Here is a 57,671-nt window from a genome sequence, read left to right as displayed (position 1 = left end):
GCAGGTGATCGCCGCGGCGCGGTTGGCGTGGGCGGCGAGTGCATGCAGCTGATCCAGGGTCAGGGTCCGCAGCCGTTCTCTGCCTCCGTCCCCGAGCGCTTCCAGTTGGGCGAGCCCTGAGATGAGACCGGCCATGAAGGAGTCGCCGGCGCCCACGGTATCTGCGACGGTGATGGGTTCGGCTGCCACCTCCACCCGCCCCTTGCCGGAGAGGATGACCGGCCCGGCGGCTCCGCGGGTCAGGGCTATGATCGCCGGCCCGAGTTCCTGCCAGGCTTCCAGGGTTTCCTCCGGGGGCCGGTCCCGGGTAAAGCCAGCTCAGATCTTCGTCGCTGGCTTTGACGATGTCGCTGGCGGCCACCAACACTTCGGCCTGCTGGCGCGCCGCGGCCGCATCGGGGCTGATTGCTGGCCGGCAGTTGGGGTCATAGCTGATGGTCGCGTGCTCACGGGCCGCCTCCACGAGGACGAGGGTGGTCTGGTCGCCCGGCGCGAGCAGGGTAGCGATTGATCCCGTGTGCACGTGGGTGGACGCTTCGACGGCCGCCAGGGCAGGCAGGGACGCCCCGTTGATCTCCCAGGTGATGGAGAAGGCGTACTCAGCGGCACCGCCGGGACCCAGCATGGCGAGGGCCGTCGACGTCGGACTGCTTCCGCCGTTGATCACCTGAACGCCGTTCGAGCGCAGGTGTTCTTCGATCATGAGCCCGTGCCGGTCTTCGGCGTAGTGGGTCACCAGGCTCGTCTGCAGGCCCAGGCGAGCAGCCCCCACGGCCACGTTGAGGGGGCTTCCGCCGGGATGGGCCTGGGTTGCCGCCGGCCCGCGGGGATCACTGATGATGTCTACGAGGGATTCGCCGATGACAGTCAGGATGGTGTTCCCGATGGCGGGTCGGGGCGGGGACTGCCCGGCAGCCGTGGCGTGCATCAGCGGCCCGGGTAAACGACGGCTTTGAGCTGTCCGGCCTGCTTGCCTGCCTTGAGCGCTGCTTCAGATTCGGCCAGGGCGAACTTGCCGGTGACCAGGATGTCCAGGTCCACCTTGCCGTCGGCGATCAGCTGGATGGCCAGCGGCCAGGTGTTGGTGTAGCGGAACACGCCGGAGAGCCAGATCTCCCGGTTCTGGATGTAGGAGACGGGGAGCTCGACGTCGTCGGCCCCGAGCCCCACCAGGATGACCCGGCCGGCCGGTCCCACGGCCTTGATGCCGGAGCGGACGGCCTGCGGGGCGCCGGAGGCGTCGATGAAGGCATCGACGTCCAGTCCTTCGACGCTGTCGGTCCTGGCGTTGAGCGCGTGGGTTGCGCCGTGGTCCAGGGCGAAGGCCAGCCGGTCCTCGGCGATGTCGGTGATGTAGATTTCAGTTGCGCCGAAGGCGCGGGCGGCCTGGGCGGCGATGATGCCGATCGGGCCGGCTCCGGCGATCAGCACGCGGCTGCCCGGCCGGATGTCGGCGCGCTCGCATGCCCAGAGCCCGACGGACAGCGGCTCGATGAGGGCGGCCGCCTCGTCGCTGACGCTGTCCGGGATGTCGTAGGCGAAGTCGCCCTGGATGGTCACGTATTCGGCGAAGGCCCCGTCGATCGGTGGGGTGGCGTAGAACTCGATGTCGGGGCAGAGGTTGTACCGGCCGACCTTGCACTGCTTGCATTTGCGGCAGGGCCGCTGGGGTTCGACGGCGACCCGCTTGCCGATGCGCGCGGGGTCAACGGCGCTTCCGACGGCGGCGACCCGTCCGGAGAGTTCGTGGCCGAGGATCAGCGGGTGGTCCACGACGTAGTCGCCGATCCGGCCGTGCTCGTAATAATGGACGTCGCTGCCGCAGACGCCGACGGCGGCGACCTGCACCAGGACCTGATCCGCCTCCAGCTGCGGGACTGGCAGGGTTTCCATCGTCATGTCGCCCTGGCGCTTCAGGACAGCGGCGCGCATCGTGTCTGGTACCTCGGGCTGTCCGAGCGTTTGGGGCCGTGCGGTTGATGTTGTCATCGAAGTAATCCTTTGAGAATCGAAGGGGCGGTGACCGGTTATTTGACAGCGCCGAGGGAGAGGCCCTGGACGAGTTTGTCCTGGGCGGCGAAGCCGGCGAACAGCACCGGCAGGGAGACCACGACCGCGGCCGCGCAGACCTTGGCAAGGAACAGTCCTTGGCTGGAGACGAAGCCGGTGAGGAAAACGGGGGCGGTGCCGGCCACGACTCCGGTGAGGACCCGGGCCAGGAGGAGTTCGTTCCAGCTGAAGATGAAGCAGATCAGGGCGGTGGCTGCGATGCCGGGCATCGCCACTGGGGCGACGACCTTCCGGAGCGTCAGCAACAGGCCCGCGCCGTCGATCTGGGCTGCCTCCAGCATCTCGACCGGCACTTCGTCGAGGAAGGAGCGCATCATCCACACAGCGATGGGCAGGTTCATCGAGGTATACATCAGGCCCAGGAACCAGATGTTATCCAGCGCCCCGGCATTTTTGGCGAAAAGGTAGAGGGGCAGGACCGCGGCGACCACGGGCATCATCTTCGTGGAGAGGAAGAAGAACATGACGTCCGTCCACTTCTTCACCGGACGGATGGACAGCGCGTACGCTGCCGGGATGGCCAGCAGCAGAACCAGCACGGTGGAGAAGATCGAGGCGGTGGCGGAGTTGATCAGCGACGGCCACGGGCTGACGCCGGAGCTTGCCCCGAAGAACTCCTTATACGCGTCCAGGGTGAGGTTGGCGGCGACGGAGGGCGGGTTCGCCGCGGCGTCCGTTTCCGAGTGGAACGAGGTCAGGATCATCCATAGGACCGGTACCGCGAATAGCAGGGCCAGCAGCCAGGCTGCGATCCCGGCGGCCGTATTGTTCCGGGTGGGGTCCATGCGCGACTTGCCTCGGCGCCGTGAACCGGTCGTGAGGGCGGCGGGGCCGGGGACCGATGCCCGGGGCGCGGTTGGGGTGAGGGTGCTCATCGTGCTGCCTCCTTCTTGAAGAGCGAGAATACGGTGCGGAGTGCGAAGGTCGCCACGATGATGGTGCCGATGACCACCACGACGCCGGCGGCGGACGCCAGGCCATATTCGTTGGCGAAGTAGAACGTCTCGTAGATGGCGTAGGGCAGGTTGGCCGTGCCCAGGCCGCCGGAGGTGAGGGTGAAAACGGCGTCGAAGTTCTGCACGATGTAGATGGCTCCGAGCAGTCCGCCGAGTTCCAGGTACTGCCGCAGGTGCGGCAGCGTGAGGTGGCGGAAAATATCCCAAGGACTTGCGCCGTCCATTTGGGCGGCTTCGACCGTGTCCATGGGACGGGACTGGAGGCCGGCGAGCAGGATGAGCATCATGAACGGTGTCCACTGCCAGACCAGGGAGATGATGATGGCCATCAAAGGTGCCTGGGACAGCAGGTCCGTCTGGGGGTCTTGTCCGGGCTCAGGCTGTTCCAGTTCAGGAACGAAATGATCAGGGTCATCACGAACGGAAGCTGGGTGACGATGATGAGAAAGATCAGGGCCGGCAGCAGCGGTGCACGCCGCGCCCAGGCCAGAGCCCGTTCCCGCGATCTGGCGTGCCTGGAAGGTTGTGGTGCGCTGCGTCCCGGGCGGGAGATGCGCGCCGTTGCGGTAGTCATGATGTTCTCCTGCGGTTAGGTTGTTACTTCTTGTACTTGTCGCCGATTTTTTGTGCGGCTTCCTGGCCCTTGGCCAGCGCGTCGGCGACAGAGCCCTGGCCGGCGATGGCGGAGCTGACACCCTGGGACACTCTGGTGCCCAGGGCAGCGAACTCGGGAATGCCGACGAACTGGATGCCGTCAGCCGGGCGTTCCTGCACACCGGGGTTCTTCGGATCGGCGTTCTCAATGGCAGAGCGTTCTGCCTTGAAGAACGGTGCGGCCTTCTGGAACTCGGCATTCTCGTAGGTGGAAATGCGCTTGCCGGACGGAACCTTGGCCCAGCCGAGCCTGGACGCGACCAGTTCCTCATACTTCCTCGAACTGGCCCAGGCGATGAACTTCCCGGCAGCATCATGTTTCTTGGAAGCCGCCTGCACAGCCCATGACCAGGTCCACAGCCAGCCCGAGGACTTGGTTTCCTTCACCGGGGCCTGGGCGTAGCCGATCTTGCCCTTCACGGGGGACGCATCGGCTTCCAAAGCGCCGGCAGCGGAGGTGGCGTCATACCACATGGCGACCTTGCCCTGGCTCATGTTGTTCAGGCATTCGGTGAACCCGGCCTGGGCGGCACCCGCTTCACCATGGTCGCGCACCAGCTTGGTGTAGAACTCGGTCGCTGCGGTGAATTCCGGAGCGTTGACCTTTGCGTTCCAGGCCTTGTCGAACCATGTTCCGCCGAAGGTGTTGACCACCGTGGTCAGCGGCGCGAAGACCTGGCCCCAGCCGGGCTGGCCGCGCAGGCAGATGCCCTTCATGCCGGGCGCTGCGCCGTCCGCCTGGGCGGCCAGTGCGGCGACTTCGTCCCAGGTCGGCTTCTCCGGCATCGTGAGTCCCTTGGCGTCGAGAATGTCTTTCCGATACATCAGGAAGGAGGACTCGCCGTAGAACGGTTCGCCGTAGAGCTTGCCGTCCCTGCCCGTCAGCGACGCCGTATAGGCCGGCAGGATGTCCGGCTGGTTGAACTCGGCATCCTTGGCCACAGCGTCCAGGGGTGCCAGCCAGCCGTTGGCGGAGTAGAACGGAATTTCATAATTGGAGAGCGACGCAATGTCGTACTGGCCGGCCTGGCTTGAGAACTCCTGGCTGATCTTGGCGCGGACGTCGTTCTCCGGCAGGATCGTGTAGTTGACCTTGATGCCGGTTTCCTTGGTGAAGTTATCCGCGGTGAGTCGCTGCAGGTCCTCCATCTGGGGGTTGTTGACCATCAGGACATTGATGCTGTTCGGGTCTCCTGCCGAATTGCCTCCGCCGGCCCCTGCACAGGCCGAGGCGCTGAGGGCCACGCACAGGGCACCTGCGGCCAACGAGGCGACGCGTACTTTTGCGCGCATTAAAGGACTCCTTTGTTCTTCAGGGGGTGCAATGCTGCCACTCCGACTGCCGTGTCGAGGTACCGGACTGGAGCGGGGCGTAAGATCGGGAATCCGATGTGCCGCGCTGATGTTCCTCAACATTAGGCCTGTGGCATAGGGCACAACTAGCGCCCTGGTTGCCAATTTCTGATACGAATTTTCCTCAACGGTCCCCCGCGGTAGGCGCTAATCTAAGGGAAGGCACCTAAGGTGCTGTCCCTATTTCACAAGCTGGACGCAGGGAGAACCACTATGAGCGCTGCGGACCCGGGCGACGGCGCAGCGGCCCGGCTTGCCGAAAGGCTGCTGGGCATGCGCGCGAACCGGGAGGTCATTCCGGCCGACCCGAACCATTCGGTCCGGTGGCACGAGCATGACTACCCCAGCCCGCTGGCGCGCTGGAACTACCATCCTGAATACGAGATCCACCTGATCCGGAAGGGCACCGGCAAATTCATCGTAGGAGACCACATCGGCACTTTCGAGGCCGGGCATGTGGCTCTGGTGGGATCGGGTCTGCCACACGACTGGGTCAGCGACCTGGAGCCCGGAGAAAAGCTGGAGCGACGGGATGCTGTGATCCAGTTCGACGCGAAATGGGTCCAGCAAGCGGCCTCCATCCTTCCTGAACTGGCCGAGGTCAAGCCCCTGTTGGAACAATCCGCACGCGGGATCGAGTTCCTGGGGCACTCGGCCGAGGCTGCAGCCGCAGCCGTCGAGGCGATGGGCGCCTCCACAGGGCTGGAGCGGCTTCACCACCTCTTGGAGCTGTTTGCGATTCTTGCGCGGGCACCGCAGGAAGAACGGCGTTACCTTGCCGACGAATGGTTCAGGCCGCAACTGGACGGCCAGGCTGCGGCTGTGGTGGACCTGGTCCTCGAGTACGTGTTCAGCAATCATGCCGGCAGCGTCAAGATGTCCGAGGCCGCCGTCCTGGTGGGAATGTCCGAGCCGACGTTCTCGAAATACTTCAAACGCGCCACCGGCCAGAACTTCAGCGACTTGGTCCGCAAACTTCGTCTGGCCCATGCACGACGCCTGCTGGAGCGCAGCAACAAAGCCATCGCCGAGATTTGCTATGAAGTCGGTTTCTCGAACCTGTCCAATTTCAACCGGCACTTCCTCAACGACGCAGGCGAAACCCCACGGCACTATCGCCAACGGGTCCAGGGCTGACGAGCCCGCCCCGGAAAGGCGAAGGTTGCGCCTGGCGCCGGCGGACGACGGCGGTCTGCCTGGCTTCAGTGCAGGGCGTCCTCGATGGCCGCGGCGGCTTTCCTGACCCTGGCGCCGACCTCGTCGCCGGACAACCCGCTGCGAAGATACACCACGGCGAGTGCAGCCGGCAGCTGCCCGGGCACCCGGATCGGCGCACCGACGGAGCTTACGCCCGGGATTACTTCGTCCCGGCTGAGCGCATAACCCCGCAGGGCGGCCGCGCGGGACTCCTCACGGTAGGGCTGCCCGGGCGCCAGCGTCTCCCATTCCGCTTCGGTGAGGGCGGACTGAATGGCGATGCCGGGAGCCCCGGCACTGAAGGAGTGCCTGGTGCCGGGCCGCTGCACCAGTGTGCCTTCGCCGTGCGGCGGCTCAACGGCCACGAGTGTCACACACTGGCGCTGGTCCCAAACGGCAATGAAGGCCGTCATCTGCAGGTGGCCCGCCAGCGCGGTGAGTACGGGAAGCGCAGCGGACTGCAGGTCCCGGGCCACTCCCCGCGCCAGAGCGGCCAGGCCTGGGCCGCACTGGAACTTTCCGGAGTCATCGCGTGCCACCAGAGAATGGTCCTCAAGGGTCCGAAGGATGCGGTAGGCAATCGATCGATGAAGCCCCGACCTCTCGGAAATCTCCGCAATCGTCATGGGCGACTGGGTGTCAGAAAGCAACTCCAGCACGCGGATCCCACGGGACAGCGTCTGTGATTGCGCCTGGGCCGGAAGCTTCTGCGCCGCTCCGTCGGGAGGCACCACCGCGCTTTTCAGGTTCATTCCACTCATCTTAGGCGCATTGGCACTCATCCGGGGCCGCACGGGGACAGGCTTCGTCTTCGGTGATGCGGGCTTGTGGGAACCCGATGGTGCCGGTCCTGGTGCACCTCCGCTCACCGCCGCTGGGGCTGCTTGCCGCACGCCGGCAGCTGCGAGGCGTGGTGAGCTCCCCGCACAGATATGGCAGCCGCCGTCGGCAGCTGCCACGTCATTTACTTGGCCCCGGCACGGGGCTACATTTGGTCCGGACGGTCTCTTTGCCGCGGGTGTGGGCAGGCGTCCGGATATCCAGCGTTCCGACGTTCCAGCGACGAGGCTGTGCCGTGTGTGCAGCCGGCAAGGAAGCGAAAATGAGCCCTACCCCAAAACAGCCAATCACCGATGCCAGCATCAAAGTCCGCCAGCTCAGCCACTACCAGTTCAGCTGGATAGCCGGAGAAGCCGGCAGCCCGGGCACGTGGACGCTGCAGCTCGTGCTGGATGAAGGCGCCTCGGAAGAAATCCTGACCATCGACGCCGAGGACGCAGACAACCTGCAGGATCTCCTGTCGACCGCGGAGACCGTCTTCTACGACGTCCGCCGGAAAACCCTCATGTTCGGAACCACTCCCGTCGGCCATCACTGACCGGCCCGCATAGGCGCCCGCACCCGGTCCACCGGAAACCCGGTGCACCAGCGGCGCGCGCATCACAACTCCCGCGCGGTGGTTTCAGACTGCGAAAGCGGCCGGGGGCCATATCACCCAATGCTGCAACGGGTCTCAGCAGCAGGCATCCGGAGCCACTCATCCGGCTGTTGACGGGATTCCAGTGGATCAGGCGACTATCGTCGGTTACGCCCTCGGCTACATCGTGACAATCAGCGTTATTTTTCTTATGTTCCTGCCCTCCCTCATCACCTTTGTCCTGCTCCTGCTCTCGGCAGGCGCGGTTCAGCTGGTGATTCTCCTCCTGAAAGCCGTGACCCTCGTGGCGGTCAGGACCCTGGCCAGGCTCCCCCGGCGTCGGGCCGGCGACGAGTTGGCTCCGCACTGAACGCTCCCATGGCCGCGCTGCCTTCCGTCCGCTTCCCTGAGCAGTGTTCCGCCATCGGCAACCCGGCCGTCAGGTCCTCGTGGCAGGAGGGGTGGCGGTGGCGGGCACCGGTTCGTGCCGCAGGTAGCTCCGGCGGAAGCGGCCGCTGCCCGCGGTCAGCGCCCGCAACTCGATCCCGTACCGCAAGAGTTCCTGGTCCGGAACTTCGGCGCTGATTTCGGTGCCCTCTCCCCCGACGGATGATGTTCCCGTCAGACGTCCGCGGCGGGAGGACAAATCACTCATGACCGCCCCCACATAGTCGTCCGAGACGCTGATCGTCACGGCGGAGACCGGTTCCAGCAGCTGGATGCGGGTGGCGGCGGCGGCCTCCCGCAGCGCCAGCGCCCCTGCGGCCTGAAAGGCCGCATCCGAGGAGTCGACACTGTGGGTCTTGCCGCCGACCAGGGTCACCTTGATGTCCACCACCGGGAATCCTGCGGACACCCCTTTCTGCATCTGCGACCGCACCCCTTTCTCCACCGAGGTGATGAAAGGCCCGGGGATGACCCCGCCGACGGTCTTGTCGACGAATTCGAACCCGGCGCCGCGTTCGAGCGGCGCGACCTCGATGTCGCAGACGGCATATTGGCCGTGGCCCCCGGACTGTTTGATATGCCGTCCGTGGCCGGCCGCCGCGGTAGTGAAGGTCTCCCGCAGCGGCGTCACCACCTCAACGGTCTGCAGGTTCACGCCCTGGTCGCGCAGCCTGCCCAGGACCACCTCGGCGTGGGCCTCGCCCATGCACCACAAGACCAGCTGGTGGGTTTCTGAATTGCGTTCCACCCGGAGTGTCGGGTCACCGGCAGTGACCTTGCCGAGGCTCTTGGCCAGGGCATCCTCATCCCCGTGCGAGGCCGCTTCGACCGCAACAGGCAGCAGCGGTTCGGGCATGTCCCATGGCTCGATCAGCAGCGGCGTCTCCCTGGCCGAAATGGTGTCGCCGGTCTCCGCGGTTCCCAATCTGGGGAGCGCGCAGATGTCGCCTGCCACGCAGTACGGCACCGGACGCAGGCCGGATCCCAGCGGGGAATACAGGTGCGCGATCCGCTCGTCGCTGTCATGGTCCTCATGGCCCCTGTCCGCCAGGCCGTGGCCGACCACATGCACGGCGGAGTCTTCCCGCAGCGTGCCCGAAAAGACCCGGACCAGGCACACGCGGCCCAGGAATGGGTCGATGGTGGTGCGCACCACCTCGCCGAGCAGCGCGCCGGCGGGATCACAGCTCAGCCGTCCGGCCGGCGTGCCGTCGAGGCCGGTCACGGCCGGCAGCTCCCGCTCGACCGGGGACGGGAAGGCCCCGCTCAGGACTTCCAGCAGCTCCGCCAGCCCGACGCCGGTCTCTGCCGAGGTGGCCAGGACCGGATAAAAGGACCCGCGGGAGACCGCCGTTTCCAGATCGCTGACCAGGACCTCCGGAGCGATTTCCTCGCCGCCGAGATAACGGTCCATGAGCGTCTCGTCCTCGCTCTCCGCGATGATCCCTTCGATCAGCGCGCCCCGTGCGGCCTCCGACGCCGCACGTTCGACGTCGTCCGCGTTCCGGTTGGCGGTCGCCGGGGCTCCCGGATCGTGGTGCGAAACGGTGCCCGACAGCAGCCCCAACAGTCCCGTCACGGCGCCGCCGGCACGGACCGGCAGGTGGAGCGGCAACACCGAATCGCCGAAGGCGGCGCGGCATCTGGCGAGAGCGGCCTCGAAGTCCGCCCGGGGGTGGTCGAGCCGGCTGATCACCACCGCCCGCGGCATCCGGAGCCGCTCGCACTCGGCCCAGAGCGCCGTCGTCGCCGCGTCGATGTCGTCAATCGCCGACACGACAAACAACGCCGCGTCCGCCGCACGCAGCCCGGCACGCAGTTCGCCGGTGAAATCCGTATAGCCGGGGGTGTCGAGCAGGTTCACCTTGACGCCGTCGACGGCCACAGGCACCACCGAGAGCGAGACGGAGCGTTGTTGGTGGATCGCGGACGGATCGGAGTCGCTCACGGTGGTGCCGTCGGCGATGGAGCCCTTGCGGGAAATCGCGCCGGTGGCGGCGAGCAGCGCCTCGGTCAGCATCGTCTTGCCTGATCCTGAACGGCCAACGAGCGCAACGTTGCGGATCTTTTCCGGCCGCTCCGGCGGCGCTGCGTCGGAAGCATCGGATCGTCGGAGGTCAGAGGTGCCCCGGCCGGGATTCCGGACCGGGACTTTTGCGCCTTTCGCCGGCATGAGTACCTCCTGGCGTCGTCGCCATCATCGGCGTTCGTGGGTTGCTGGAGCCTTCTGTAAGGATTTGACACCCTGGGACCACCGGACAGCAAGAGGCCGGCTGCTGCACGCCACGACCGTGGCTATTTCTGGCCCGTCAGCAGGGTGCCCTGGATCGATGTCAACGGCACAGCTCCGAAGTCTCTGGAATCAATCGATACGCCGCGGTTGTCCCCCAGGACAAAGACGCTTCCGGCCGGCACCGTCACGGGTCCGAAGTAAGTGGCGTCAATGCGGCTGTGGTCGACGAACGGCTCAACGACGGCGACATCATCGACGAACAATTCCGAGTCCCGGATGGCTATGCGCTGCCCCGCCCCCGCAATGACGCGCTTGATAACGGTCCGGCCGTCGATCGGGCTGCCGAAGGCCACCACCACGCCATTGCGGATCCAGCCTGCAGCAGCTGCCGGCTTGTAGAGAAGCACAACGCTGCCCGACGGAATGGTCGGGGCCATGCTGTCCGACGAGACGGTCACAGGCTCCACCAGCCAACTGCGGACAGCAAGAACGGCCAGGACAGGAATCAGCGTGGCCGCGAGGAGCCGGGCGCGGCGGCCTGTGTCTGACGGCACCGTTGTCCAACGCCGGGCGCGGCGCGGGAGCGCCCGCCTGCCATGCCCGGTCCCCTCGCGTTCACTCCGGCTCATCGTCCCAGGCCGCTTTGGCCGCCGTCATGGGATCATCCACGTCGAAGTCGTTTTCCTTCAGGCCCACCCGGAACTGGACCATCATGTCGTGGTCCTCGTGCGGCAGGTTGTGGCAGTGCATCATGTAGAGGCCTTTATGGGGCGTGAACTTCATCAGCAGGCGCACCGTCTCGCCTTCACCCACGTACACCACATCCTTGGGCCCGTGCTCGTAGGCGAAGGATGCCTTTCCGTTGCGGCTCAGGATCTGGAAGTCCACCAGGTGGATGTGGATGGGGTGGAACCAGCCGCCCGATTTATTTTCGATTTCCCAGATTTCCACCGAGTTGAGTGCTGGTTCGGCACAGACTTTCTTGTAAGCGCTGGCGATCACGTCCTGCCAGCTGTCATCGTTGATGGTCCATATCCCGGTGCTGTCATTCCTCATGACCCGGAATTTCCGCGTTGCCACGGATTGCCCCGTCCGCAGCGACATGGCTTCGCTGGTGGTGAGCGTGGTCGGGATCCGGTTCCAGGTGGGGTCCGAAATGTCCACAGGCTCGTCCGTGACGTCAAACGCCATGATCTTGTTGGTGAAGTCGTAGTCCACATTGTTCCTGTTGGACAGGTTGCGAAGTTCGATCCGCTGCCCCGTCTTGTACTTCCGGAAATCGATCAGGATCTCATAGCGCTCCGCTCCACCATGCCGCCAGTCCGCCACGGTCTGCGCCACCGGGATCAAACCCCCATCCGTACCCACCACCACCACGGGATCGGCGGTGCTGAGCGCCGGCCGCAGCGAGCGTGAGATGGAGCAGTTCAGTACCCGGAAGCGGTAGACGCGTTTCTGCACCTTCATGACCGGCCAGGGCTTACCGTTGACCAGGATCACATCCCCCCAGAGCCCCGAGTGGGTGTTGTCGTCGTAGCCCAGGGACCCATCTGCCGCGAACATGGCGTCGCTGACCGTCAGCGCGACGTCGAAGCGGCCTTGAGGGAGAAGCTCCCGTTCCATCGGATCATGCATGTGGTACTGCGCCGCGAGCCCGGAATAGGCGTTCAATGCGGTGAAGTGGACACCGTGGTCGTGGTACCAAAGCGTGCGCGCCGGCTGGAAGTTGGGGTAGTGGTAGTCCTTGTAGAACCCCGGGTTGGTGATATCACTGGCGTAGCCGTCGTATTGCGGCCGCGATGCCGAACCATGCAGGTGGGTGGACGTGGACAGGGCGTGCCCGTCCAGTGCGTGCACGGCCGGCAACTTGTTCCGTATCCTGAGCACGGCTTTTGTTCCCTGGTCCAGGCTGATCGTGGGTCCGGGGAATATGCCGTTGTAGCCAAGGATGGGTGTTCGCAGTCGGGGCAGGATGTTTGTCATGGCGGCCTTTTCCGTCAAGGTGTAGTAGTTGACGGGCGATCCGTCCCGGGGGTCAGTGCCGGTGGTCTGGGGCTGAAGAATCGGAGCCTGGACAAAATCTGCCTGAAATGGGCGGGGCATCTCCTGGGAACTGATCCGGCTGGCTGACTTGGCCTCGACGGACCCGGTGGGCAACATGGCGCCACCTGCGCCGAGGACTCCCAACCCCCCGATCAACAGAACCTGACGGCGTGAAATGGACATAGCCGATCTCCTCTCTTTGTCCGGTAATCCGAGACTGCAGCACCCAGCTTGGGGATATCCTGCTCCCGGTGCACCGACCTTGGAAGAAACCTGTGAACACGCGCCAACAGTCAGCGGGCCGCCGGAAGGCGGGAGAACAGCCGCGCTGTAACCGTGGTGCCGACGCCGGGGGAGCTGAGGATCTCCAGGGCTCCGCCGGCTTCCCGGATGGTGTCCTTGAGAATCCGGAGGCCCAGGTGGCCGTCGGCCGAGCTCCGCGTATTGTCGAATCCCTGACCATTGTCCGAAATGCTGATTTCCGAGCCGTGCTGCTCCGTCCGCAGTGAAAGCACCACCGCGGTTGCGCCGGAGTGTTTGGCACTGTTTGACAGTGCTTCCCGGGCCACACGGTAGAGCAACGCCGAAGAGCCGCCGTCCAGCCGGGCATCGTCGGGAATGAACAGGCGCACGGCGAGACCGCGTTCCTGATGTGGCTCCACGAGCCGTTCCAAGGACGTCTTGAGCCCCAGTTGTTCAAGATCGGGCGGATAAAGCTCGCTCGTCATGGCCCGCAGTGCCCGGACGCTGTGCTGCAGTATTTTTCGGGCTCCGCTGAGCATGGACTGCTGCTCGGGCGGACCGTGGAGCTGTTCGGATTCAAGTGCGTAGCCCAGCCCGGACAGGTCCTGGATCACTTCATCGTGCAGGTCACGTGCGATCCTCCGGCGTTCCAGATCCGAGGCCTCGACAGCACGCTTGAGCAACCGGTTACGGGTCGCCTGGTGGTACTGGATCCCCCGGGCCAACCGGACCGCAGGGGGGAGCTGGGCGAGCTGCAGCGCCGCCAGCGAGAGCAGAAAGGGCGGAATCATGCTGTAAAGGACCGCCTGTTGTTCGTCGCGCACCGGGCCGTCGTCATAATAGGCCTCGAAGATCAGCCGGGTACCGTCCGCAGCCGCCGAACTGACGTAGACCTCCACCAGCTCTCCCGAGGTTGACTCGTACTCATTCTCCAGCTCCTGCTGGCTTTCCAGCGACGCTGTTCCCGGGCCCCCCGCCAACAGGTCCCGGCCCCACTCCGGCAAGTCGAACCTCTGGCCCACCAGCGAGCGCACGTCCGAATACACCACACGGCCATCCGCGTCCCAGACCTTCATGCGCAGCACCGAGGCGTTGCTGCGCCATGGCTGCAAGGCGCTGTCCAATGCGTCCAGCGCAGAGGCGTCGCCGGCCAGCACCGCTGCGTTCACCAGCGGTTTGATGGTCAAGTCCGCCACTCGCTCGGTGAGGAGGACGGCATTATCGAGCGCGTGCCGTTCCGCGGCCGCACGGATCCAAAATGCGACCGGAGTCGCCACAACCAGCAGGGCAAGAAAGCCCATGAGGAGGAATTTCGCCACGGCGGCCCGGACCTGGAACCGTTCAGCCGCGCCCGGATGCCCCGGCGTCGCACCGTTCGCCGCGTCAGAAGGCCTGGACATGGGATTTCACGCTCAGGATGCCCCGCAGTTCCGCCTCTGCCATCGCCTCGCTTTGCGAGTGGGAGCCGAGCTTGGAAAAAATGGTCTTGACGTAGCCGCGGCAGGTGTGGATCGAGATGCCGAGGCTGTTTGCAACCCCCCGTATCTCCTGCCCTTCCGCCATCAGACGCAGGACGTCCAGCTCGCGGGGACTTAGGGGGGGCCCAAGGGGGGCCCCGGCCGGATCTGGGGCCCGGACCCCCATCTGTGCCACTAATGATGGATGCACCACCATGTTCCCTGTCCGGGCATGCCGGAGAGTGTCGAGCATAGTGGCCAGCGAGCCGTCTTTGGGCAGGAACCCGCATATTCCTATACCCGCCGCCCGGCGGAGGAGATTCTGGGACGGATCTCCCGTCAGCATGATGATCCGGGTATCCGGGGCGTCCTGCAGAATGCGGATTGCCGCGGCGAGCCCGTCACCGTCCGGCAAGTGATAGTCCATGACGACAACGTCGGGTGCCAGTTCACGGCACAACCGCACGCCGCTCTCCACGGAAACCGCCGAACCGACAGTACGGAAGTCCGGCTCCCGGTCCAGTGCACCGGCCAGCAGCTCAGTGAACGTCCGGTGGTCATCTACGATCAGGATCCCCACGGCGGTCCCGTCGGCGGGCGGTACGCTCCGGGTGACGGTTGCCAAGGGCCTGGTTGCCAAGGGCCTGATTGCAGATGGTCCGGTTGCAGGTAGGGGTGCCGGTACCGGCGTGCCGGTTTCCCCGGTCAGCCGCAACAGGCGGGCATGCGCGGCGCGCAGCGGATCTCCCGGGCTGCACCCCAACTCCCGGTCCAAGGTCCGCCAGCACTGTTCAAACGCCCGGAGCGCTTCCAGCGGCTGCCCGGACTCCTCCAGCCCCAGGACGAGCGAAGTCCAGGCCTTCTCATTGAGGTGGTCGCCCGACAGGGCCTCCCTGGCCAGGGCAACTGCGCGGTCGGGCTCGTGCAGGGACAGCGCCAATTCGGCGGCGAGCGCCCTGGCCCGGCAGACCCGGGGCTCATGGCGGCCCCGTTCTTTCTCCGCCCAGGACGCGCGCAGCTCATCCCCGAGCAGGGGCGCAGATGCCAGATCCAGCGCTTCCTGCAGGAGCTCCAGGGCCTCCGTGGGCCCGCAGTGCGAGGCCCGGTGCAGCAGGTCGTTGAAGCGGCTGACGTCAAGGTCCACAAGGGCACGGTCCATCATGTACCCGCCGGTGACTGTCCGCAGGGGGCCGGCTTTGCCCTGGCCCGGCTGAAGATGACGCCGCAGGACGCTGACGTAGCTTTCCAGCGTCGGAAGCGCCTCCGCCGGAGGCCGCCCGTCCCACAAGACGTCAATGAGACGGTCCTTGGACACTGGCGTGCCGAGATTGAGTAAGAGAATTTCCAGGATCTGCCGGGGCTTGGGACCGCCGAGCTCACCGGCTTCCAGGACGGCGCCGTCGCGCCTGATCCGCAGCGGACCGAGGAGCCTGACCTCAAGGACGCCTCGCGGCGGCAGGTCCCCTTCCATGGTGGAGGGGCCGGGAGCTTCCTTCGTCGGGATAGGGGGCATCGGAGACCTGCCATTCAAAGAGAAACTTTTGCTCCCAAGCTTTTTCCATCCAGCAACCCCGGGCACGAGTATTCGGTACTCGTTTTCCACCAGGTCGGCTACCGGTAGATGCGAGGACTGGCCTGTCAGGTGCGTCCCCTATGGTGTCCGGCCCCCAGGGACAGCCCCGGCCCCCCTGACAGGTCGAGGGTCAGATCGATGGCCCGGTCGGGGAGCTCGAACACGAGCGTGGCGTTGATGCTTTTCCCCTGGACCGCGATCGCCGCAGCGGGCGAAAACCAGAGCGCTTTCCACGTCCCTGCGCCCAGGCCCGACACGGAGTAGCTGGACGGATCATACGGGAGGCCGCCTTGTTCGAGCGCGGTCAACTCCACCAATACCCGTACCCGGTGGAGTCCCTCGCCGGGCGGCTTGGCAAGCGCCGCAGAAGCGGTGTCGGGGCTCCACCCGTCGACGTCGGCCGGTATGACCCCGTTGATGCGTGCCAGTCCGCCGTCGACGCGGGCTGAAGCTCCCAGCGGGGCCGGCGGTGTGCGCGGCGCCCTCATCATGACGCCGGCGACCAGGCTCCCTACAAGGAGGAGCAGGATTGCCGGAACGAGGATTTTCGAGCGCCGGAGCGATTGTGACTGTGACATGTTGGCAAGTTTCCCGCCGGCGCACTAGGGAAACCCTTGGAGAAAAACGCCGGGTGGACCTCTGAGGGGGGCCGCACGGTGGTCTGGACGACAGGATATTTACAAGACGCTGTCCATACCGTGACGGTCATGAGTGCGCCGGCCGGTGCACCCCGTTCCTCCCGCCAGGGCGGAGGGGCGCGAAAAGCACAGGATGGATATCGTGATGAAACGGATACTTGGTTTCTTGCTCGCAATTTTCGCTGTCGTCTCGTTGGCCGGCCTGGCTTCGGCTGCCGTCGGCCCTCCGGGAGTCAACGGGCCAGGACTCGCCGAAGTGGGTCCCGTCGATGCGACGGACGGCTTCCCGGTCTGGTACCGCGACAAGAACGGGCTGAGGCTGGAGAAGTGCATCGAGCAGGCCGACCCGCTGTGCCCGGCCCGCGGGCCGTTGCCCGATGAGACCGCGCCGGTTTCCTTCCCCGGGAACTACCCGGATGAGGGCTTCTTTTCCCTCACCAGCGCCACGATGGACACGGCCGGTGGTGGAAAGGCGCTCGCCGTGGTCGCCCTGGAGCAGGCGTTCGGCAGCGGGCCGGTTGCCGACGGCGACCAGGTCACCTTTGCCCGGCTCCGGCTGAAAATCACGAACGCCAGGGACGGCGTCGATTACAAATTCACCACGCCGGCGGGCACCAAGACCGTCCGGACCTCCAAGCCGGGCATCGTCTTCGACACCGAGGACATCGGCATCGGCGGAAAGGGTGACTTCTCGGGCGCCCTGGGTGGAAGGGTCGGACCGTTCCTGACCTGGGATACCTACCCCACCGATCCCGCCCTCAAGCCCGACGCCAACGGCAAGAACACCTACGTGGGCGATGGCACCACCCCCCACAAGATCACCGGCAGCCCGTACGGGTCCAACATCTTCCGCATCGAGGGTCCGGGCATCAATCCGAGCGCCACGGCGGATGCCTGCCCCACCGTTCCGGGCCCGGTGGCGGACTGCGTGGAGACCGACCTCTTCACGGTGCAGGGAAAACTCGCGACCAACAGCGGGGTGCTGGCAGAGCGGGCGACGTACTCCAGGTCATCGCTCGGCTCGGGGACGGTGGACGTCTTCGCATCGAGCGAATCCGGACCGCAGTCAATGCAGCTCTCTGATGCGTCAGCCGGCAACGCGGTCTTCAGCCCCACGGCGCTGGAGGGAGCCGGCGGCAAGTACTTCACCAGGATCGCATTTGATGGGCCCCAGCCGCCAGCCTCGGTCACCGTCACGAACTCGAGCGACGTTCCGGCGTCGGCGAAGAAGATCGACGTCGTTGACAGGGTCAGCGGGAAGGCCACCTTCAACACCGATAGCGGTGTCCTGTCGGTCGAAGCGGTGTCCAGCGACACAGCAGGTGCGCGGACCCTGACCGCCGTGGGCTTCGGCGAGCTCGCAGCCGGCTCCCTGGCAGCGGGCCCTCTCCCGGCTCCTCCGGTTTCCGTCACCGTGAGATCAGATGCCAAGGGCGAGGTTGTCATACCGGTTGAGGTGACCGGAAATGCCCGCTCTCCCATTCCGGTGGCGGCCCAGGCCGGCCCCGATCAAACGGTCCAGGCAGGCCAGAACGTATTCCTGGACGGATCCGCCTCCAGCGGTCCGGTGTCCACCTACTCGTGGAGCAGTCCGTCCGCAATTGTCCTCAGCGACCCAAACGCGGTCCGGCCCAGCTTCACCGCACCCGCACCGGGGGAATATGTCTTCTCCCTGACAGTCAACGGGCCGGGCGGTCCGAGAACGGCGACAGTCACCGTGACGGTTACAGCCGCCACCGCCGCCGTAGCCAATGCCGGACCCAACCAGCAAGGCGCGCAGCGCGGAGCCAAGGTCACCTTGGATGGCAGCGGCTCCAGCGGCGCAGCTACCTATACCTGGACGCAGATTGTGGGCCCGGGCGATCCCAGGGTCACCCTCACCGGCGCCAGTTCCGCCCGTCCCGCGTTCACGTTCCCGCTGTACAAGTACCCTGCGAGTTCGGGCGCGCTGACGTTCAAGCTGACGGTGGGAGGCCCTGACGGGTCCTCAAGCGACGCCCAGGTGACGGTCACCCCGCGGGCGGACACCGTGGCGGTTGCCTCCGCCCGCTACACGGCCAGCAAGCGCGAATGGCGGGTGGACGGGACCAGCTCCATGCTGGCCGGTCAGACGGTCACCGTACACCTCGGCGGTCTGGACGGAACCATCCTGGGTACGGCCGTCGTGGACGCCACGGGGTCGTTTTCCATCCGAGGCTCTTCGACTGCTATCGGCCGGGCAGGCCAGACCGTGAGCGTTGAGTCTGCGCTGGGCGGCACCGCCGCCGGCTTCGCCGTCCGTGTCCAGTAACCATCCTGGCGGTGGACCCCGGGGGGCGGCAGTCCTGACTGCCGCCCCCGGGGGCCACGGAGCCAGGCACGTTGCCGCCGCGTGGCGGGGAGTCCCCAGGAGATTGAGATCCGTCAGGGTGTGGGTGCTGACGGCCCAGTTGGCACTCATGGCCTCCGCGATGCTGGTCTCCGGGGCTGCGGCCCACGCCGTGCAGCCCAGGCTCCCGGACGGCCGCGTGGCCGGCGGCTTGTTGCAGTCGCTGGGCACGTACGGCATTGTCGCCCTCCTCGCCCTCCCCGCGGCCGTTGTCGTTGGCCACGTGGTGGCGGGGAGGCTGCGCCGCCCCATCCGGCGTCTCCGGGACGCCACCGAACACCTGTCCCTGGACGATCCGGGGCAACGGGTCCCGTTGCCCTCCCAGGCCGACGACGACGTCGCCGTGCTCGCCAGCCAGTTCAACGCCATGCTCGACAGGCTGGAGCGCGGCATCGTGGAGCGCCGCCAGTTCCTGGGCGATGCCGGCCATCAGCTCGGCACCCCCCTAGCCGCCATCAGAAGGCACGTCGAACAGCTCAGGGCCCACGCCCCGGACGACATCTCGCGGACGTGCAGCCGGCTGCTGAGGGAAGTGGACTCCATGCAGCGGCTGGTCAGCGACTTTCAGGTGCTTGCCGGAAGCGGGCGCCCTGGCTTCATCCACGCCGAATGGATCGACGTCGACCAGTTCCTGGAAGACGCCGTCCAGCGGGCCCTGGTCCTGGGCCGACGGCGCTGGATCCTCAGCCTCAAACCGGGCGGCTGGGTGCTGGCGGACCGCCAGTGCCTGTCCCACGCGGTGGATCAGCTCGCCGCCCATGCCGTGGGAACCACGTCGGAAGACGACACGATCTCCGTCGGTGGCCTCTGGACCGATTCCCCCGCCCCGACAGTGCGCAGCAGCACACCTGTCAGAGGAGCCGTGTCTGCTCTGATCGGAGGACTGGATTTGTGGGTCTCGGACACCGGACCGGGGATTCCCGCGGAAGAGCACCAGCGGATATTTGAACGGTTTGCATGGTCCGGTCCCGGGTCCGCGGCGCACGGAGCCGGCCTCGGGTTGCCGATCGTCAAGGCAATCGCTGAGGCGCACGGGGGCAGTATCCGGGTCCAGTCCGCAGCGCGAGGCGCGAGCAGATTTACCCTGTGGCTTCCGGCGCGGCTGGAAATCGTCCGTCAACATGGTCCGGCCGGCCGGGCGCTCCTGATCCCAGGGCCCAGATAGGAGACCGGAGGTGCACGATGAAGGGGCAGCCACCGCGTCGCCCGCGGCCCGGAGGGCTTCCCCTTGGGCCGTTGCCTTCACGCGGCAATACGGGGAAGCGCCATGATCCGGGGGGACGGCCCCTTCCGTGAACCCGGCCGGCATGTCGTTCACCCGTCCGGAAACGGTCCGGCGTCGCAGGAACCCGCCTCCGTAACGGCATCCGAACAGTACGCAGGCATGTCCCTGCGGTTGCAGGTGCTGGAGATCATCAACAGCGTCCTCAACAGCACCGGGCCCGAACTGGAAGGGGTCCGGATCCGTTTGCAGCGTCATGTCAAGGAGCACCCCTGGAATCCGGAAACCGCCCTGTTGCATCACCTTCGGGACCGCGAGCGGCACCTTGCCGCCCCGCACGAAGTGGACATCACCCCGGGGCAACCGCCAGACGGTAACTCACTGCCGGCGCTTCGGCCCGGGCCGCCGCCCGATGATATGTCTGGCGGGGGTCTTCGTCCGGGATAAGCCGGCTGTGCCGCACCGAAGCTTCAGGACCCGTCGTACGCTTTCTGCAGCCCGGCCACATCCAGTTTCCGCATCCCGAGCATCGCCTGCATGGCACGCTGGGCGCCGTCCGGATCGGGTCCGCCGGGTGCCTATCATTTGAGTATGACCATCACCGATGCCCTCCTGCAGTTCGCCCTGGTCGCCGCCTCGCCATCCGGACGAACTGGCTCAGCGGCGTGACCACCAGCCTGCTGAATCCCAAGGTCGGAGTGTTCTACATGGCGATGATTCCCCAGTTCCTGCCAGCCGATGCCCCACCTCTGCTGATGGGGGCCCTCCTCCCCCTGGTCCACAACGCAGAAGCCATGCCCTGGTTCGCGGCCATCATCGTGGCTACCCACCGCGCACGGCGCTGGTTCCAGTCCGCTGCGGTCGGCAAGGCGACGGACCGGGTTGCCGGCGTCTTCCTGCTGGCGTTTGCAGCAAAAATCGCGGCCACGAGGGCCTGACGCCGCCCCGTCGCGGGCGGTGCCGGGCTAGGCTGGTAAGCATGTCTTCGTCACCACCGCCGCTCCGCCGCCCGTCCGCACCTCCGCCCGCGAAGATGCGGACAGCGGTACTGGCGGCGGCCGCTGATCTGGCGCTGGTCCTGGCCTTCGCCGCGATCGGCCGGGATGCCCACCAGCGCGGGGAGGTTATCACCGGGGTCCTTGCCACCGCCTGGCCGTTCCTCGCCGGAGCCGCCGTGTCCTGGCTGGCGCTGCGGGTGTGGCGTGCTCCCCTGGCGCTCTGGCCCGCCGGCGTCGTCGTCTGGCTGGGAACGGTGGCCGTCGGCATGCTCCTGCGGGCCGCCACCGGGCAGAGCGTCGTGCTCCCCTTCATCATCGTGGCGCTCCTGAGCCTGGCGGTGTTTCTGCTCGGCTACCGGCTCGTGGTGGCAGGGGTGCGGCGGTTCGGGACGAGCCGCAAGCGGGCCTGATGTATTAGGCTTGCAGGCACATGGCCCGGCCCGGAAGGGCCGGCAACGGCGCAACAGATCCGGAAAGGTTCACACGTGGTCACCGCTATCGTCCTGATTAAGACAGAGGCTTCCCGGATCCCGGAGACCGCGGAAGAAATCTCCGCCATCCAGGGCATCAGCGAGGTCTATTCGGTAACGGGGGAATGGGACCTGATCGCCATCGCCCGGGTGGCCAAGCATGAGGACCTCGCGGACGTCATCGCGGACAAACTCTCCAAGGTCCCGGCGGTTCTTCACACCACCACCCAGATCGCCTTCCGCGCCTACTCGCAGCACGACCTCGACGCGGCCTTCGCCCTCGGCATCGAGCAGTAACTTCCGGATCCGGGCCCGGCTGGGCTCAGTCTTGCGACAAGGACACCCACCGGTCCAGCACGGCGGCCGCTGCACCGGAACCAATCGATTCCTCGGCCCGCTTCATCGCCGCCGCCATGCGCTCGGCCAGCGGGCCCACGGCGTCGAGGTCGAAGGCCACCAGCCCGGCGGCGGCGTTCAGCAGCGCGGCGTCGCGCGCCGCACCGGGGGCGCCGGACAGGACGGCACGGACGACGGCGGCGTTGGCGACGGCGTCGCCGCCGCGCAGTTCCTCCAGCGTCGCCTGGCGGATCCCAAGCCCGCGCGGATCGAAGATCTCCTCCGCGACCTCCCCGTTCCGGATTTCCCAGACGTGGGAAGGGCCGGTGGTGGTCAGTTCGTCCAGGCCGTCGTTGCCCCGGAACACGAGTCCCCGGCTCCCGCGCTTGGCCAGCACGCCGGCCACCAGGGGAGCCATCTTCTCGTTGGCAACGCCGACGGCGGAGGCCTGCACATTGGCGGGGTTGATCATGGGGCCCAGGAAGTTGAAGGCAGTCGGCACGCCGAGTTCGCGGCGGGCGACGGCGGCATGGCGCATGGAGGGGTGGAAGACCTGGGCGAAGCAGAAGGTGATGCCGGCCTCCTCCGCGTTCAGGGCCACGCGCGGAACCGGCAGGTCCAGCCGCACGCCGAGGGCTTCCAGGACGTCGGCGGACCCGGAAGTGGACGATGCCGCGCGGTTGCCGTGCTTAACCACCTTGGCCCCGGCGCCGGCAGCGATCAGGGCGGCCATCGTGGAGATGTTCACGGTGTTCTGCTGGTCTCCGCCGGTTCCGACGATGTCCAGCTTCTCGCCCGCAATATCGATCGGGCTGGCGTTGGCGATCATTGCCTCGACCAGCCCCGCCAGTTCATCCACGGTCTCGCCCTTGGCGCGCAGGGCCACCAGGAAGCCGGCCACCTGTGCGGGGCTGGCCTCGCCGGACATGATCGAGTTCATCGCCCACTCGGTATTGCCGGCGGTGAGGTCCGTCCCGTTGATGAGTGCGTTGATGAGCCGCGGCCAGGTGTTGCCTGCCGCCTGTTCCGAAGCCTGAGAAGTCACCTCCTGATGCTATCGAGGTGGGCGCCGCGATGACCAATGTGAACGGGGTCGGGAACTTTTCCGCGCGAATTCGCGTCTTTGTAGAAAAAGTCGTCCGAAAACGCGTTTTGCGTTGGGCACCGGGGAGTTTTATAGACATAATGTCTATGTGACATCTGCGACCCATGCCCCCAGTACCCCGGCGCACCCGACGCTGAATCGCCCGAACATGGTTTCTGTTGGAACCGTGGTCTGGCTGTCCAGTGAGTTGATGTTCTTCGCCGGTCTCTTCGCCATGTACTTCACACTCCGTTCGACTTCCGGACAGATGTGGGCCGAAGAGACAGCCAAGCTCAACTTCCCCTTTGCGCTCGTTAACACCATCGTCCTCGTGGCAAGTTCCTTTACTTGCCAGATGGGCGTCTTCGCCGCTGAGCGGCTCCAGCCGCGCCGGAGCGGAGGACGCCTGAGCTTCACCCGGTGGGGAATGAACGAATGGTTCACCCTGACCTTCATCATGGGTGCCTTCTTCGTTGCCGGGCAGACGACTGAGTACTCCATGCTCGTTTCCGAGCATGTTTCACTCTCCTCCAATGCCTATGGCTCGGCGTTCTACATCACGACAGGCTTCCACGGCCTGCACGTTATCGGCGGCCTGGTTGCCTTCCTGCTCATCATCGGCCGCTCCTTCGCAGCGAAGAAGTTCGGCCACTTTGAGGCAACCTCAGCGATTGTCACCTCGTACTACTGGCACTTTGTCGACGTCGTGTGGATCGGCCTCTTCCTGGTCATCTACGTCCTCAGGTAGCCAAGAATTGACTCTTTTCGCACAAGAGGCAGATTTTCAAGAAGCGGCTCCCGGAGCCAACGCAGGATCGAAAAAAGGAACCACCACGTGAAGGCACTCTCGCAGAAGCGACGACACCCGCTGGCAGCAATTGCACTGCTGCTGATGGGCCTCTTGGTCACTGGTGGGCTGTACGCCGTTGCCACCACCGTCAACCAGGCCAAGGCCGACACCACAAGCTTCAACGCAAGCGACGTAGGGGAAGGCGGAAAGCTCTTTGCCGCCAACTGCGCCACCTGCCACGGCATGGGTGCCAGCGGCTCGCAGGCCGGACCGTCGCTTGTGGGCGTCGGCGCGGCCGCTGTTGACTTCCAGGTCGGCACCGGCCGCATGCCCATGCAGATGAACGGCCCGCAGGCCTACAAGAAGCCCGCCCAGTTCAACGAAACCCAGACCAAACAGCTGGCAGCGTATGTTGCCTCGCTCGGCCCGGGCCCGTCCATCCCCGAAGAGGGGCTCCTCGACGAAAAGGGCAACGCCGCCGCCGGCGGGGAGCTCTTCCGCACCAACTGCGCCATGTGCCACAACGCCGCAGCCGCCGGCGGGGCACTCACCCGGGGCAAGTTCGCCCCGGCCCTGGCGGATGTCTCCGGCAAGCACATCTACGAAGCAATGGTCACCGGCCCGCAGAACATGCCGGTCTTCAATGACGCCAACGTCTCCCCCGAGGGAAAGCGCGACATCATCACGTTCCTGAAGCAGATCGAAGCCAACGGTTCACCCGGCGGCGCTGATCTTGGTGCTTTGGGTCCCACATCCGAAGGTCTGTTTGTCTGGATCGCCGGCCTGGGCGTCATCATCGCCTTCACCATCTGGCTGACGTCCCGGACGTCCTGACAGACCCTGTTGCACCTGTAAGAATTTTCTGCAGACCCGTCAGCAGTTTGAATTGAAAGCTAACTCGGCGTATGTCGAGACGAGAGAGGGATGAGGCGAATTATGGGCAACCATAGTGACGGCAGTCCGAACCACTCGGGCACCGTAGCTACGGCTGGTCAGAATGAGGTGGAGAAGTTCCAGGATCCTGGAATTCCCCCGCATCGTTTGCGCCTGGCTGACACGGACCCGAGGGCCGCAAAGCGAGCAGAACGGCAGGTAGCCCTTCTTTTCGGGATTTCGGTCGTTGGCACCTTGATTTTCCTGGTGGCGTACTTCGCCATCGATCTTGGAGATGGCTCCTCGATCGCCACCATCCGGCTGCAGAACGCCCTGCTGGGCATCGGCACCGCCTTTGCCATGCTGGGCATCGGTACCGGCATCGTCCACTGGGCCAAGGCCCTCATGCCGGACCATGAGGTCTCGGAAGAGCGCCATGGGATCCGCACCGAGGAGGACCGCCTGGCCGCCGTCCGCATTGTCGATGACATTGTGGAGGAAACCGGCATCAAGCGCCGGCCGCTGATCCGCAACACCCTGCTGGGCGCCGTCGCGCTGGCTCCCCTGCCGGCGCTGGCCGTCTTCGGTGACCTCGGTCCCCGCCCGGACGACAAGCTGGCCCACACCATGTGGGCACCGGCGGGTGGCAAGCTCAAGCGGCTCACCCGCGACCCCGATGGCACCCCCATCAAGGCCACGGATGTCACCATCGGCTCGGCGTTCCACGTGATCCCGGAAGGCCTCAACGAGCTGCACGAAGGCAAGCTGAACGCAAAGGCGAAGGCCGTCGTCCTGCTCATGCGCCTGAACCCGGATTCCCTCAAGCCTTCCGCAGGCCGCGAGGACTGGAGCTACAACGGCATCGTTGCCTACTCCAAGATCTGCACCCACGTTGGTTGCCCTGTTGCCCTGTACGAGCAGCAGACCCACCACCTGCTGTGCCCGTGCCACCAGTCAACCTTCGACCTGACCCAGGAATGCAAGGTTATCTTCGGCCCGGCCAGCCGCCCCCTCCCCCAGCTGCCCATCGCAGTCGACGCAGAGGGCTACCTGGTCGCTACCAGCGACTTCCATGAACCTGTTGGACCGAGCTACTGGGAGCGTGATGAGCATGAGCGCACCGTCAACAGCTGAAGCCCCCGCTTTCGTCGCCAAGACTAAAGGCGGCAGCATCACCGACTTCGTCGACCAACGCGTCGGCGGATCCGGAATCCTCCGTGAATTCGGCCGCAAGGTCTTCCCGGACCACTGGTCATTCATGTTTGGCGAAGTGGCCCTGTACTCCTTCGTCATCCTGCTCATGTCAGGCACCTTCCTGACGTTCTTCTTCGATCCGTCCATGGTGGAAACCCACTATGCGGGCTCGTACACGCCGCTGAAGAACGTCGAAATGTCTGCCGCGTTCAACTCATCCCTGAACATCTCCTTCGATGTCCGTGGCGGGCTGTTCATGCGCCAGGTCCACCACTGGGCGGCGCTGCTGTTCGTGGCGTCCATCGGTGTTCACATGCTCCGCGTGTTCTTCACCGGTGCCTTCCGCAAACCCCGGGAAATGAACTGGGTAGTCGGCGGAGTCCTGCTGATCCTGGCCATGGCCGAAGGGTTCACCGGCTACTCGCTTCCCGATGACCTGCTGTCGGGCAACGGCCTGCGCATCATTGACGGTGTCATTAAGGCCATTCCGGTCATTGGAACGTATATTTCCTTCTTCCTCTTCGGCGGAGAGTTCCCCGGTACTGCCATCATTGGCCGCCTCTACATGCTGCACATCCTGCTGGTGCCGGCACTGATCCTGCTGATGATCGTGCTCCACCTGTTCATGGTGGTCGTGCACAAGCACACCCAGTACCCCGGCCCGGGACGCAACGACGGCAACGTCGTCGGCTACCCGCTCGGCCCGGTGTACGCGGCCAAGGCCGGCGGCTTCTTCTTCATCGTCTTCGGCGTGATTGCGCTCATGGCGGGCTTCTTCACGATCAACCCGATCTGGAACTACGGTCCCTACGACCCCTCCCCCGTTTCGGCAGGCACCCAGCCTGACTGGTACATCGGCTTCGTTGACGGTGCCTTGCGCCTGATGCCGGGTGTCATTGGAAACTTCCATTTCGAGTATGTGATCTTCGGACACGTGCTGACGCTGAACGTGCTGCTGCCGGCGCTCGTACCGGCAGGCATCATCTTCACCGTGCTGTTCACCTACCCGTGGATCGAACGGTGGATCACCAAGGACAACCGAGAGCACCACGTGCTGGACCGTCCGCGTAACGCGCCGACCCGTACCGCGATCGGCGTGGCCGGCTTCACCTGGTACTGCGTCATGTGGGCCGCCGCCAGCTCGGACCTTATCGCCACGAATTTCCACGTGTCCCTGAACGATGTGACCTACTGGCTCCGTGCACTGTTCTTCATCGGCCCGGTCATCGCCTTCTTCGTGACGAAGCGCGTTGCCCTGGCCCTGCAGCGCAAGGACCGTGAGATCGCCCTCCACGGCCGTGAAACCGGCCGCATCGTGCGCCTGCCGCATGGTGAGTTCATCGAGGTCCACGCCCCGCTGAGCGAGTACAAGCGCTACAAGCTGGTCGGTTTTGAATCCCCGGCTCCGCTGCCCGCGGTTCCCAACGAGCACGGGATCGTGGACCGCAAGGAGAAGCGCCGAGCGATGCTTTCCCGGTTGTTCTTCGAGGACCGGGTAGCCCCGGCAACCCCGGCCGAGCTCGAGGCGGCCCACGGCCACCACGAGGCCATTGAGTCGGCAGAGGCCCAGAAGACCCTCAGCCACTAGCAGCCCCACAGCGGTTAACGCAGAAGACCCGGCCCCCTTGGGACCGGGTCTTCCGCGTTCCGCCCGCGTCGCTCATTTACGGGCGGTACCCCGAAGCGTAGTTGCGGGTCGGCCGGACGCCGGGACGCTGCAGCGGCACCCAGAGCTTGTAGCGGTCGGCGCGGTAATAGGACACCGAGTAGTCAACCATCGCCCTGGCGACAAAGGCGTGCCGCTGGATCTTCAGGAGCGGCGAGCCGATCTCGACGTTGAGCAGCCGTGACGTCGACGGTGACGCCGCCGTCGCCTCGATCATGTCCTCGCCCCACTCCATCACCAGCCCATAGCGTTCGCTGAGCACGTTGTAGAGCGAGGTGGGCGGCTCGCCGTCGAGCAGGCCGGGCACGCGGTGGGCTGGGATGAAGTTCTCGTCCACGCTCATCGGCTCATTGTCGGCCAGCAGCAGGCGCCGGAACCGCACGAGGGGCGTCCCCTCTTCCAGCTGGAGTTCGCGGGCCAGGAACGGGCTGGCCGCAATCTGTTCGAAGCTGAGGACCCTTGCCGCCGGGACCATGCCGCGGCGCTGCATCTCTTCGCTGTAGGAGGTCAGTTTGACCTGGAGATCCAGCTTCGGCTTCCGGACAAAGGTGCCGAGGCCGACGACCCGTTCGATGACCTCCTCCCCCACGAGGGCGTCGATCGCCTGGCGGACGGTCATCCGGGCGAGCCCGAACCGCTCCGCCAGGTCCCGCTCGGACGGCAGCGCCGATCCGGGCGGGCACGAACTCGCAATGTGGGCCCGGAGGATTTCCCGCAGCTGGACATAGATCGGTGTGCCGCTGTGCCGGTCGATCTCACCGGCCATCCGCGAGGCATTAGAACCCATGATCCTGCCTCCTGTATTCGTTCATACACCAAGGGTAGGGTAATCCGGAGCAGGTCTAGACCACCGGGGCGTCTTGGTTCGCCCGGCACTTCGCCCGCGGCTAGGCTTTACCCCAGGTACGACGGCGGGCAGAGCCGCCGGAAGATCCGCGAGATCAAAGCTGAGAGCAAAGGAGCCCCGTTGCCAGTTCGGAAGGCAATCGTCAAGGCGGCCGTTGGCCTGCATGCACGGCCGGCGGCGGCGTTTGTGCGGGCTGTCACCGGCACGGGGCTGCCGGTCACCATCAGCAAGGAAGGCAGGCGCGGGGTCGATGCCCGCTCCCTGCTGGAAGTCATGACCGAGGACTTCCACTGCGGCTGCGAAGTGGAACTGGCGGTGGCAGCGGACGCAATACCGGCCCGCTACAGCCTCCCGGATGCCGAAAAGGCCCTCGACCTCCTCTGCTCCCTGCTGGAGTCAGCGCAGGTCCGCTAGGAAGCACCCGGCGGTTCCGCGGCACGCGCCGGACCGGATACGGCCGGCCAGCCGTGCCCAGGCACGACGAACGACGGCGGGCCCCACCATCTTGGTGGGGCCCGCCGTCGTTCACGCAATCAGTCTTGCGCTGTTTCCTGCCGGAACCTAGTGCGCGTGGTCACCACGGCTGTACTCGTAGACCCAGCCCACGAGTGCGACGACCGCGAGGCCGCCGGCGATGAACACAATCCAGAATCCGATGGCCATGCCGAGGAATCCGGTGGCGCAGGACAGGCCCAGGACCAGGGGCCACCAGCTCCACGGGCTGAAGTGGCCCTGCTCGCCGGCGCCTTCGTGGATCTCGGCGTCAGGCCGGTCCTCGGGACGCATGCCGACGCGCTTGCCGGTGAAGCCAAGGTAGGCACCGATCATGCCGACGAGGGCGCCCACCAGCAGGAGGCCCAGGGTGCCCACCCACTCGTTCCAGTGGTTCAGGAATCCGTATACCGCCGCGACGGGGATGAAGAAGAAGACTCCGGCTCCAAAAATCCATGATTCGATTCTCATTTGGCGGTGTCCTTCTGGTCGGCGTTACCGAGCACCGCTGCCGCGGGGGCCGGAGACTCAACGGTGTGCGCTTGGGAAAGCTCCGGGTGGTGCAGGTCCAGGGCGGGGCGTTCGGAACGGATGCGCGGCAGTGAGGTGAAGTTGTGGCGCGGCGGCGGGCAGGACGTGGCCCACTCGAGCGAGGCGCCGAAGCCCCACGGGTCATCGACTTCCACCCGTTCGTTGCTGCGCCAGGTGATGTACACGTTCCAGAAGAACGGGATCATCGACGCGCCCAGCAGGAAGGAACCGTAGGTGGAGAACTGGTTCATCCAGGTGAAGTTGTCCTGCGGCAGGTAGTCCGCGTAGCGGCGGGGCATGCCCTCGACGCCGAGCCAGTGCTGGATCAGGAACGTGGCGTGGAAGCCCAGGAACAGCATCCAGAAGTGGATCTTGCCGAGCCGCTCGTTGAGCATCTTGCCGGTCCACTTGGGCCACCAGAAGTAGAAGCCCGCGAACATCGCGAACACCACGGTGCCGAAGACCACGTAGTGGAAGTGCGCCACCACGAAGTAGGAGTCCGACACGTGGAAGTCCAGCGGCGGTGAGGCCAGGATGATGCCGGTCAGGCCGCCGAAGAGGAACGTGGCCAGGAAGCCGATGCTCCACAGCATGGGGGTCTCGAAGGTGATCGAGCCCCGCCACATGGTGCCGATCCAGTTGAAGAACTTCACGCCCGTGGGCACGGCGATCAGCATGGTCATGAAGGAGAAGAACGGCAGCAGGACCGAGCCGGTGACGTACATGTGGTGGGCCCACACGGTGACGGACAGCGCGGCGATGGCGATCGTGGCGTAGACCAGGCCCTTGTAGCCGAAGATCGGCTTGCGGCTGAAGACCGGGAAGATCTCGGACACGATGCCGAAGAACGGCAGGGCGATGATGTAGACCTCGGGGTGGCCGAAGAACCAGAACAGGTGCTGCCAGAGGACGGCGCCGCCGTTTTCCGGATCGAAGATGTGCGCGCCGAAGCGGCGGTCCGCGCCGAGGGCGAACAGCGCCGCGGCCAGCGGCGGGAACGCCATCAGGACCAGGATGGACGTGACCAGCGCGTTCCAGGTGAAGATCGGCATGCGCCACATGGTCATGCCCGGGGCGCGCATGCAGATGATCGTGGTGATGAAGTTGACCGCGCCGAGGATGGTGCCGAAGCCGGAGAGCGCCAGGCCGAAGACCCACAGGTCCCCGCCGATCCCGGGGCTGAACGTCGTGTTGGACAGCGGCGCATAGGCGAACCAGCCGAACGACGCCGCGCCCTGCGGGGTGATGAACCCGGACACGGCGATGGTGGAGCCGAAGAGGAAGAACCAGAAGGCCAGTGCGTTCAGCCGCGGGAAGGCGACGTCGGGTGCACCGATCTGCAGCGGCATGATGACGTTGGTGAAGCCGGCGAACAGCGGCGTCGCGAACATCAGCAGCATGACGGTGCCGTGCATGGTGAACAGCTGGTTGTACTGTTCCTTGGTCTGCAGGATCTGCATGCCGGGCTCAAACAGCTCGGCACGGATCAGCAGCGCCATGATGCCGCCGAAGCAGAAGAACACGAAGGACGCGATCAGGTACATGTACCCGATGGTCTTGTGGTCGGTCGAGGTGATCCAGTTGACGACGATGCGTCCCTTGGATTTGGGCACTACGGGAGCCTCAAGGATCCCGGTGGGCTGGGTGTAGGTGGTTGCCACGTCGCTTCCCTTACTTCGTTGCGTTCAGGTTCGGGTTGCGGTCGTACTCTGCGCCGAGCAGGCCGGTGTTGCCGTCCTGGCGCAGCTTGTCCAGGTGCGCTGCGAACTCCGGTTCGGAGACAACCTTGACGCGGAACAGCATTTCGGAGTGGTATTCGCCGCAGAGTTCGGCGCACTTGCCGTCGTAGGTGCCCTCCTTGGTGGGGGTGAACCTGATGTAGTTGGTCTTGCCCGGGATCATGTCCCGCTTCTGCAGGAAGGCAGGAACCCAGAAGGAGTGGATCACGTCGCGGGAGTTGAGCTCCACGTCGACGGACTTGTTCACCGGCAGGTAGAGCGTGGGCAGCTTTTCCTTGTCGATCTCTGCACCGGTGAGGTGCGCCTGGACGCCGGCTTCGTGCACATCGCCGGTGACGACGTCACCCTTCTTGTAGTTGAAGTCCCATGCCCACTGCTTGCCGCGGACGTCAACGACGACGTCGGCCGGCTTGGAGCGGTCATCGATCGCCTGCTGGTCGCGGTCGGTGAAATAGAAGAACACCAGGACCATGAACACCGGGATCGTGAGGTAGAAGACCTCAAGGGGCAGGTTGAAGCTGTTCTGGCGGGGGAACCCTACGGTTCCCTTGCGCCGCCGGTAAGCGACGATGCACCAGATCATCAGGCCCCACGTAATGATGCCGACGACCAGCGCGGCTATCCATGAGTTGACCCAGAGGTCCATGATGCGGTCGGTGTGATTGGTGGTGCCACGCTCGGTGGGCAACCAGCCTCTCTCTACCTCTGGTGAACATCCAGTCAAAGCCAACGCGCCGGCAAGTGCCAAGCCAGTGATCGTAGTGATCTGTTTGCGTCGGCTGCCGGTTCGGTTCTGCGAACTCACAGACGGCCCTTCCTACTTGTTGCTGTCGCCCGGCCCGCCGGTGGCGGTCCGGGCACACGAAAAGTTTTACTACTCGGTGTAGAGCTTACCGCTCCCCCGGAGTTTTCGCCCACATGTCCGCCCGTGCGTCGGGACCTTTTTAACTGGCCTGCTCGTTGACGATTCCGCGGCACTGAGGCCGGGCAGTTTGCCCGGCCTCAGTGGAAGGAATACTAGTGGAAGGAATCACCGCAGGCGCAGGATCCGCCGGCGTTCGGATTGTCAATCGTGAAGCCCTGCTTGGAGATGGTGTCCTCGAAGTCGATGCTGGCACCGCTGAGGTACGGGACGCTCATCTTGTCGACGACGACTTCCACGCCGTCGTAGTCGCGCACAGCGTCCCCGTCGAGAATCCGCTCGTCGAAGTAGAGCTGGTAGATCAGGCCGGAGCAACCGCCCGGCTGCACGGCAACGCGGAGGCGCAGATCGGTGCGGCCCTCCTGCTCCAGGAGGCTGCGGACCTTGCCGGCTGCGACGTCGGTCAGCTTGACCTCGTGGGTGGCCAGCTCCTCGGCCGCCGTGGCGGTGGTGTCGGCGCTGTTTTCATTGGTTGTAGTGCTCATGGCCTACCTTCTGACGACGGTTGTGGCGGCCCCGTTTTCACGGTGCGCGACCCTGCTGATGCGGTATGGGCTATTACTACATGCTACGTCGATCAGCCCTGTAGCTCTAACTCCTGACGTAACCGCCGGAGCGGGCCGGATGTTCCCCGGGAACACCCGTCCCGCCGGTCAGGCCAGCCCTTCCGCGTTCAGCCGGGCCAGCAGGAGCGCTTCGGCGATGATCGCGTTCCGGAAGTCTCCCAGGTGGAGAGATTCGTTCGCGCTGTGCGCACGCGAATCGGGATCCTCCACCCCGGTGACCAGGATCTGCACCTCCGGGTACACCTCGGTGAGGTCGGCAATGAAGGGAATCGAGCCGCCGATCCCCATTTCGACGGCCGGCACGCCCCAGGCCTCCCCCAGCGCCCACAGGGCAAAGCCGGCCGCCTTCGAAGCGGTGTCGGTGCGGAACGGGTTGCCGCTCTCCCCCGGGGTGAAGACGACCCGGGCGCCAAACGGCGCGTTGGCTTCGACATGCTTCCGGACGGCATCCATCGCGGCCGCCGGGTCCTGCCCGGGGGCGAGCCGCAGGCTGAACTTGGCCCGCGCCCGCGGCAGCAGCGTGTTGGCGGCGGCGTCCACCGCGGGGGCGTCGAAGCCGATGATGGAGAGCGCCGGCTTGGTCCACAGGCGCGAGGCGATGGTCCCGGTGCCGGCGAGCCGCACGCCGTCGAGCACGGAGGCGTCGGCGCGGTATTCCGCTTCCGTCAGGTCCACGCTCACGTCATCGCGGCTGAGCAGCCCAGCGATCGCGACGCTGCCGTCGGCGTCGTGCAGCGTGGCTATGAGGCGGGCGAGCAGGGTCGGGGCGTCCAGCACGGGCCCGCCGAACATGCCGGAGTGGACCGCGTGGTCCAGGACCTGGACCTCGATCGTGCCGTCCACCAGGCCGCGCAGGCTGGTGGTCAGGGCCGGGACGCCGACCTTCCAGTTGCTGGAGTCGGCCACCACGATCACATCCGCGCGCAGCAGTTCACGGTGGGTCTCCAGGAAGGACCTGAACGTCGGTGAGCCGGCCTCCTCCTCGCCTTCGAAGAAGAAGGTCACGCCGAGGCCCAGATCGTCGCCCAGGACCCGGGTCACCGCCGAGTACGCCGCGATGTGGGCCAGGATTCCGGCCTTGTCATCCGCCGTACCGCGGCCGAAAAGCCGCCCGTCGCGTTCGACGGCGGTGAACGGCTCCGTTTCCCACAGCGCCGGATCGCCCGTGGGCTGGACGTCGTGGTGGGCGTAGAGCAGGATGGTGGGTTTGCCCTCGGCGGCAGGCCGGCGGGCGACGACGGCGGGGCCGCCGGGGGTGCCGTCTTCCTTGTCGCAGCGCAGGATGCGGACATCGTCGAAGCCGCCGGCACGCACCAGCCCGGCAACGGCGTCGGCGCTGGCGCTCAGCGGGGCGGGATCGAAGCTGGGCCAGGCGATGCCCGGAATGGCAACGAGTTCCTTTAACTGCCCGACCGTTGCGTCAAACGATTCGGTCACGGCCTGCCGGAGGGCCTCGGCGTCGAAGTTCCCGGCGCGGGCGGTGGCGGTCTGCGGGTTCCCCGCGGGTGTTGAAGTCATGGCCAAAACACTACCCGTGTCCCCCATCACCACCAACGGCGCCCCGGGCGCTGTGGGCCGGGTCTCGCGGCCGTATGCGCGGGGTATTCTTTAGGGGTGTTTGGACGTAAAAAGGAAGCGCCTTCGGCGCATGACGTAATTGACCAGCAGGCGGCCGAGGCCACGGCCCGGGACGCCGCCATAGGCAAGGGCGCGCCCACGCCCAAGCGCAGTGCGCAGGTGGCCGCGCGCAAGCGGCCGCTCGTGCCGGAGGACCGCAAGGCTTCCAAGGCCGCCGAACGCGCGGCCGTGCAGGAGCAGCGGCTCAAGATGCGGCAGGCGATGGACACGGGGGACGACAAGTTCCTGCCGCTGCGGGACAAGGGCCCGCAGAAACGCTTTGCGCGTGATTATGTCGACGCCCGCTTCAGCCTCGGTGAGTACCTCATGTTCGGCGCCCTGGTCTTCGTCGTCATCTCGCTCCTCGTGCCGGCCTCCAGCGAACAGATGATCTACGTCCTCGGCGGTTTCTGGGTGATGTTCCTGGCCGTCTTCGTGGATGTCTTCATCCTTTCCCGCAAGCTCAAGAAGCGTCTGGCCGAGAAGTTCAGCGACGTCGAGCGCGGCACCGTCTGGTACGGCTCCATGCGTTCGCTGCAGTTCCGCCGCCTTCGCCTGCCCAAGCCCCAGGTCAAGCGTGGAGAGTTCCCCGCCTGATCGGACCGCAAGTATGGAGAAGCCCCCGGCAGCACGCTGCCGGGGGCTTCTCCATACCCGTTTGCGTGGCCGTTTTTGCCTAATGGTCATTTTCGTTGACTCGTTGGGGGTTTAGGTTTAGGCGGGGCCAGGACCTCTCCGCGCCGGGAGGTCACCGCCCATTCGTCGCGCCCGCCACCGGACATAGCCGTCCATCCGCCGGCCCCGGCGCGGGGCATGTCCCTGAGCCCTGCCACCCCGCCGGCTGGACCTGACCCCCCGGCGAACTAACGAAAATGCCTACTGGCCGTCTTGCCTCGCGGCGGCCGGGCGCTTCGCCAGTTCCCGGTTGATGCGCGCGGCCCAGAAAGGGCCCTCGTACAGGAAGGCCGTGTACCCCTGCACCAGGGTGGCGCCGGCGTCGAGCCGTTCCTGGACGTCCTGCGCCGACTCGACACCGCCGACCGAGACCAGGCTCAGCTCGCCGCCTGTTACCGCCTTGAGCCGGGCCAGCACCTCGAGGGAGCGCTTCTTCAGCGGCGCCCCGGACAGCCCGCCGGCCCCGCAGGCTTCGACGTTGTCCGGACCGGAGGCGAGCCCGGTGCGGGAAATGGTGGTGTTGGTGGCGATGATGCCGTCCAGCTTCAGCTCCAGCGCCAGGCGCGCAACGTCGTCGATGTCCTCATTGCTCAGATCCGGCGCGATCTTGACCAGCAGCGGCACGTGGCGGCCGGCGGCCTTGTCCGCTTCCTGCCCCACGGCCGCCAGCAGCGGGCGGAGCGTCTGGACGTCCTGCAGCAGCCGGAGCCCGGGGGTGTTCGGCGAGCTGACGTTGACCACGAGGTAGTCCGCGGCGGGCGCCAGGCTCCGGGCGCTGGTCAGGTAATCGGCGGCGGCATCTTCGAGCTCCACGACCTTGCTCTTGCCGATGTTCACCCCGATCACGGGCCGGACGCCGGGATGGCGGCGCTGCAGGGCGGCCCGGGCGGATTTCAGGCGGGGAGCCACCGCGGCGGCGCCGTCGTTGTTGAAGCCCATCCGGTTGATGACGGCCCTGTCCTCGATGAGGCGGAAGAGCCGGGGTGCCGGGTTGCCGGGCTGGGCCTGTCCGGTGATGGTTCCTACTTCCACGTGGCCGAATCCCAGCTCGGCCAGGGCCTCGATGCCGTGCCCCTCCTTGTCGAAACCGGCCGCGAGCCCGAAGGGCGAGGGGAAGGTGAGCCCGAAGGCCTGCGTCTGCAGGGAGGCCGCCGGGGCCGTGAACTTCTGCAGCGCCCGTCCGGCGCCGCAGCTGTGGACGAGCCGGATGGCCTTGAAACCGATCCGGTGGGCGCGTTCGGCGTCCATCCATGAGAAGGCCAGCCGGAAGAAGGTGGGATATACGCGCATGGTCCTAGTTTTCCGGTTCGGACCCTTCAGACCAAACCCGCGCGCCGCAAGTCCCCGGGCGTCAGCAGGAAGCGGCGCTAGCATGAAGCCATGACCAGCGACAAGGGAGCAGCCGGCGCGCCGTCGGCACGTGGCCGGCGTGCGCCGGCGCCGGCCGCCGGGGAGCAGGCGGTGGAATGGCAGAATGACATCCTCGGCGAAGATTTTCAGGCCTGTACCTTCGGCGCCGCCGGTGCGGACGGCGTGGAGCGGACGGCGACCCTGGTCCGCCACGTCCCCGGGGCGCTTCGGGCACGCGAAGCAGCACAGGAAGCGCCAGACGAAAAACGCGACGAAGGACGCCGCAAGGAACGCAGCGAAGAACTCAGCGAAGAGCCGTACCGTGCCGCCGTCGGGCAGCCGAAACGGGCCGTGCTGTTCCTGCACGGCTGGAGCGACTATTTCTTCAACGCGGAGCTGGCGGCATTCTGGACCGGCAGCGGCTTCGACTTCTTCGCCCTGGACCTGCACAGCCACGGGCGGAGCCTGCGGCCGGGCACCCATGGCGGCTATGTGGCCGACCTGGACGACTACGACGCCGAGATTACGGCCGCGATCGGCATCATCGGATCGCTGGGTTGCGGCGGTTCGGCCCCGCCGCTCCTGACGCTGATGGGACACTCCACCGGCGGCCTCATTGCGGCGCTGTGGGCCAGCCGCCACGCGGGCCTGGCCGCGCAGCTGGTCCTGGACAGTCCGTGGCTGGAAATGCACGGCAGCCCTGCCGTCCGCCGCGCCGCCCGCACCATGGTGGAGCCGCTCGCCCGGTTCCGGCCCGAGTCAGTGATCCGGCTGCCCCCGCGCGGCTTCTACTGGCGGAGCATCAGCAGCGCGGCCGAGGGCGAATGGGCCCTGGATGACGCCTTCCGTCCGCCGCGCGCCTTTCCCGTCCGCGCCGGCTGGCTCAGCGCCGTGCTCAACGGCCAGGCCCGGGTGGCACGGGGCCTGAACATCGAGGTGCCCATCCTCGTGCTGATCTCCGGTGCCAGCGCCAACGGGATGTTCTGGAAGGAATCCATGCGCCGCACCGACGCGGTCCTGGATGTGAACACGATCGCCCTCCGCTCCCTCAGCCTGGGCCGCACCGTGACGCTGGAGAGGATCGACGGCGCCCTGCACGACGTGTTCCTGTCCGCGCCGCAGGTCCGCGCGGACGCGTACGCCCGGCTGGCACGGTGGATCCGCGCCTATGTCCGCGACGACGGGGCGTGATGACCGCTCCCCGCCGGGGCCATCCGGCGCCGTCCCTTCCCACCACGCGGAGCCCGGTTTTTCCTCTGGTCGGCACGCAGGCCCGAAGGTATGGTCAGCATACTGACGACATTCGTACCTTGCGTCAGTTCCTCATCTGGTCGAAGGAGACACCGTGAGTACCAAGGTTGAAAAGCGCATTCTGGGGTGGCTCGTGAATTAGTGAAATATCCGACGCTCAGGCTGTTTAGCGGTGTCGGGCAACGACCGTTACCGTCCGGCGTCCGGGGACGGGGTAGGGCCAGTTCGGCCGCTGCGCGTCGGCTGTCCTTGGAGCCCGGACCTGAGGCTGGGGTGGTCTCTGGACCATTTTTCTGTCGGTGAGCCCACGCGTTGGGATGGCACGAGGCACACGGACTGTTTCCGGCTGGCACCGGCGGCATGGGAAAGTGTTGACTCGGCTATGCCGGCCGCCGTGCGGGTATCCTCTTCCGCGATCGGAATCGGGGGCATGCAGGCCGGCGGTCACGGGCCGCTGGAGGCCGGTGTCCGAGGTTTCAGAGGTTGCCGCGGCGGGGGCTTGGTGTTCAGTCCGGCTCGTGCGCCGAGCCGCCCGGATCGCCGAGGCGAAAGGCCTGCGCCTGCGCGTGGTGACCCGCAGCGACTCCACGTTACGCGGACACTTCCGCGCGGAACTGGCCGCCGCCTCGCGGGCGCTCGCGGACGCCGGAACACCCGTCGACGGCGTGGTCTTCGTCCCAGCCTTCCTCGAAGCCGGCCGCTACACCGCCGCCGACACCCAATGGGTGGCACACGGCCAGGTCCTGAGCCCGGCCGCGCAGACCGAATACGCCCGGGACCGGACCTTCGGCTACGACGAAACGGACCTCAAAGACTGGGTCCGGGCACGTCTTGGAACCCCTGGCGCCCCGGTGCACAGTGTCTCCCTGGCCGAAGTGCGCGGAAATGACGGCGTCCGGGCCGTCACCGCGAAGCTGGACCGGCTGACCGGAGGCGAGGTCCTCATCGCCAACGCGATGCACCCCACCGATCTCGAAGTGCTCATGCTCGCCATCCTCGCCGCCGAAGAGCACGGCCGACGCATTCTCATCCGCTCCGGGCCCTCCTTCGTCCGGCTCTGCGCGGGCCAAACCCTCCCTGATCCCGTCACCGACGACCAGATCTACCCCTCAGGACCCGGCGCCGAACACGGTCTGATCGTTGTCGGCTCCCACACCGGGCTGACCAACGCCCAACTTGCGGCCGCCCAGCAAACGACACGGCTCACCACCATCGAACTCGACGTCCGTGCAGTGGTCGACCCCGAGCCGGCCACCGCGAGGACCGAAATCCAACGCGCCACCCAAGCCGCCCTCAAAGCCCTCCCACACACAGATGTGCTCCTGCACACGAGCAGAACACTCATCGACCACGGGAGGGAAACCCCGCTGCTGACCAGCCGCGCCATCGCCGACGCACTCACCCGGACCGTGGCCGGGATAGTCAGCCAAACCCGGCCACGGTTTCTGGTGGCAAAGGGCGGCATCACCTCCAGCGACCTGGCCACCCACGCGCTCGGCGTCCGGAAGGCGATCGTCACCGGACAGATGCTGCCGGGACAGATCCCCCTCTGGACGCTGAGCGACGGCGCCCGCCCCGGACTGCCATACGTGGTCTTCCCGGGAAACGTCGGCGGCGAAACAGCCCTCGCACAGGTACTGACAAGGCTCGGCGTTCCGAACACATAATTTTGCAGAAACCCGCTGGCGGATGCCGGGGCGGAATGCCTGCGGCCATCACAATCCGGGACTCCACGGCCGCCCAACACCCGTCGCGGCCGCCGCCGGACCGGAGAGCACCACAAGTTCCCTCACAGAATTCGTCGCATCGGCGACGAATGATAAAACGAAGTCTGGAGTATCCAATGGCAGTTTCGGTACCTTTCGATGAGCAGTACCTCGAGGACCTTATGGAGGGCGCGGGCATTGATGCCCTGCTCGCCACGACAAAACACAACGTGCAGCATCTGCTGGGCGGGTACCGGTTCTTCTTCTTCGCGCATGCTGACGCCACCGGGGTCAGCCGCTACCTTCCTGCCGTCGGAATCGTGCGGGGCAAACTCGATGACTCCTTCTACATCGGAGCAGGTAACGAGGACTGGGGAACCGCGGGCGGAGCAATCTGGGTATCCGACATCCAGAACATCAGCTGGACCAGTATCGACACAGCCCGGGCCGCGGCGGAGGCCCTGGCGAAGCGCGGGCTCGCCCGCGCCACTATTGGAGTTGAGAAGTCATTCATCCCCGCGGACGCCCTCGACACCCTCCGCGAGCTCCTTCCCGAAGCGACATTCGTGGAGGTCCATCCGGTTCTGGAATCCCTTCGCGGGGTGAAGTCCGAAAGAGAGCTTGAACTGGTTCGCATCGCGTCCCATGGCATCATCGATTCAATGCAGGCCTCATTCGGCCTGGTCCAACCCGGAATGACCAAACACGACATCGCCGAGATCTTCCGCCTCGAGCAGACCAAGAGAGGCCTGTTCTACGAATACGCCCTGGTGACGCTCGGCGGAGGATCCATGAACCGGTCTCCGTCCTCCGATGTGTGGCGCTCCGGCACCAGCTTGTCGATCGATTCCGGGGGCATGTACGAGGGATACATCGGCGATCTGTCCCGGATGGCAATCGACACCGAGCCCACCGCACGAATGACCGATCTGCTGGCGCAGATCGAAATCGTGCAGCAGGAGGCGCGGACCGCTGTCGCTGCAGGCAAACGCGGCGGCGATATCTTCGTCACAGCACTCGACACGATCTCGAAGCTGCCTGATGGCGCCAACATGAAATTCGTGGCACATGGAATGGGCCTGATCACCCACGAAGTTCCCCGGCTGACATCAACCGGACCCGTTCCCTATTTCGGGGCGCACGCGAATGATCCGTTGAAGTCCGGCATGGTCCTCTCCATCGAGTCGTGGTTCGAGGACCACGACTCCGGATTCATCAAGCTCGAGGACACATTGATCGTGACCGACGACGGCTGGGAAGCCCCCGGCGACTCCGCACGCGGGTGGAACCGCACCGGCACAAGCCTCTAACCCACCGGCGGGTCCGTCCGGCACACGTCGGACGGACCCGCCGTTTGCCGGGGAACAGTATGGGGCCAGGTGGCGGGAACTCGTCGGAGCTCCCGAAGAATTCCGTAGAGGCTGCCCCGGCTTCATTCTGGGGTTGTGAAGCGAAAACATCAGCCCCCTGTGCCTGGGCTCCGCAGGCTCAGGACTGGTTCTTGTGTCGACCGTTTTGACACGCCTGTGTTGCCGCGCTCAGGACTGTGAGAGGGACGCTGAAGACGGTGACGGGACCATCCCGCCGCTGGGCGGCAGCCCGGGACAGCACTGGGCAATCTGACGGCACTGACCGTTCCGGCGGGGCCATCGACTACGCGGACGGGCTCCCCGCCGCGGGAGCGGCGTCGACGGCCCCGCCGTAGCGGCGGTCCCGCTGGGCATAGATCTCGACGGCGTCCCAGAGCGTGCGCCGGTCCACATCGGGCCAGAGGGTGTCCATGAAGACGAACTCGGCGTAGGCGGACTGCCAGAGCATGAAATTGGAGAGCCGCTGTTCCCCGGAGCTGCGCAGGAAGAGGTCGACATCCGGAAGATCGGGTTCGTCGAGGTACTTCTGGATGGTCTTCTCGGTGATGGATCCCGGCTTGATCCGCCCGGCGGCGACCTCTTCCGCGATGGCGGACACGGCGTCGGCGATCTCGGCCCGGCCGCCGTAGTTGACGCACATGTTCAGGGTGCAGGTGCTGTTGCCGCGGGTGAAGTCCTCGGCTTCCTCCAGCTCGCGGATGACGGAGCCCCACAGCTTCGGCCGCCGGCCGGACCAGCGGATGCGGACCCCCCACTCATCCAGCTGGTTCCGCTGGCGGCGCAGCACGTCCTTGTTGAAACCCATCAGGAAGCGGACCTCCTCGGGGGAACGGCGCCAGTTTTCGGTGGAAAACGCGTAGACGCTCACGTGCTCGATGCCGAGCTCGATGGCGCCGGCCATCACATCCAGCAGGGCCGGTTCCCCGGCCCTGTGCCCTTCAATCCGCGGCAGTCCGCGCTGGTTCGCCCACCGCCCGTTGCCGTCCATGACGATCGCGACATGCCGCGGAATGAACTGCGCCGGGATGGCCGGCGGCACGGCACCGGAGGGGTGCGGATACGGCCTCAGCACCGGCGTACTGCGCGGCCCGGCGGCGCCCGTCCCGCTTCGGATCTTGCTTTGCCCGGTTTTCGCCTGGGTCTTCCCCAGGCCTCTTCCCAATGCCACGGTCAGGTTCGCTCCACATGTTTGAGGGACTTCAGCACCCGTTCCAGGTGCCATTGCAGGTAGCTCGCCACGAGCCCGGCCGCTTCGCGCCGGTGGACCGGCAGGGACGCGTCCGCCGTCGTCCAGTTTCCCGTCAGCAGCGCGCCGAGCAGGACGACAGTCTCCGCGGCGGGGGCCGGGGAACCCGGCGGCCGGCACTCGTGGCACACCATGCCGCCGAGGGGTGCCGAGAAGGCGGTGTGCGGGCCCCGCGCGCCGCAGCGGGCACAGTCGGTGAAGCTGGGGGCCCAGCCGCCGGTGGACAAGGCGCGGAGCAGGTAGGAATCGAGGATGAGCTCGGGGGTGTGCTCCCTGCGGCTCAGCGAGGCCAGGGCGCCCACGAGCAGGTGGTACTGGGCCGTTCCGGATTCGCCGTCGACGTCGGTGAGCTTCTCGGCGGTCTCCGTCATGGCTGCGGCCACGGTGTAGCTGCCGTAGTCCGCGGCGATGCTGCCGCCGTAGGCGCCCTTGGCGACAGCCTGGGTGACGATGTCCAAAGTGCGTCCGGAGACCAACTGGAGGTCAGCGACCATGAAGGGCTCGAGCCGGGCGCCGAAGCGGCTGCTGGTGCGGCGGACCCCCTTGGCCACCGCCCGGACCTGGCCATGGTGCTTGGTCAGCAGGGTGATGATGCGGTCCGCCTCACCCAGCTTGTGGGTGCGCAGCACGACGGCGTCGTCACGGTAGGCGCGCGATGCAAAGGAAGAAGGTTGGGCCACGGTTAATCTTCGCACTGTCTGCGGGTAAACACTGTCATACGGCAAACACCGTCTTCGGTACAGCGCAGTCTTCGGGACAGCACCGCCTTCGGGAAAACCCCGTGTTCGGCACAGCACCCTCTTGGGGACAGCACCGCGCCGCCGGATGTTCCGGCGGCGCGGTGCGGAGCAGCCGCCAAAGGCTTAGGCGCGGGCGTCCCGGATGACCCGGTTTACGGCCGAGATGACGGCCTTGAGCGAGGCCATGCTGGTGTTGGCGTCGATCCCGACGCCCCACAGGACCCGCTCCCCCACGGCGGCTTCAACGTAGGCCGCGGCGAGGGCGCTGCCGCCCTCGGACAGCGCATGTTCGCTGTAGTCCAGCACGCGGACGTCGACGCCGTCTTCGCGCAGGATGCTCAGCAGCGCAGCGATCGGGCCGTTGCCGGTGCCGGTCCGCCGGACCTGGGCGCCGTCGACCTTCAGCGCGGCGGTCAGCGTCATCATGCCGTCCTCGTCGGACTCGGTGCTGACCGAGCCGAGCGCGTAGTGGCCCCACTGCTGGTGGGCCGAGCCGGAGGGCAGGTACTCGTCCTGGAAGACCTGCCAGAGCTGGCCGCCGCTGACTTCGCCGCCGACGGCGTCCGTCTGCTTCTGGATGACGCCGGAGAACTCGATCTGCGCCCGGCGCGGCAGGTCCAGGTTGTGTTCGTTCTTGAGCAGATAGGCGACGCCGCCCTTGCCGGACTGGGAATTGACGCGGATGACGGCTTCGTAGCTGCGGCCGAGGTCCTTCGGGTCAATGGGCAGGTACGGGACCTGCCAGAGGTAGTCGGAGACGTCCTTGCCGGCGGCCGCGGCGTCCTTCTCCAAAGCTTCCAGGCCCTTCTTGATGGCGTCCTGGTGGGAGCCGGAGAACGCGGTGAAGACGAGGTCTCCGCCGTAGGGGGCGCGCTCGGCGACGGGCAGCTGGTTGCAGTACTCCACGGTGCGGCGGATTTCGTCGATATCGGAGAAGTCGATCATCGGGTCGACGCCCTGGACGAACATGTTCAGGCCCAGGGTGACCAGGTCGACGTTGCCGGTCCGCTCGCCGTTGCCGAACAGGCAGCCTTCGATCCGGTCCGCGCCGGCCAGGTAGCCGAGCTCGGCGGCGGCGACGCCGGTGCCGCGGTCATTGTGCGGGTGCAGGGACAGGATGATGCCGTCACGGGGGTGCAGGTTGCGGCTCATCCACTCGATGGAGTCGGCATACACGTTCGGGGTGGCCATCTCGACGGTCGCGGGCAGGTTGATGATGACCTGGCTGTCGGCGGAGGCCTCAAACACGTCGGCGATCGCGTTGCAGATCCGGAGCGCGTAGTCCAGTTCGGTCCCGGTGAAGGATTCCGGCGAGTACTGATAGGTGATGTGCGTGTCCACGAGGGTCTCCTCGTACTTCTTGCACAGCCGGGCACCCTGCAGGGCGATGTCGAGGATGCCGTCCTCGTCCTGGTTGAACACGACGCGGCGCTGCAGGACCGACGTCGAGTTGTAGAGGTGCACGATGGCCTGCCTGGCGCCGACCAGGGACTCGTAGGTCCGCTCGATCAGGTGCTCCCGGGCCTGGGTCAGCACCTGGATGGTGACGTCGTCCGGGATGTGGCCGCCTTCGATCAGCTGCCGGACGAAGTCGAAGTCCGTCTGCGACGCGGAGGGGAAGCCGACCTCGATCTCCTTGTAGCCCATCCGTACCAGCAGCTGGAACATCTTCAGCTTGCGGGCCGGGCTCATCGGGTCGATCAGGGCCTGGTTGCCGTCACGCAGGTCCACGGCGCACCAGCGCGGTGCCTTGGTGATGACTTTGTCCGGCCACGTGCGGTCCGGCAGCTCCACCGTGATCAGGTCCTGGAACGGGACGTAACGGTGGACCGGCATTCCTGAGGGCTTTTGTGCGTTTCGCATTACTATCGGGGCCTTTTCTGTGATTCTTTGATGAAAGGGTGGCCGGGCAACACAAACTCCGCAGCGAGGGTGGGCCTTGCGCTAGATCGCGTCTGAGGCCTCGCCGCGGCAGCTAAGAAGAAGCAGTTCTGCGCGCACCTTTTTACAGTAACACGGGTGCGTAAGATGAAGGAGCCATACCACCGCTATGTCCATTATGCAGACCTGCCGCCGTTGCCAGCTTCGGTGCCGGGCTGCCTCTCAAAGGAGCATCTGTGCCACTTTCGGGGATCGACCTGTCCACTATCGACGCCGGCGTCCGGCCGCAGGATGACCTGTACCTGCACGTCAACGGCGGCTGGCTCAAGAGCACCACGATTCCCGATGACCGCCCCCTGGAGGGCACCTTCACCGCCTTGCGCGACGGCTCGGAGCTGGCCGTGAAGGCCATCATCGAGGAAGCGGCCGGCCGCGGCGGGGCAGCCACCGGCATCGAGCGGAAGATCGGGGACCTCTACAACAGCTTCATGGACGAAGCCGCGGTGGAGGCCAAAGGCCTGGAACCCCTCCGGGAACGGCTCGCCGGCGTGTTCGCCACGACCTCGGTCACGGAACTCATCGCGCTGGCCGGGCGCCTGTTCCGGGCCGACGTCCCGGGGCTCTTTTACATCTATCCCGCCCCGGACGCCGGCAACCCGGACCGGGTCCTGCTCTACACCGGCCAGGGCGGCCTGGGCCTGCCGGATGAGTCGTATTACCGGACGGAGAAGTTCGCGCCGATCATCCAGGCCTACCGCGGGCATGTGAAGACCATGCTCGGCCTGGCCGGGGTGGCCGATCCGGAGGGAGCCGCCGGCCGGGTCGTGGCGCTTGAGACGGCCCTGGCCTCGCACCACTGGGACAACGTCACGCTGCGCGATCCGCAGAAGACCTACAACCTCAAGTCCGCCGCGGAGGCCGCCGGGCTGTTTCCCCTCCTCGCGACCTGGTTCGACGCCGCCGGCATTGTCCCGGAGAAGCGCGGGGAACTGATCGTGAGCACGCCTGACTTCTTCGCCGGGGCGGCAGCGCTGCTGGACACGGAACCGTTGGCCGTCTGGCAGGAGTGGCTCGCCCTGCGGGTCGTCAGCGCCGCCGCGCCGTATCTGCCGGCGGCGTTCGTCGACGCGAATTTCGCCTTCTACGGGACCACCCTCAGCGGCACCCCGCGGAACAAGGACCGCTGGAAGCGGGGCGTCGGCGTCGTCGAGGCCGCCCTCGGTGAGGCCGTCGGGCAGATCTACGTGGCCCGGCACTTCCCGGAGACCCACAAGGCCCGCATGCAGTCCCTCGTGGCGAACCTGATCGCGGCGTACCGCGACTCCATTGCGGGCCTCGCATGGATGGGCGAGGAAACGAAGCTCGAGGCGCTCAAGAAGCTCGGGTCCTTCCGCGCGAAGATCGGCTACCCGGACCAGTGGATCGACTACTCGGCGGTGCAGATCGACCCGGCGGACCTGCTCGGCAACGTGGAGCGTGCCCACAGCGCCGACGTCGACCGCCACCTCGACGAGGTGGGCAAGCCCGTGGACCGTGAGAAGTGGCTCATGACCCCGCAGACCGTGAACGCGTACTACCATCCGCTGCTCAATGAGATCGTGTTCCCCGCCGCCATCCTCCAGCCGCCGTTCTTCACTGCCGACGCCGACGACGCCGTGAACTACGGCGGCATCGGCGCCGTGATCGGCCATGAGATCGGCCACGGCTTCGATGACCAGGGCTCGCAGTACGACGGCGACGGCCTGCTCCGGAACTGGTGGACCGAGGCTGACCGCACCGCGTTCGAGGCGTTGACCGCCCGGCTCGTCTCACAGTTCGATGCGCTCTCCCCCGGCGCCGCTCCGGGCCACCATGTCAACGGCAAGCTGACCCTGGGGGAGAACATCGGCGACCTGGGCGGCCTGACGATTGCCTACAAGGCGTACCTGATCAGCCTGGACGGGCAGGAGCCGGCCGTGCTGGACGGTTTCACGGGGGTCCAGCGGTTCTTCGCCTCCTGGGCGGCGGGCTGGCGGCAGGTCATCCGGGGTGAGGAAGCCATCCGCAGGCTCGCCACGGACCCGCACTCCCCCAACGAGTTCCGCACCAACGCGATCGCGAAGAACCTGGACGCGTTCCACGCGGCCTTCGGCGTCACCGGGCAGGACGGCATGTGGATGCCGCCCGGGGAGCGCGTCAGCATCTGGTAGGAGCTGCTGGGAAAACAGACAATACAGAAGGGCCGGCCATCGGGATTCACCCGATGGCCGGCCCTCCGCCGTTTGGGTCAGCGGGTGATCAGCGCCGGGTTGGCCTGCTGGCAGACCGTGTCCCCGGCCGTCTGGTTGACGATGTCGGACGGCAGCTGCACCGGGGCGGCGCCGGTGGTGGCTGCCGGGACCCCGCCGGCGAAATCAGTGCCCACGTAGACCTGGACGCCGGCGACCCCGGCCGCCGGAAGGACCTGGGCCGCAGGAACCCCGAGCAGGGCGGCAACGTCAGCGGCGACATCGGCAAACCCTGCGCCGTAGTAGACGGCCGTCGTCGCGACGGGCCGCGCGGTCAGCTGGCCGTGCTGGGTGAAGCCCCCGGCCGTGAGGGCCTGCAGGATTTCCTGGGTCCGCGCCGGGACGCCCGAGCCGTTGGCCACCGTGACGGGCTGCAGGGTCTTGTCATACGCCGGGGCGGCGGCGCTGGCGGTCGGCTCCGCGCTGGGGCTGGCGCCGGGTTCGGCGGAAGCGTCCGGCGCCGCCTTCGGGTCGGTCAGGTCGATGTTTTTGCGCATGGCCGCGAAGAGCTGCGAGGCGGCAGGCTCGGCCATCTGCAGCCGGTTGGGGTCGCTCTCGGCCGGGACGGTCGGCACCGCGACAAACGCGACCTTGCCGACGTCGATGTTCTTGAGCCGGTTGCCGACGGCCAGCAGCGTGGGGATGGACGCCAGGCCGTCGTCGATCGTGAGGTTCTTGGTGACCGCATCAGCGATCCCCAGCATCCTGGCCGGGTTGGACAAGGTCCCGTCGTCCTTGATCTTCCGGGTCAGCGAGGACAGGAAGCCCTGCTGCGCCTTGATCCGGCCCAGGTCCCCGCCGTCGCCGAAGGCGTGCCGGGTGCGGACGAACGACAGCGCCTGCTCCCCCTGGACGGTGGACGTGCCCTTCGGGAGCCGCAGCTTCGAATCCGGGTCGTACACGGCATCGCTGACGCAGACCTGCACGCCGCCCACGGCGTTGGAGAGCTCCTTGACCGCGTTGAAGTCGGCCATCATGAAGTGGTCGATTTCCAGGCCGGTGAGCTTGTTGACGGTGTCCACGGCGCAGCCGATGCCGGCCTCGGACATCGCCGCGTTGATCATGACGCCTTTCTGCGCCGGGTACTCCGTGTTGGTTTTCGGGTCCTTGCACTTCGGGATGTCCACCAGCAGGTCGCGGGGGAAGCTGACGACGTTGACGCGTTTGTTGTCGGCAGAGATGTCCAGCAGCATCATGACGTCGGAATGCCCGTAGCCGGTGGCGTCGTCGACGCTGCCGTATTGCGCGTTCTTCCCGTCGCGGGTGTCCGAGCCGAGGACCAGGATCTGCATGCGGTCCGTCGAATCGTTGACGGCACCCTCGGACTTGGTGCTGCCGGCTCCCAGCGACGCCGTGGTGAGGTTGCCCTGCAGCCGGACCGCCCAGTAGGCCCCGAATGCGATGACGCCCACCAGCAGGACGGAGACGACTGCGGTGCCGATTTTCAGCCAGCCGGGTGTCCGGCGGACGACCCCGAGGTGCCGGGCCGGGCCTACGGAAGGATCTTCCGTGTGCCGGGCAGCGGCGCCGGACCGAACCGGCGGGCCGGTTCCGTCTGCACGGTCTTCACGGGGTCGAGACACTTGTTGAGCCTTCCTTCACGAACGGGAGTCAGCCCATTTTAGTGTCCCCGTCTGGGAAAACACCGATGGACGCGACGATGGGAGCGGCGGGCGCCGGAAACCGCTCAGAAACCCAGCTTGACGAGCTGCTTCGGGTCCCGCTGCCAGTCCTTGGCGACCTTGACGTGCAGATCGAGGTAGATGCGGGTGCCCAGCAGCGCCTCGATGCCCTTCCGTGCGGTGGTGCCGACTTCACGGAGCCGGGCGCCGCCTTTGCCGATGATGATGGCCTTCTGGGAGGGCCGTTCGACGTACAGGTTGACCCGGACGTCCAGGAACGGGCTGTCCTCAGGGCGGCCTTCACGCGGCACGATCTCGTCGACGACGACTGCCAGGGAGTGCGGCAGCTCGTCGCGGACGCCTTCCAGGGCGGCTTCGCGGATGAGTTCGGCAACCATCACGGCCTCCGGCTCGTCGGTCAGGTGACCGTCCGGGTACAGCGGCGGCGACGGCGGCATGTAGCCGATCAGCACGTCCGCCACGGTTTCCACCTGGAAGCCGTCCGCCGCGGAGACCGGGACGATGTCCTTCCAGCCCTCCTCGCCCAGGACCGAACGGCCCAGCGCCGCCACGGCGAGCAGCTGCTCCGTGAGGGCCTGGCGGTCCACGAGGTCCGCCTTCGTCACGATCGCGATGACCGGCTTGTTTCCGACGGCGGCGAGCTGCGCGGCGATGAATTTGTCGCCGGGGCCGATCTTCTCGTTGGCCGGGAGGCAGAAGCCGATGGCGTCCACCTCGGAGAGGGTGTCGGCCACGAGATCATTGAGGCGCTTGCCCAGCAGCGTCCGGGGACGGTGCAGCCCCGGCGTATCCACCAGGATCAGCTGGGCGTCGTCCCGGTGCACGATCCCGCGGATGGTGTGCCGGGTCGTCTGCGGCTTGGCCGACGTGATGGCGACCTTCTTGCCGACGAGGGCGTTGGTGAGGGTGGATTTGCCCGCATTGGGCCGTCCCACCAACACCGAGAAACCGGCGCGGTAGCCGCCATAGGCCGCCTCGCCGTCGGACTTATTCTGCTTGCTCACGCGGTACTCCCTGTTGGATTGGTGCGGCCTCGTCGAGAAGGTCTTCAAGGTCAGTTTCATTCGGAACGGCGGCCTTGGCAACGGCCGCCGCAATGATGTGGCTGACGCGGTTCCGCCGCCCCTCCAGCCGGTCGGCCCGGAGGGTCAGCCCGTGGACGTCAACGGTGCTGCCGACGATCGGCACCCGGCCGAGCGCCTTGGCGAGCAGGCCGCCGACGGTGTCCACTTCGTCGTCGTCGAGCTCCAGGTCGAAGAGTTCGCCCAGGTCATCGATGCTCATCCGCGCACTGACGCGGTAGCTTCCGTCCCCCAGCGCCACGGCCTCGGCGCTTTCGGTGTCGTACTCGTCCACGATCTCGCCGACGATCTCCTCGATGAGGTCTTCGAGGGTGACCAGCCCGGCGGTTCCGCCGTATTCGTCGATCACGACCGCGACGTGCGTGGATTCCTTCTGCAGTTCGCGCAGCAGTTCACTGACCGGCTTGGAGTCCGGCACGTAGCGGACCTCGCGGGCCAGTTCGTCGACGACGGGCGGTTCCTGCCCGGGGCCCAGGCGGTGCAGCACGGCGGCGACGTCCTTGAGGTACACGATCCCGAGGACCTGGTCCGTGTCCTCGCCGATGACGGGGATCCGCGAATACCCTGAGCGCAGGAACAGCGACATCGCCCGGTGCAGGCTGGACCCGGAGTCGATGCAGAGGATGTCGGTCCGGGGCACCATGACCGAGCGGACCAGGGTGTCGCCGAAGTCGAAGACGGACTGGATCAGCTCGGCCTCGTTGTCCTCGATCACATCGGATTCGGTGGCACGGTCCACGAGTTCGCGGAATTCCTCTTCGCTGAAGAACGCCTCGCTGTCGGCCGGCGCGCCGGGCGCCACCGCGCTGCCCAGGGTGACCAGCCAGCCCGGGATAGGTCCCAGCACTCCACAGAGCCCATGGATCAGCGGGGCGCTGAAGCGGACCAGGGCGGCGGAGTGGACGCGGCCCAGCTGCCGCGGGGACACCCCCACGATCACGAAACCCACCAGCGCCATGATCCCGGTGGCCAGCAGCCCGGCGAGCCAGACGTTGTCCAGCACGCTGTGCAGCAGCACGGTCACCGCGACGGCGGAGGCCATCTCGAACCAGATCCGCCAGAACCGCAGGGCGCGCATATGGGCCATGGGCTGGGCCATGACGCGTTTCAGCGCGGTGCCGCGGCTGTGCAGGATTGCCTGCTCGGCATCGTGCCGGGGAAGGTAGTTGAAGGCGGACTCCGCCGCGGTCAGCAGGGCGGCAAAGCCGAGGAACACCAGCGCCATGCCGGCAAGGATCGGTGGGGTCACTGAATCGTCTCTGAAGGGGCTTCCTTGCCGGTGAAGGCGGCCAGGAGTTCACGCTGCAGCCCGAACATCTCTTCCTTCTCCTCCGGCTCGGCGTGGTCAAAGCCCAGCAGGTGCAGGATGCCGTGGGTGGTAAGCAGCAGCATCTCGTCCTGGGTGGAGTGTCCCGCGTCCTTCGCCTGGACCTGGGCCACCTGGGGGCAGATCGCGATGTCGCCGAGCATCCCCTGCGGGGTCGGTTTGTCCGGGGTGCCCGGGGTGAGCTCGTCCATCGGGACGGACAGCACGTCGGTGGCGCCGGGCTCATCCATGAGCTCCATATGCAGCTTCTCCATGGCCGGTTCGTCCACCAGCAGGATGGACAGCTCCGCCTGCGGGTGGATGAAGAGACGTTCGAAGATGAACCGGGACAGCGACACCAGCGCGGCTTCGTCGACGGCGATGCCGGACTCGTTGTTGACCTCGATGCTCACGCGCGCTCTCCCCGCTTGTCCCGGGCCACGGAGTGCTTGACCCGGTTTCTCTGGATTTCATCCCAGATGCCGTATGCATTGACGATGTCGCCCACCAGCCGGTGCCGGACGACGTCGGAGGCATCCAGCACCGAGAAGTTGATGTCTTCGATGCCCTGCAGGATCTCCTCGACGATCCGCAGTCCCGAGCGGGTGCCGAATGGGAGGTCCACCTGGGTGATGTCGCCGGTGACCACCATCTTGGAGCCGAAGCCCAGCCGGGTCAGGAACATCTTCATCTGTTCGGGCGTCGTGTTCTGCGCCTCGTCCAGGATGATGAAGGCATCGTTGAGTGTGCGTCCGCGCATATAGGCCAGCGGGGCGACTTCGATGGTGCCGGCGGCCATCAGGCGGGGGATCGACTCGGGGTCCATCATGTCGTGCAGGGCGTCGTAGAGCGGGCGCAGGTAGGGGTCGATCTTGTCGCTGAGGGTCCCCGGGAGGAAGCCGAGCCGCTCCCCGGCCTCGACGGCCGGCCGGGTCAGGATGATGCGGCTGACTTCCTTCTGCTGCAGGGCCTGCACGGCCTTGGCCATGGCCAGGTACGTCTTGCCGGTGCCGGCCGGGCCGATCCCGAAGATCACCGTGTTGGCGTCGATCGCGTCCACGTAGTTCTTCTGGTTCAGTGTCTTCGGGCGGATGGTCCTGCCCCGGGTGGAGAGGATGTTGGTGGTCAGGACTTCGACCGGGTTCTGCAGGGACTGGCTCCGGAGCAGCGACACGAGCTGCTGCAGCACGGCGGGGGTGATGACGGTGCCCCGTGCGACCAGGCCGCGCACCTCGTTGAGCAGGCGCATGATCCGCGGCACGTCGGCGGAGGACCCGCTGATCGAGAGCTCGTTGCCGCGGACATGGAAGTCGACGGCCGGGAACTGGTTTTCGATGAACCGCAAGGCCTCGTCATGGCTGCCGAGGGACTGGACCATCTGATCGGAGTCATCGAACAGGACCACCTCCGTCCGCAGCCCTGGTAGGGAGTGGGGAAATTCACCTGCGGCGCGCCCGCCGGCGCTGATCCGGGCCTTGCCGTTCGTTGCTTCAGTCATGATGTTGGCCCGCGGGCCTCTGGTCCCCTCCAGTTCGGAAATGGTCTGCCCCCTGGTCCGGTCCGACGGTGCTTGCCTTTTCGGTGCTTGCCTTTTCGGTGCTTGCCTTTTCGGTGCTTGCCTTTGCGTTCCGGGGTGCAGCGGGTCCTTCCATCTTACGCCAGCACGGCGTGCCGCCGTTTTAGGTATCAACTTCGTATCGGCCTCATATCGTTCCCGTTGCAGTTGGTCCGCCGGACGGAAAACACGGCCGCCGGTCCGCGCCCGTGTGCCATGCTGGAAATCGGCCGCCGCCGGGGCATCCCACGCAGGAACCCGGCCGTGGGCACGGCAGGAATCGCCCCAGGAAAGGACAGCGGCCATCAGGCAGCGTGGAGTTGGACGAACGGCAGCAGGCGCGCGTCGGGCCGTGCTGGGCCTCATCCTGCCCGCGGCCCTGTTGCTTTCCGGCTGCGTCGCCACTCCCCAGCCGGGTATCACGGACTCCGGCAGCCCCTCACAGTCCGTTTCCGGCGAGGTGCCCGCCGGCGCCCCGACCACCAGCGCGCCGCTGGAAACCACCCAGGCCGCCAACAAGGCCCCGGTCTACTGGATCGGCCGGAGCAACGACAGCGTGTTCCTCTACCGCGAGTTCCGTGATGTGCCGGAGCAGGACAACCCCGTCACCCGGGCCCTGAAGGTGATGATGTCCCAGAAGCCGCTGGATCCGGACTTCTTCACGCCGTGGCAGAACCCGAAGAAGCTGGCCACCTCCATTTCCGGCAAGAACGTGATCACCGTGGACGTGTCAGCTGACGCCTTCAACTCCAATGTGGACGCGGCGATGGCCGAACGCGCCGTCCAGCAGCTCGTCTACACCGCGACGGCGGCCGGCGCCAGCGCCGGCCTCATCGACTCCGGGCAGCAGATCCAGGTGGTGGTGCTCGTGGACGGGCACACCGACTACCTCGCCTTCAACCACGTCCGGCTGGGTTCGCCGACCTCCCGCCGGATGGGGATGGTCGCCCCGGTGTGGATCATCGATCCCCAGGAGGGGGCATCCGTGGACGGCGGAGCGGTCAAGATCAACGGCCGGAGCACCGTTCCGGGCGGGAAGCTGCATTGGGAGGTCCTGCGCGTCGACGGCAGCAACGCCAAGACCCCGTACCTGGACGGCAGCGCCACGGCCTCCGCCGACACGGCCCGGCCCGGCGCGTTCACCCTGCCGGTGAACCTGGGCCCGGGAACTTACGAGGTCCGGGTGTCCCAGCTCGAAGCGGGAATCCCGGCCCAGGACCTCACCCCCGACACCCGCGGCTTCACCGTCAAATAGCCGCCGGCCGGCCGCCGGATAGCCGCCAGATAGCCGCGAGCGGCCTTAGAACAGCCTCGGGCTGCTGCCGGCGTGTTACCAGCGGCCCAGGATGTCGCTGGCCAGCGCGGTCGCGGCGGGCCCGGCGGTGGATGAGCGCAGCACATGATGTCCCAGCAGCGCCGTGACGGCGCCGGCGCCGCACAGCCGTGTCACTTCCCGCGGGCTGATGCCGCCTTCCGGGCCCACAATCAGCAGGATCTCGCGGGGCTGTCCGGCGGGCGTGCCGCCGTCGTTATCCCTGCGCGGCCGGCTGTCCAGCCAGGCCTCGAGCACCTGGCGCAGCGGCCGGACGGCATCCTCGTGCAGGATGACTGCGAGGTCCGCGGCGGCCACGGCCGCCTGCAGCCCGGGGCCGTCGACGGCGGCCCGCACCTCAGGGATCCAGGCCCGGCGCGCCTGCTTGGCGGCCGCCGTGACAACCGACTGCCATTTCGCGTGCGCCTTCGCGGCGCGCTCGGCCTTCCACCGCACGATCGAGCGTTCCGCCTGCCAGGGGATGACCGCGTCGATGCCGAGCTCGGTGGCGGTCTCCGCCGCGAGCTCGTCGCGGTCGCCCTTGGCGAGGGCCTGCACGAGGACAAGGCGGAGCGCCGGCCGGGGCTCCACGGCGACGTCCAGGCACTCCACGGTCAGCTCGCCGGGCGCCGTGGCGGTGACGGTGCCGGTGAGCCGCCTGCCGGCGCCGTCGGCAATGTCGACAGTCTCCCCCACGGCGAGGCGCTTCACCGTGACCGCGTGGCGCGCCTCGGCCCCCTCCAGGACGAAGGTCGAACCGGGGACCTGCGCCTCGAGGGTTCCAGGGGCGGTGAAGAAAACCGGGTTGCTCACCGCTACAGGTTACCGAGCCGGTCCCGCAGCTTGGCGAAGACGCCGCCGCTAGCGGCCAGCTTGCCATCGGTGAACTGTTCGCCGCGCAGCTTCGCGAGCTGCCGGAGCAGGTCCTCCTGGCCGGCGTCGAGCTTGGTGGGCGTGTCCACCTGCAGGTGGACCTTCAGGTCCCCCCGGCCGTAGCCCCGCAGGTGGGTGACGCCGAGTCCGCGCAGGGTGATGACCTCGCCCGACTGGGTCCCCGCCTTGACGTCGATCTCCTGCAGCCCGTCGAACGTGTCGAGGCTGACTTCGGTGCCGAGGGCGGCGGCGCTCATGGGGATGTTCAGGCTCGCGTGCAGGTCGTCGCCGTCGCGCACGTAGGTGGGGTCGTTGTTGACCCGGATCTCCACGTAGAGGTCGCCGGCGGGGCCGCCGGCGGGGCCCGCCTCGCCCTGGCCCGAAAGCTGGATGCGGGTTCCGGTGGCGACGCCGGCGGGAACCTTGACGGTCAGCGAGCGGCGGCTGCGGATCCGGCCCTGGCCGCTGCACTCGTTGCAGGGATCCTTGATGACGGTGCCGAAGCCCTCGCAGCTTCCGCAGGCGGCGGTGGTCATGACCTGGCCGAGGATGGAGCGCACGGCACGCTGGGCCTGGCCGCTGCCGCCGCAGATGTCGCAGCGTTCCGGGTGGCTGCCCGGACGGCAGCAGGATCCTTGGCATGTGGGGCAGGTGACGGCGGTGTCGACCTCGAGCTTTTTGTTGACGCCGAAGACGGCGTCGCGGAGGTCGATCCGTACGCTGATCAGGGCGTCCTGGCCGCGGCGGACCCTGGACGCCGGCCCGGCCTGGCCGCCGGCGCCGAAGAAGGTCTCGAAGATGTCCTGGAAGGCGAAGCCCTGGCCGGCGTAGCTGCCCCCGCCGAAGCCGTTGTCGGTGCCGTTCTCATTGCCGGTGGTGTCGTAGATCCGGCGTTTCTGCGGATCGGAGAGCACCTCGTAGGCGTGGGTGACGGCCTTGAACCGGTCCGAGGCGTCGTGCCCGGGGTTCACGTCCGGGTGCAGGGTCCGGGCCAGCTTGCGGTAAGCCTTCTTGATCTCTTCCCCCGTCGCTTCGCGGGAGACTCCAAGAACGTCGTAATGGCTGCTCAAGATTCGTTTCTCTTCCTCGTTGTACTGCCGGTAAGTGGTACTGCCGGTTAGGGGCAAAAGCCTCGGGTGCGACGGCCACGGGTCGGTCCCCCGGTCCGTCACGGGGCTTCAGGAATGGTTTCTCACGGTCCGAGGATCCTCGAAAGGTAACGGGCCACCGCCCGGACGGCCGCCATGGTGGTGGGATAGTCCATCCGCGTGGGTCCCAGCACACCGACCTTGGCCGTCGCATCCGGGCCGTAACCCGTCGCCACCACGGAGGCCTCGGCGAGCCCGTCGTACGGGTTTTCCCGCCCGATGCTCACCGTCACTCCGCGGGGGTCCTGGGCCATCTCGCTGAGCAGGCGGAGCATGACCACCTGTTCCTCCAGCGCTTCCAGCACGGGGCCGATGCTCAGCGGGAAATCGACGTTGGAACGGGCAAGGTTCGCTGTCCCGGCCATGACCATGCGGTCCTCGCGGCTGCTGGCGGCGAGGGCTTCCAGGCCGCGGGCCAGCGCCTGGGCCGCGGGCCGCCGGAGCGGCTGGCAGCTCGCCACGACGGCCTGCAGGTTCTGCGGCAGCAGGGTCAGCGGGGTGCCGGAAAGGCTGCCGAGGAAGTGGCCCCGCAGCTCTGCGACGGCATCGTCGGGCAGATCCTGGGCGATATCGATGATGCGCTGTTCCACCTTGCCGGTGTCCGCAATCAGGACCGAAAGGACCTTCCTGGGCGCGAGCAGCACGAATTCGATGTGCCGAACCCGCGCGCGGCCCAACAGCGGATACTGCACGACGGCGACCTGGTTGGTCAGCTGCGCGAGGAGCCGCACGGTCCGGTCCAGCACGTCGTCGAGGTCGTCGGAACCCTCCAGCAGCGCCTGGATCGCGCGGCGTTCCGCCGCGGAAAGCGGCTTGACCGCCGAAATCTGGTCCACGAAGAGCCGGTAGCCCTTGTCCGTGGGGATCCGGCCGGCGCTGGTGTGCGGGGCCGTGATCAGGCCCTCGTCCTCCAGTGCCGCCATGTCGTTGCGGATGGTGGCGCTGGACACGCCCAGGTGGTGCCGTTCCACGAGTGCCTTGGAGCCAACGGGCTCGCGGGAATGGACGTAGTCCTCCACGATGGCGCGCAGCACTTCGAGTTTGCGCGGTTCGCTCACGCTCCACCTCCAATCGGCTGTCCCGCATGCGGTGCCGGCCGCTGGCGGCCGGCAAAAGCGGCCCGCGGTTAGCACTCGACATACCTAAGTGCTAACCAGTCTAATATGAGCCGCCGCGTTGTTAGCATTGGATTCGCTCCAGGCGCTGCTCCCGGCCCGTGTTTCCGGGCACAGTTGTTTCCGGGCACAGCCCTGCGGGCCCCGATCGTTTCCTGACCCCCGTACATTCCGAGTGCAAAGCAGTGTGTAAGAGATGTCGTACCAGAACTGGGGACCCCAGGACCTGTCCGCCCCCGCCGCGAAGCAACTGCGCGAGGTCCCGGTGGAGCGGGGCATGGTGCTCGAGGAAGTGCAGACCGGCTGGGTCGGCGCCGTCACGCGCGTCGAGAAGTCCGGCGGGATGCATGTCGTGGCCCTGGAAGACCGCCGGGGCAAGTCCCGGTCCTTCCAGCTCGGCTTCGGTTTCCTGCTCGACGGCCAACCCATCCGCCTGATGCCGCCGTCACCCCGGAAGAGGCCGGCCCCCGCCGGGGCCCGTACCGCGTCGGGTTCGGTCCGGGTGGAGGGCCAGCGCGCCCAGGTGGCGAAGGCGAGCCGGATCTGGGTGGAAGGCAAGCACGACGCCGAACTCGTCGAGAGGGTCTGGGGCGACGATCTCCGGGTGGAGGGCATCGTCGTCGAGCCCCTGCACGGCATTGACGACCTCGCGGGCGCCGTGGCGGCGTTCCGCCCGGGCCCGGGCCGCCGGCTCGGCGTGCTGGTGGACCACCTCGTGCCGGATTCCAAGGAATCCAGGATCGCCGACGCCGTCATGGCATCCCCCGGCGCTGCCGGAAACGTGCTGATCGTGGGCCACCCCTACGTTGACGTGTGGCAGGCCATCCGCCCCGCCGTCCTGGGCATCGACAAATGGCCGGTGATTCCCCGCGGCATGGACTGGAAAACCGGCATCCTGAGGGCCTTCGGCTGGCCGCACAGCACCAAGGAGGACATCGGGCTGGGTTGGCAGAAGCTCCTCGGGGCCGTCCGCAGCTACGCCGACCTGGAACCGTCCCTCCTGGGCCGCGTGGAAGAGGTCATCGACTTCCTCACCGTGCCCTAGGAGAGCGCTGAACAAGGGGCAATCCGGAGATGGGATACGGCTTCCGGGCCGCTCTTCGGAGCTTTGGGCGGCCCGCTGACGGCCTGGGAATGAGAGGCCGGGGCCCGGGA

Annotated in this window: 51 protein-coding genes and 2 pseudogenes (1 of these 53 running past the window's edge); 21 read left to right on the top strand and 32 right to left on the bottom strand. The window is 66.7% G+C overall.

Going from position 1 to position 57,671, the window contains the following annotated elements:
* The 6 genes and pseudogenes from J9611_RS22505 to J9611_RS11810 all read right to left on the bottom strand — a co-directional run.
* Positions 1-243 carry the 5' portion of a PfkB family carbohydrate kinase gene (locus J9611_RS22505; RefSeq protein WP_307857084.1) on the bottom strand. The gene continues 78 nt to the left of window position 1, outside the view, so only the first 243 of its 321 coding nucleotides appear in the window; the start codon lies at positions 241-243; its stop codon lies beyond the left edge, outside the window.
* A 127-nt stretch (positions 244-370) separates the two neighbouring features.
* Positions 371-928, bottom strand: a pseudogene (locus tag J9611_RS22500) (PfkB family carbohydrate kinase); the annotation flags it as partial.
* The gene (locus J9611_RS11825; protein ID WP_211880394.1) at positions 928-1,989 is read right to left on the bottom strand and encodes an NAD(P)-dependent alcohol dehydrogenase; all 1,062 of its coding nucleotides are present in this window, start codon (positions 1,987-1,989) and stop codon (positions 928-930) included. The gene J9611_RS11825 and the pseudogene J9611_RS22500, both read right to left, overlap by 1 nt.
* Positions 1,990-2,027: 38 nt before the next feature.
* Entirely contained in the window at positions 2,028-2,945 is a 918-nt protein-coding gene (locus tag J9611_RS11820; RefSeq protein ID WP_211880392.1) for a carbohydrate ABC transporter permease, read from the bottom strand.
* Positions 2,942-3,600: pseudogene (locus J9611_RS11815) on the bottom strand (carbohydrate ABC transporter permease). The gene J9611_RS11820 and the pseudogene J9611_RS11815 overlap by 4 nt, the downstream one beginning before the upstream one ends.
* Before the next feature lie 23 nt (positions 3,601-3,623).
* On the bottom strand, positions 3,624-4,973 hold the full coding sequence (locus J9611_RS11810; protein WP_211880390.1) for an ABC transporter substrate-binding protein: 1,350 nt from the start codon (positions 4,971-4,973) through the stop codon (positions 3,624-3,626).
* A gap of 273 nt (positions 4,974-5,246) precedes the next feature.
* Between J9611_RS11810 and J9611_RS11805 the strand changes: the two genes are divergently transcribed.
* The gene (locus J9611_RS11805) at positions 5,247-6,170 is read left to right on the top strand and encodes an AraC family transcriptional regulator (protein WP_211880388.1); all 924 of its coding nucleotides are present in this window, start codon (positions 5,247-5,249) and stop codon (positions 6,168-6,170) included.
* Between the two features lie 65 nt (positions 6,171-6,235).
* Here the strand turns inward: J9611_RS11805 and J9611_RS11800 are convergent, their stop codons facing one another.
* A complete protein-coding gene (locus J9611_RS11800; RefSeq protein WP_372447785.1) occupies positions 6,236-6,982 on the bottom strand; it encodes an IclR family transcriptional regulator in 747 nt (248 codons plus the stop codon).
* 350 nt (positions 6,983-7,332) lie between these two features.
* Between J9611_RS11800 and J9611_RS11795 the strand changes: the two genes are divergently transcribed.
* Positions 7,333-7,608 (top strand): hypothetical protein, encoded by a 276-nt coding sequence (locus J9611_RS11795; RefSeq protein WP_211880384.1) that lies wholly within the window; start codon positions 7,333-7,335, stop codon positions 7,606-7,608.
* A 184-nt stretch (positions 7,609-7,792) separates the two neighbouring features.
* Positions 7,793-8,017 (top strand): hypothetical protein, encoded by a 225-nt coding sequence (locus tag J9611_RS11790; RefSeq protein WP_211880383.1) that lies wholly within the window; start codon positions 7,793-7,795, stop codon positions 8,015-8,017.
* A gap of 69 nt (positions 8,018-8,086) precedes the next feature.
* Here J9611_RS11790 and J9611_RS11785 read toward each other — a convergent pair whose 3' ends face one another.
* From J9611_RS11785 to J9611_RS11760, 6 genes are all read right to left on the bottom strand, one after another.
* Positions 8,087-10,267 carry an elongation factor G-like protein EF-G2 gene (locus J9611_RS11785; protein WP_211880382.1) on the bottom strand — a complete coding sequence of 727 codons (2,181 nt, stop codon included), beginning with the start codon at positions 10,265-10,267 and terminating at the stop codon, positions 8,087-8,089.
* Between the two features lie 122 nt (positions 10,268-10,389).
* A complete protein-coding gene (lepB, locus tag J9611_RS11780) occupies positions 10,390-10,881 on the bottom strand; it encodes a signal peptidase I (protein WP_307857082.1) in 492 nt (163 codons plus the stop codon).
* Positions 10,882-10,942: 61 nt separating this feature from the next.
* Entirely contained in the window at positions 10,943-12,487 is a 1,545-nt protein-coding gene (locus J9611_RS11775; protein WP_246527695.1) for a multicopper oxidase family protein, read from the bottom strand.
* Between the two features lie 176 nt (positions 12,488-12,663).
* Positions 12,664-14,013: a sensor histidine kinase gene (locus tag J9611_RS11770; RefSeq protein ID WP_211880377.1), complete on the bottom strand. Its 1,350-nt coding sequence runs from the start codon at positions 14,011-14,013 to the stop codon at positions 12,664-12,666.
* Positions 13,997-15,583 carry a response regulator gene (locus J9611_RS11765; protein ID WP_211880375.1) on the bottom strand — a complete coding sequence of 529 codons (1,587 nt, stop codon included), beginning with the start codon at positions 15,581-15,583 and terminating at the stop codon, positions 13,997-13,999. Before J9611_RS11765 ends, J9611_RS11770 begins: the two co-directional genes overlap by 17 nt.
* Positions 15,584-15,708: 125 nt before the next feature.
* Positions 15,709-16,221 (bottom strand): hypothetical protein, encoded by a 513-nt coding sequence (locus J9611_RS11760; protein ID WP_211880372.1) that lies wholly within the window; start codon positions 16,219-16,221, stop codon positions 15,709-15,711.
* A 226-nt stretch (positions 16,222-16,447) separates the two neighbouring features.
* Here J9611_RS11760 and J9611_RS11755 point away from each other — a divergent pair, with 226 nt between their 5' ends.
* The 6 genes from J9611_RS11755 to J9611_RS11730 all read left to right on the top strand — a co-directional run bounded on the left by J9611_RS11755 (position 16,448) and on the right by J9611_RS11730 (position 21,636).
* Positions 16,448-18,571, top strand: a complete 2,124-nt coding sequence (locus tag J9611_RS11755; RefSeq protein ID WP_211880370.1) for a PKD domain-containing protein — start codon at positions 16,448-16,450, stop codon at positions 18,569-18,571.
* Positions 18,572-18,674: 103 nt separating this feature from the next.
* Complete coding sequence (locus J9611_RS11750; protein WP_211880367.1) at positions 18,675-19,814, top strand: sensor histidine kinase; 1,140 nt, start codon at positions 18,675-18,677, stop codon at positions 19,812-19,814.
* A 102-nt stretch (positions 19,815-19,916) separates the two neighbouring features.
* A complete protein-coding gene (locus tag J9611_RS11745) occupies positions 19,917-20,318 on the top strand; it encodes a hypothetical protein (protein ID WP_211880365.1) in 402 nt (133 codons plus the stop codon).
* Positions 20,315-20,809, top strand: a complete 495-nt coding sequence (locus tag J9611_RS21860) for a LysE family translocator (protein ID WP_372447787.1) — start codon at positions 20,315-20,317, stop codon at positions 20,807-20,809. The genes J9611_RS11745 and J9611_RS21860 overlap by 4 nt, the downstream gene beginning before the upstream one ends.
* 41 nt (positions 20,810-20,850) lie before the next feature.
* Complete coding sequence (locus tag J9611_RS11735; protein WP_211880363.1) at positions 20,851-21,279, top strand: DUF3054 domain-containing protein; 429 nt, start codon at positions 20,851-20,853, stop codon at positions 21,277-21,279.
* A 75-nt stretch (positions 21,280-21,354) separates the two neighbouring features.
* On the top strand, positions 21,355-21,636 hold the full coding sequence (locus J9611_RS11730; RefSeq protein WP_211880362.1) for an Lrp/AsnC family transcriptional regulator: 282 nt from the start codon (positions 21,355-21,357) through the stop codon (positions 21,634-21,636).
* A gap of 25 nt (positions 21,637-21,661) precedes the next feature.
* On the opposite strand, the gene trpD is transcribed toward J9611_RS11730, so the two are convergent.
* A complete protein-coding gene (trpD, locus tag J9611_RS11725; RefSeq protein ID WP_211880360.1) occupies positions 21,662-22,720 on the bottom strand; it encodes an anthranilate phosphoribosyltransferase in 1,059 nt (352 codons plus the stop codon).
* Between the two features lie 112 nt (positions 22,721-22,832).
* Here trpD and ctaE point away from each other — a divergent pair, with 112 nt between their 5' ends.
* The 4 genes from ctaE (at position 22,833) to qcrB (ending at position 27,204) form a co-directional block, all read left to right on the top strand.
* Positions 22,833-23,507 carry an aa3-type cytochrome oxidase subunit III gene (gene ctaE, locus J9611_RS11720; protein WP_443701379.1) on the top strand — a complete coding sequence of 225 codons (675 nt, stop codon included), beginning with the start codon at positions 22,833-22,835 and terminating at the stop codon, positions 23,505-23,507.
* 87 nt (positions 23,508-23,594) lie between these two features.
* Positions 23,595-24,383, top strand: coding sequence for a cytochrome bc1 complex diheme cytochrome c subunit (qcrC, locus tag J9611_RS11715; protein ID WP_211880356.1), 789 nt, complete (start codon positions 23,595-23,597; stop codon positions 24,381-24,383).
* A gap of 102 nt (positions 24,384-24,485) precedes the next feature.
* Positions 24,486-25,556 (top strand): cytochrome bc1 complex Rieske iron-sulfur subunit, encoded by a 1,071-nt coding sequence (gene qcrA / locus J9611_RS11710; protein ID WP_211880354.1) that lies wholly within the window; start codon positions 24,486-24,488, stop codon positions 25,554-25,556.
* Positions 25,534-27,204, top strand: coding sequence for a cytochrome bc1 complex cytochrome b subunit (gene qcrB, locus J9611_RS11705; RefSeq protein WP_211880352.1), 1,671 nt, complete (start codon positions 25,534-25,536; stop codon positions 27,202-27,204). Before qcrA ends, qcrB begins: the two co-directional genes overlap by 23 nt.
* 76 nt (positions 27,205-27,280) lie before the next feature.
* On the opposite strand, the gene J9611_RS11700 is transcribed toward qcrB, so the two are convergent.
* Complete coding sequence (locus J9611_RS11700; protein ID WP_211880349.1) at positions 27,281-28,069, bottom strand: GntR family transcriptional regulator; 789 nt, start codon at positions 28,067-28,069, stop codon at positions 27,281-27,283.
* Between the two features lie 180 nt (positions 28,070-28,249).
* On the opposite strand from J9611_RS11700, the gene J9611_RS11695 reads away from it, so the two are divergent.
* A complete protein-coding gene (locus tag J9611_RS11695) occupies positions 28,250-28,543 on the top strand; it encodes an HPr family phosphocarrier protein (protein ID WP_211880347.1) in 294 nt (97 codons plus the stop codon).
* 147 nt (positions 28,544-28,690) lie between these two features.
* Here J9611_RS11695 and J9611_RS11690 read toward each other — a convergent pair whose 3' ends face one another.
* The 5 genes from J9611_RS11690 to J9611_RS11670 all read right to left on the bottom strand — a co-directional run bounded on the left by J9611_RS11690 (position 28,691) and on the right by J9611_RS11670 (position 33,897).
* On the bottom strand, positions 28,691-29,092 hold the full coding sequence (locus tag J9611_RS11690; protein WP_211880345.1) for a cytochrome c oxidase subunit 4: 402 nt from the start codon (positions 29,090-29,092) through the stop codon (positions 28,691-28,693).
* A complete protein-coding gene (gene ctaD / locus J9611_RS11685; protein ID WP_211880343.1) occupies positions 29,089-30,813 on the bottom strand; it encodes an aa3-type cytochrome oxidase subunit I in 1,725 nt (574 codons plus the stop codon). Before ctaD ends, J9611_RS11690 begins: the two co-directional genes overlap by 4 nt.
* Before the next feature lie 10 nt (positions 30,814-30,823).
* Entirely contained in the window at positions 30,824-31,696 is an 873-nt protein-coding gene (ctaC, locus tag J9611_RS11680; RefSeq protein WP_211880341.1) for an aa3-type cytochrome oxidase subunit II, read from the bottom strand.
* 212 nt (positions 31,697-31,908) lie between these two features.
* The gene (locus J9611_RS11675) at positions 31,909-32,298 is read right to left on the bottom strand and encodes a HesB/IscA family protein (RefSeq protein WP_211880339.1); all 390 of its coding nucleotides are present in this window, start codon (positions 32,296-32,298) and stop codon (positions 31,909-31,911) included.
* A 168-nt stretch (positions 32,299-32,466) separates the two neighbouring features.
* Positions 32,467-33,897, bottom strand: a complete 1,431-nt coding sequence (locus J9611_RS11670; RefSeq protein WP_211880337.1) for a dipeptidase — start codon at positions 33,895-33,897, stop codon at positions 32,467-32,469.
* A gap of 96 nt (positions 33,898-33,993) precedes the next feature.
* On the opposite strand from J9611_RS11670, the gene J9611_RS11665 reads away from it, so the two are divergent.
* Positions 33,994-34,593: a DUF3043 domain-containing protein gene (locus tag J9611_RS11665; protein ID WP_211880335.1), complete on the top strand. Its 600-nt coding sequence runs from the start codon at positions 33,994-33,996 to the stop codon at positions 34,591-34,593.
* A gap of 279 nt (positions 34,594-34,872) precedes the next feature.
* Here J9611_RS11665 and J9611_RS11660 read toward each other — a convergent pair whose 3' ends face one another.
* Positions 34,873-35,961, bottom strand: coding sequence for a quinone-dependent dihydroorotate dehydrogenase (locus J9611_RS11660; protein WP_211880333.1), 1,089 nt, complete (start codon positions 35,959-35,961; stop codon positions 34,873-34,875).
* Positions 35,962-36,132: 171 nt separating this feature from the next.
* Here J9611_RS11660 and J9611_RS11655 point away from each other — a divergent pair, with 171 nt between their 5' ends.
* From J9611_RS11655 to J9611_RS11645, 3 genes are all read left to right on the top strand, one after another.
* Entirely contained in the window at positions 36,133-37,212 is a 1,080-nt protein-coding gene (locus J9611_RS11655) for an alpha/beta hydrolase (protein ID WP_211880422.1), read from the top strand.
* A gap of 578 nt (positions 37,213-37,790) precedes the next feature.
* Positions 37,791-38,939 (top strand): four-carbon acid sugar kinase family protein, encoded by a 1,149-nt coding sequence (locus tag J9611_RS11650; protein ID WP_211880331.1) that lies wholly within the window; start codon positions 37,791-37,793, stop codon positions 38,937-38,939.
* A 176-nt stretch (positions 38,940-39,115) separates the two neighbouring features.
* Positions 39,116-40,288 carry a M24 family metallopeptidase gene (locus J9611_RS11645; protein WP_211880329.1) on the top strand — a complete coding sequence of 391 codons (1,173 nt, stop codon included), beginning with the start codon at positions 39,116-39,118 and terminating at the stop codon, positions 40,286-40,288.
* Positions 40,289-40,631: 343 nt separating this feature from the next.
* Here J9611_RS11645 and J9611_RS11640 read toward each other — a convergent pair whose 3' ends face one another.
* The 3 genes from J9611_RS11640 to leuA all read right to left on the bottom strand — a co-directional run bounded on the left by J9611_RS11640 (position 40,632) and on the right by leuA (position 44,197).
* The gene (locus J9611_RS11640; RefSeq protein ID WP_211880420.1) at positions 40,632-41,462 is read right to left on the bottom strand and encodes an isoprenyl transferase; all 831 of its coding nucleotides are present in this window, start codon (positions 41,460-41,462) and stop codon (positions 40,632-40,634) included.
* Positions 41,463-41,518: 56 nt separating this feature from the next.
* On the bottom strand, positions 41,519-42,274 hold the full coding sequence (recO, locus tag J9611_RS11635; RefSeq protein ID WP_211880327.1) for a DNA repair protein RecO: 756 nt from the start codon (positions 42,272-42,274) through the stop codon (positions 41,519-41,521).
* Between the two features lie 183 nt (positions 42,275-42,457).
* Positions 42,458-44,197: a 2-isopropylmalate synthase gene (leuA, locus tag J9611_RS11630; protein WP_211880325.1), complete on the bottom strand. Its 1,740-nt coding sequence runs from the start codon at positions 44,195-44,197 to the stop codon at positions 42,458-42,460.
* A 254-nt stretch (positions 44,198-44,451) separates the two neighbouring features.
* Between leuA and J9611_RS11625 the strand changes: the two genes are divergently transcribed.
* Complete coding sequence (locus tag J9611_RS11625) at positions 44,452-46,404, top strand: M13 family metallopeptidase (protein ID WP_211880323.1); 1,953 nt, start codon at positions 44,452-44,454, stop codon at positions 46,402-46,404.
* Between the two features lie 77 nt (positions 46,405-46,481).
* Here J9611_RS11625 and J9611_RS11620 read toward each other — a convergent pair whose 3' ends face one another.
* From J9611_RS11620 to J9611_RS11600, 5 genes are all read right to left on the bottom strand, one after another.
* Positions 46,482-48,065, bottom strand: coding sequence for an LCP family protein (locus J9611_RS11620; protein WP_211880321.1), 1,584 nt, complete (start codon positions 48,063-48,065; stop codon positions 46,482-46,484).
* A 104-nt stretch (positions 48,066-48,169) separates the two neighbouring features.
* A complete protein-coding gene (era, locus tag J9611_RS11615) occupies positions 48,170-49,129 on the bottom strand; it encodes a GTPase Era (protein WP_211880319.1) in 960 nt (319 codons plus the stop codon).
* On the bottom strand, positions 49,113-50,456 hold the full coding sequence (locus J9611_RS11610) for a hemolysin family protein (protein WP_211880317.1): 1,344 nt from the start codon (positions 50,454-50,456) through the stop codon (positions 49,113-49,115). Before J9611_RS11610 ends, era begins: the two co-directional genes overlap by 17 nt.
* Complete coding sequence (ybeY, locus tag J9611_RS11605) at positions 50,453-50,926, bottom strand: rRNA maturation RNase YbeY (RefSeq protein ID WP_211880314.1); 474 nt, start codon at positions 50,924-50,926, stop codon at positions 50,453-50,455. The genes J9611_RS11610 and ybeY overlap by 4 nt, the downstream gene beginning before the upstream one ends.
* Positions 50,923-52,011, bottom strand: a complete 1,089-nt coding sequence (locus J9611_RS11600) for a PhoH family protein (protein WP_211880312.1) — start codon at positions 52,009-52,011, stop codon at positions 50,923-50,925. The genes ybeY and J9611_RS11600 overlap by 4 nt, the downstream gene beginning before the upstream one ends.
* A 409-nt stretch (positions 52,012-52,420) precedes the next feature.
* Here J9611_RS11600 and J9611_RS11595 point away from each other — a divergent pair, with 409 nt between their 5' ends.
* A complete protein-coding gene (locus J9611_RS11595; protein WP_211880310.1) occupies positions 52,421-53,323 on the top strand; it encodes a GerMN domain-containing protein in 903 nt (300 codons plus the stop codon).
* Between the two features lie 75 nt (positions 53,324-53,398).
* On the opposite strand, the gene J9611_RS11590 is transcribed toward J9611_RS11595, so the two are convergent.
* From J9611_RS11590 to hrcA, 3 genes are all read right to left on the bottom strand, one after another.
* Complete coding sequence (locus tag J9611_RS11590; RefSeq protein ID WP_211880308.1) at positions 53,399-54,193, bottom strand: 16S rRNA (uracil(1498)-N(3))-methyltransferase; 795 nt, start codon at positions 54,191-54,193, stop codon at positions 53,399-53,401.
* A 2-nt stretch (positions 54,194-54,195) separates the two neighbouring features.
* The gene (gene dnaJ / locus J9611_RS11585) at positions 54,196-55,323 is read right to left on the bottom strand and encodes a molecular chaperone DnaJ (RefSeq protein WP_211880306.1); all 1,128 of its coding nucleotides are present in this window, start codon (positions 55,321-55,323) and stop codon (positions 54,196-54,198) included.
* A gap of 122 nt (positions 55,324-55,445) precedes the next feature.
* The gene (hrcA, locus tag J9611_RS11580) at positions 55,446-56,459 is read right to left on the bottom strand and encodes a heat-inducible transcriptional repressor HrcA (RefSeq protein ID WP_211880304.1); all 1,014 of its coding nucleotides are present in this window, start codon (positions 56,457-56,459) and stop codon (positions 55,446-55,448) included.
* A 253-nt stretch (positions 56,460-56,712) separates the two neighbouring features.
* Here hrcA and J9611_RS11575 point away from each other — a divergent pair, with 253 nt between their 5' ends.
* Positions 56,713-57,561, top strand: a complete 849-nt coding sequence (locus tag J9611_RS11575) for a DUF3097 domain-containing protein (RefSeq protein WP_211880302.1) — start codon at positions 56,713-56,715, stop codon at positions 57,559-57,561.
* The last annotated feature ends 110 nt before the right edge of the window (positions 57,562-57,671 follow it).

Origin of the sequence: Pseudarthrobacter albicanus (assembly GCF_018224015.1) — a bacterium.
GTDB lineage: Bacteria > Actinomycetota > Actinomycetes > Actinomycetales > Micrococcaceae > Arthrobacter > Arthrobacter albicanus.
Note: the sequence above shows the minus strand (reverse complement) of the source record. Positions and strands in the feature narration are given on the sequence as shown.

Coding starts and splice junctions, on each gene's coding strand:
- J9611_RS11820 (WP_211880392.1), bottom strand. CDS start 2,945: ATGAGCACCCTCACCCCAACCGCGCCCCGGGCATCGGTCCCCGGCCCC.
- J9611_RS11795 (WP_211880384.1), top strand. CDS start 7,333: ATGAGCCCTACCCCAAAACAGCCAATCACCGATGCCAGCATCAAAGTC.
- J9611_RS11765 (WP_211880375.1), bottom strand. CDS start 15,583: ATGCCCCCTATCCCGACGAAGGAAGCTCCCGGCCCCTCCACCATGGAA.
- J9611_RS11770 (WP_211880377.1), bottom strand. CDS start 14,013: ATGTCCAGGCCTTCTGACGCGGCGAACGGTGCGACGCCGGGGCATCCG.
- J9611_RS11575 (WP_211880302.1), top strand. CDS start 56,713: ATGTCGTACCAGAACTGGGGACCCCAGGACCTGTCCGCCCCCGCCGCG.
- J9611_RS11645 (WP_211880329.1), top strand. CDS start 39,116: ATGGCAGTTTCGGTACCTTTCGATGAGCAGTACCTCGAGGACCTTATG.
- J9611_RS11745 (WP_211880365.1), top strand. CDS start 19,917: ATGATCCGGGGGGACGGCCCCTTCCGTGAACCCGGCCGGCATGTCGTT.
- J9611_RS11760 (WP_211880372.1), bottom strand. CDS start 16,221: ATGTCACAGTCACAATCGCTCCGGCGCTCGAAAATCCTCGTTCCGGCA.
- J9611_RS11675 (WP_211880339.1), bottom strand. CDS start 32,298: ATGAGCACTACAACCAATGAAAACAGCGCCGACACCACCGCCACGGCG.
- J9611_RS11700 (WP_211880349.1), bottom strand. CDS start 28,069: ATGGGTTCTAATGCCTCGCGGATGGCCGGTGAGATCGACCGGCACAGC.
- J9611_RS11600 (WP_211880312.1), bottom strand. CDS start 52,011: ATGACTGAAGCAACGAACGGCAAGGCCCGGATCAGCGCCGGCGGGCGC.
- J9611_RS11690 (WP_211880345.1), bottom strand. CDS start 29,092: ATGAGAATCGAATCATGGATTTTTGGAGCCGGAGTCTTCTTCTTCATC.
- J9611_RS11805 (WP_211880388.1), top strand. CDS start 5,247: ATGAGCGCTGCGGACCCGGGCGACGGCGCAGCGGCCCGGCTTGCCGAA.
- J9611_RS11660 (WP_211880333.1), bottom strand. CDS start 35,961: ATGCGCGTATATCCCACCTTCTTCCGGCTGGCCTTCTCATGGATGGAC.
- qcrB (WP_211880352.1), top strand. CDS start 25,534: ATGAGCGCACCGTCAACAGCTGAAGCCCCCGCTTTCGTCGCCAAGACT.
- J9611_RS11670 (WP_211880337.1), bottom strand. CDS start 33,897: ATGACTTCAACACCCGCGGGGAACCCGCAGACCGCCACCGCCCGCGCC.
- leuA (WP_211880325.1), bottom strand. CDS start 44,197: ATGCGAAACGCACAAAAGCCCTCAGGAATGCCGGTCCACCGTTACGTC.
- J9611_RS11825 (WP_211880394.1), bottom strand. CDS start 1,989: ATGACAACATCAACCGCACGGCCCCAAACGCTCGGACAGCCCGAGGTA.
- J9611_RS11735 (WP_211880363.1), top strand. CDS start 20,851: ATGTCTTCGTCACCACCGCCGCTCCGCCGCCCGTCCGCACCTCCGCCC.
- qcrA (WP_211880354.1), top strand. CDS start 24,486: ATGGGCAACCATAGTGACGGCAGTCCGAACCACTCGGGCACCGTAGCT.
- J9611_RS11800 (WP_372447785.1), bottom strand. CDS start 6,982: ATGAACCTGAAAAGCGCGGTGGTGCCTCCCGACGGAGCGGCGCAGAAG.
- J9611_RS11775 (WP_246527695.1), bottom strand. CDS start 12,487: ATGTTGCCCACCGGGTCCGTCGAGGCCAAGTCAGCCAGCCGGATCAGT.
- J9611_RS11810 (WP_211880390.1), bottom strand. CDS start 4,973: ATGCGCGCAAAAGTACGCGTCGCCTCGTTGGCCGCAGGTGCCCTGTGC.
- J9611_RS11785 (WP_211880382.1), bottom strand. CDS start 10,267: ATGCCGGCGAAAGGCGCAAAAGTCCCGGTCCGGAATCCCGGCCGGGGC.